Genomic DNA, 42,953 nt, shown 5'->3' with positions numbered 1-42,953 from the left:
TCCCGGACGTCCGAGGCGGCGACGAGCTCTCCGGCCCCGGTGCCTCCCAGCACCGAGGGGATCTGGCCGATCGCGGAGGCGACGACGGGCAGCCCGGCGGCGAGGTACTCGTAGATCTTGAGCGGGGAGAAGTAGGAGTCCTCCGCCGCGACCTCGGGGTACGGCGCGACAGCGGCGGTGCACGAGGCCAGGAGCGCGGGAACGGCGGCCGGCGGCACGGCCCCGGTGAAGGAGATCCGCGAGGCGACCGCCTCCCCGAGGCCGGCGACACGGGCGCGCAGCTGCTCGCCCATGGGACCGTCGCCGATGATGCGGACGGTCCACGTGCCGGTGGAGGCGGCGACCGCGTCGACGAGGACGTCGACGCCGTGCCAGGGCTTGAGCGTGCCGACGAATGCGACGACGAGCGGGGCGTGCGGGTCGAAGGTCTGCACCCCGGGCGTCACCCGCTGCGTGTTCACCCCGTTCGGGACGACGAGCGCGGGCACCCCGGTGTGCTGCTCGACCCAGTCGGCGACCGGCCGGGACACGCACACGGTGCGGACGGCGGCGCGGGCCTGTGCCCGCAGCGCCGCAGCGGCAGCGGCCCCGTCCACGAGGTCGCGGTGCGTGCGTTGTTCGTCGATGAGCGGGGCGTTCACCTCGAGAACGCCGGGGATCCCGGCCTCCGCGCAGTCGGCGAGGCACGTCGAGAACAGCGAGTAGCGCTCGTAGACGAGGTCGTACTCCCCCGCCACGATCCGCTGCGCGATCCCGGCCGAGGCGTCCTGCTGGGCGACCTCCCGGGCTGCGGGTTCCTTCGTCGCGATGGGGGTGTGGACGAGGTGGACGTCCGCGAGGTCCGCGGGCCGGTTCTCCCCGGCGCGGGTCGCGAACACGTCCACCCGCGCCCCGCGGGCACGCAGTTCCCGGACGATCTCCTGGACGTGGACGCTCGCGCCCTTCGTGCCGAACACCGGGATGCCGGGGTCGACGCTCACGTACGCGATGCGCCTCCCGTCCAGGTCGCGCGGAACGGAGAGCGGCTGCGGCGAGCGCGCCGGGGCGTCCTCGAGTGCCGCGAGCGCGGCGGCCTGGCGGTGCGAGTCGAACCGGTCCTCGACGAGGGCGCGGGCCGCGCGGGCCATCGACTCCCGGTCGATCTCCCCGGACGCGAACGCACGGAGCCCGGCGACGAGCGCCTCGGTGTCCCCCGGTGCGTGGAGGACGCCGGTGGTGCCGTCGACGACCTCCGGGATGCCGGTGACGGCGGAGGCGATGCACGGCACGCCCATCGCCATCGCCTCGAGGAGCACGGTCGGCAGACCGTCGGCGTTGCCGTCGGTCCCGACGACGCAGGGAGCGCAGAAGACGTCCGCGGCATCGAGGAGTGTGCGGATCTCCTCCTGGGTGCGGGCCCCGAGGAGCGTGACGACCCCGGTGAGCCCGGCACGGTCGATCCGCTCCTGCAGGTCGGCGCGCAGATCGCCGTCGCCGGCGATGCGCACGTCGAGGGCGAGGCCCTCGGCGGTGAGCCGACGGGCGGCCTCGACGAGTTCGGAGAAGCCCTTCTTCTCGACGAGGCGACCGACCGCGGCGATCCGCAGGGGCGCCTCGGCGGTGTGGCCGGCCGCCGGGACCGGGCGCGGGGCGCGGTACGGGAACCGGGCGAGTTCGAGTCCGTTGTACGCGAGGACGATCTTGTGCGCGAGGTCGGGGAACTCCCGGCGCAGATGGGAGAGGTTGTAGTCCGAGATCGTCACGAGGTGGTGGGATCCGGCGATGAGCCGGCGCAGGCGTGCCGGGTCGACGGACTCGTGGAAGAGGTCCTTCGCGTGGGTCGTGACGGAGTAGTCGATACCGGCCATGCGGGCAGCAAGCTCGGCGACGCGGCCGGCTGCGGATCCGAAGTGCGCGTGGAGGTGCGTGATGCCGCGTTCGCAGACGCGGGCGGCGAGGTCGAGGGCCTGGTGGACGTCCGCGGCCTCGTCCTGTGCGATATCGGGCAGGAGCGCGGCGTAGCGCTCGGCGAAACCGGGGATGCGCGCGACCGCGGCGGCGTGGAGTTCCCAGGCCTCGGAGACCTTCGTCGGCCGGCCGAGGTGCGTGACGGGCGCCTTCACCCGGGCGAGTTCGGGGTGGAACCGGGAATCCGTCGTGGGCCGGAGGGCGAAGATCTCGAGGTCCTCCCCACGGGCCTCCCGGGCGAGGATCTCGGTGACGACGAAGGTCTCCGAGAAACGCGGGTACACCTTGAGCACATAGGCGGTGCGCCGGGGCGCGGCGGCGGGTGCGGACACGAGTGCCGAGGCGTGCGGGGAGTCGACGGCATCGGCGGGAGCGACGGTGCCGGGGGCAGTGTCCACGACCTGGGCGGGGGCGTGTTCAGCGACGAGCGACATGGGAGTCCTCCGAGTGCATGGTGCCGGCGGCGGCCGGGCGACGGTCGGTGAGCGAGGCGATGCGGGCGGCGAGTTCGCCGACCCGGGCGAGTCCGGCCGTGCCGAGCCGGGCGCGGGCGGTGTGCTGGCGGCGGCCGAGCGCACGATCGGTGAGCGCGCTGCGGAGCCAGGCGGACACGGACTCCGCGGACAGGTGGTCGGGGTGGAGCATGTCGAGCGCGCCGACTGAGGCGAGACCCTGCGCCCGGATGAGCTGTTCGGCACGCGGGCGCACCCGGGGTACGACGAGTGCCGGGCTGTCGGTCGAGAGGATCTCGGTGATCGTGTTGTACCCGCCCATCGTGAGGACGGCCTGCGCCCCCGTGATGCACGCGAGGCCGTCGGGCACCTCGGGGAGGACGTCGACGCCGGGGCCGGCGTGTGCAAAGACCCGGGACCGCGCGGCGGGATCCATCTGCGGGCCGGTGACGACGAGGTGCCGGACACCGGACGGCAGCGTGGCCGCAGCGGCCGCCGAGGCGAGGGCCTCCCCGTCCGATCCCCCTCCGACCATCGTGAGCACGTAGGGGCGGTCGGCCTGCGGGACCGCGCCGGTCATCGTGCGCCCGTCCGCGAGGAGGCCGGTGAAGAGAGTGCGGTCGGCGAGTTCGGTCGGGATCTCCCCCGAGGCGATCGGGTCGTGGACGGCGCGGTCGCCGTAGACCCAGATCTCGTCGATCGCCTCCCGCACCCGGTCGAGGCCGACCTGTGCCCATTCGCGGCGTGCGACCTCGGGTCCGTCGAGCACCTCACGCAGACCGAGGACGACGGTGCTGTCCGGCTTCACCTCCCGCAGGGCGGCGAGCGGACGCACGAGTTCACCGTCGGCGCCGAAGGGGTGTCGGTCGACGATGCAGATGTGCGGCCGGAAGGTCGTGAGCGCGCCCTCGATGACCGAGGACCGGATGTCCATGAGGCGCCGGGTGCCGACGTTGAGCGTGCGGGGCGCGTACTGACGGTTCTCCTTGCAGATCCCCGGGAGGACGACCCAGTCGAACCCGGGTGGGCACGGGAACGAGGTGGCGGCACGCTCCCCCGTGATGAGGAGTCCGGAGACCCGGCGGCCGGTGCGCTCCGGGAGGATCCGGGAGAGCGCGCGGGCGATCGCGAGGTTGCGGCGGGTGTGGCCGAGGCCGACGGAGTCGTGGGAGTACAGCACGACCCGCAGGCCCTGCTCGGCACCGGGTGCGTCGGTCGGTTCCCCGGATCGCGCGCGTGCGGCCGGGGCCGGTGATCCCTGGGCGGGCGGCGTGGTGATCATGGTGCGTCCCTTCCTCGTCCATGACGACAATCCCGCGGGGGAACAGTCGTATCGATGAGGACGAAGCTACGGAGCACTCGTGAGATGGAGATGATCCGGTGGTGAGAGTCTTCTCATGAAACGCGAGGCGAACACGAGGTGAACCCCGGGGCCGACCGGCCGGGAGCCTAGAATCGAGGAGGTTCTGTCCTCACGTCCCGTCCTTCGACCCGAAACGGAGTTCGCCCATGGCAGGCGGTCTGGTAGCCCTTCTCGACGACGTCGCGGCGATCGCGCGTACCGCGGCGGCGAGTGTCGACGACATCGCGGCCGGAGCCGCCAAGGCGAGTGCGAAGGCGGCGGGAGTCGTCGTCGACGACGCGGCGGTGACCCCGCAGTTCGTCCACGGTGCCGAACCGAACCGCGAACTGCCCATCATCTGGGCGATCGCCAAGGGCTCCCTCGTCAACAAGCTCATCATCACGGTCGCGGCGCTGCTCATCAGCCAGTTCGCCCCGTGGTGGGTGATCCCCGTTCTCCTCATCGTTGCCGGTTCGTACCTGTGCTTCGAGGGTGCGGAGAAGGTCATCGAGAAGGCCACGAAGAAGGGCCACCACGACGACGCGCCCGCCGTGGAGAAGGGCCCCGAGGCCGAGAAGAAGGTCATCCGGGGTGCGATCACGACGGACTTCATCCTCTCGTGCGAGATCATGGTGATCTCCCTCAAGGAGGTCATGGACGAGACTCTCCTCCTGCGGGCGGCGATCCTCGTCGTTGTCGCGATCGCGATCACCGTCCTCGTCTACGGCGCGGTCGCCCTCATCGTGAAGATGGACGACGTGGGCCTCCACATGACGACGAAGCCGCGCCCGGGCACCCAGCGTGTCGGCCACGCCCTCGTCAAGGGAATGCCGAAGCTCCTCGCCGTCATCTCCGTCATCGGCACGCTCGCGATGCTGTGGGTCGGCGGACACATCGTCCTCATCGAGATGCACGAACTCGGCTTCCACCCGATCTACGAATTCGTCCACGGTCTCGAGGAGCCCCTCCATCACGTGGCGGTCGTCGGTGGTGTGCTCGCCTGGCTCGTGAACACGTTCTTCTCGCTCGTCATCGGCCTCGTGTGGGGCGGCATCATCGCCGGGATCATGCACGTGCTGCCGTTCGGGAAGAAGCACTGATCGACCGGTGACGCCCGAGCTCGCTCCGAACGTCCACGACACCGCTCTGATCTTCGAGGGAGGCGGCATGCGTGCCGCCCTCACCTCCGCCGTCGTCGTCGAACTCCTCAACTCCGGCATCGCGTTCGACTGGGTCGCGGGGGTGAGCGCGGGGTCCTCGAACACCGCGAACTACCTCTCCCGGGACGCCCGCCGTGCCCGCCGCAGTTTCGTCGACTTCGCAGCGGATCCGAAGTTCGGGAACGTCCGCACCTTCCTGCGCGGTGACGGACTCTTCAACGCGAAGTACATCTACGAACAGACCGGGCTGCCCGATCAGGCCCTGCCCTTCGACTGGGAGACCTTCCGGGACAACCCGGCCGAGGCGAACGTCGTCGCCTTCGACGCCGTCTCCGGTGAGCAGGTCGTCTTCACCCGCGAGGACTTCCGGGAGATGCCCGACCTCATGGTGCGGGTCCGCGCGTCCTCGACGATGCCGGTGCTCATGCCACCGGTGGAGATCGACGGCCGCACGTACGTCGACGGCGCTCTCGGTACCGCGGGCGGGATCGCCCTCGACGTCGCCCGGGACGCCGGCTACGAGAGGTTCTTCGTCGTCCTCACCCGTGACCGCGAGTACCGGAAGGAACGCGAGCGCTTCCCCGGGTTCTACCTCACGTACTTCCGGAGGTTCCCGGCGATCGCCGAGGCGCTCATCTCCCGCTGGGAGCGCTACAACGCCACCCGCGAGGAGCTCTTCGAGCTCGAACGCGAGGGGAAGGCGTATCTCTTCGTGCCGGACCGGATGCCGATCGGCAATGGCGAGCGGTCCCTCTCGAAACTCGCAGCTGCCCACCGCGCGGGGCTCTCGCAGGCGCGGCGGGAATCAGCGGCGTGGAAGGACTTCCTCGGGTTGTGAGGTGACGGCGGGCCGCACCCGGCTGTTCACACCTCGAAGGTGACCCGCGCCCCCTGTTCGATCGTCCGGGAGACCGTGCAGTAGCGGTCGTGCGAGAGCTGCACGAGGCGTTCGGCGAGCTTCGCGGCCTTCTGCCCCTCTGCGTCGTCCGCGAAGGCGAGCGAGAACGCGAGGTGGAGATCGCCCATCCGGTTCGCCCCGTCCTCCTCGATCTTCCGACCGCTCGCGGTGACGGTGAATTCCGTCGGTTCCGTGTGGCGGCTCGTCACGGTGTCCACGTCGATCGACGAACACCCGGCGAGGGCCGCGAGGAGGAGTTCGACGGGGGTCATGAGCCCCTCGCCACGGCCGAACTCGATCGAGGCGCCGGAGGATGCGGTCGCCCGGTAGTGGTTCGAGGCGACCCGGGTGAGTTCGATCGACCGGCGGTCCTCCGGGGTGGGTTCGCCGGGTGCGGGCGTGCTGTCGCTCATGAGAACTTCCTCTTCGCTTCGTGCAGGAGCGCGTGGACGTACTTGGGGCGGACGACGAGCGGACCGGGCACCTCGTAGTGCTTGAGGCGCAGCGGCCAGGCGTCCGGGATCTCCACCGGCCGGACCTCCGACGTCGACGGGTCCTCGGTGTCGTCGCCCTCCCCGTCCTCGTCGAACTCGATCTCCGACCACGGCACGGTGTCCTCGTCACCGTCGACGTGGACGGCACGGTCCTCGGTGACGAGGAAGCCCGCGGGTTCGATCACGAGGTACTTCTTGAGGAAGATCCGGGATCCGAGTGGGATCACGAGGTACATGAGGCCGAACACCGCGGCGAGGGCAGGCAGCGCCGCCCACAGGTGCGAGTGCGGGTAGACGAGGACGGCGACGCACACGAGGACCGCACTCACGAGAAGGCCCGGAATGCTCCACGCGAAGGCCCGCTTACGGCTGAACGGGACGACGACGCGCCCCGCCCGGTGGAACTCGGCGAGGAGGGCGTCGTAGCGGCGGTGGGACCGGCTCATCGGGTCGCTCCCGCACCGTCGGGCAGCACGTCGCCGTCGATGTACATCCACCGGCCGGCGCGCCGGCCGAACCGGGAGTGCTCACGCATTTCGTGGACGGTCCGCGCGGGATCACCCGGTTCGCGGAATCGTGCCACGAAGTCGACGGTCCCCTCGGCATCGTCCTCTCCCCCGGCGGCGGTGGCGAGCACCGTGAGACCGAGCCACTCGGTGTCGTCGACCTCGAGGGAGCTCGGCCGGGTGCGCGGATGCCAGGTGCGGAGCAGGTGATCGGCGTCCCGGAGGACGAACGCGGTGAAGCGCGACCGCATGAGTGCCTCCGCGGTCACCGGCCACTGCGTGTTCGCGAGGGCCGGGGCGCAGCAGCGTCCGTAGGCGGAACCGGCGGGCGCCCCGCCGCAGGGGCAGGGCGCCTCGGGAGTGCGGAACAGGGGCATGGATCAGCCGCGGGCGGCGGCGAGTGCTGCGTCGTAGTCGGGTTCCTGACCGATCTCGGGCACCTGTTCGGTGTAGCTGACGGTGCCGTTCGGATCGATGACGACGACCGAGCGCGAGAGCAGGCCCCGGAGAGCACCGTCGACCATGGTGACGCCGTAATCGGTGCCGAACTCCGAACGGAAGGAGGAACCGGTGAGGACGGCCTCGATACCCTCGGCGCCGCAGAAGCGGGCCTGTGCCATCGGAAGGTCGGCGGAGACGCAGACGACCTTCGTGTTCTCGAGGTCGGCGGCGAGTTCGTTGAACTTCCGGACGCTCGCGGCGCAGACGCCGGTGTCGATGCTCGGGAAGATGTTGAGGATCACGGTCGAACCGGCGAGCGACGCGGATTCGAGGTCCGAGAGGTCGCCCGCGGTGAGGGTGAAGGCCGGCGCGGGGCTGCCGACGGCGGGGAGGGAACCGATGGTGGTCACGGGGGTACCGCGGAGGGTGATGTCAGCCATGCGCCCCATCCTACGCATGCGTGTGCGGACGCCGCATCGCGGAACAGTCCACTGCCCGGACGGCGCAGGTCCACCCGCCGGGACGCCGGAAGCCGTGGTCGGCGGGTCGCGTTCCACCGGACGTAGTGCCTCGCGGGATCCCGCAGACCGCGGCAGGCACGGAGCGGCCGGACACCGTCGTCCAGAGGGGAGGAACCGCATGAGCTCCACCGGGAACCGCACGCCCGCACGCATACTCGCTCGTCGCCTCGGGCGCAGCCTCCCGGCGCCGCCGCGGGCCTCGCGCATGCGCTCGCGGTACGACGGATCCCCATGTGAATGGACGAACGCGCTGCGGGCCCGGAGGCCTGCAGCGCGTTCGGGACGGACCGGGTGAGGAGGGAACGGGCGACGCGGGCCCCCGGCCTCAGCCCTGGGTCTTCGTTCCGTCCTCCGGAGTCGTCCGTGCGGTCGTGTCGTCACCCGACTCGACGAGCGGTTCCGCCGCGCCCTCCGGCTTCCGTTCCTCGACGTCCTTCGCGAGTGCCACGGTCTCCTCGGTCTCCACGGGCTCGACCCGCTCGATCGTGGAGGTGTCGAGTGTGAAGACACCCTCGTGCTTCTCGAGGGCGGTGTTCACACTGTCGACGAGCACCTCGCGGGCGAGTTCGCGGCGGAGCACGAACGGGTCGCGCGAGAGGTCCCGCCACAACGCGACGCAGAGCACGAGCATGACGACGACGAAGGGCAGCGCACTCACGATCGTGATGTTCTTGAGCCCGTTGAGGGCCTTCGCCGGGTCGTCCCCGCCGGCGAGGAGCATGACCGCGGCGACCGCGCCGGTCGCGACACCCCAGAACACGACGGTCTTCTTCGAGGGGTCGATCGCGCCGTGCTCGGAGAGTCCGCCCATGACGATCGAGGCGGAGTCCGCACCCGTGACGAAGAAGATCGCGATGAGGATCACGGTGACGACCATGAGGAGGACCCCGACGGCCGTCGGGACGGGCAGGTCCCCGAGAAGGGTGAAGAGGATCGTGTCGAAGTCGATGTCCGGGACGAGGGCCGAGGGGTCGTCCTCGCTCGGGATCATCGTCGACAGGAGGTTCGCGGTGTCGTTCGCCTGCTGGGCGCGTTCCTGCATGCCGATCGCGCCGCCGCCGAAGATCGCGAACCACAGGGTGGACACGGCCGAGGGAACGAAGAGGACTCCGGCGATGAACTGGCGGACGGTGCGGCCGCGGGAGATGCGGGCGATGAAGAGGCCGACGAACGGCGTCCACGACACCCACCACGCCCAGTAGAAGATCGTCCACGTCGACATCCATGCGGAGAGGTCCTCTCCCCCGGCGGCGTCGGTGCGGCCGGCCATCGTGGGCAGCTGGGAGAAGAAGGTCCCGACCGCGTCGGGGATGACGTTGAGGATGAAGAGCGTGGGGCCGCCGATGAAGACGATGAGCGCGAGGATAAACGCGAGCACCATGTTCGTGTTCGACAGCCACTGGATGCCGCGTTCGATGCCGGAGACCGCGGAGGCGACGAAGAGCGCGGTGAGGACCGCGATGATGAGGACGAGGAACCACGAACCCGTCTCGCCCATGAGCCCGGTCGACGTGATCCCGCCACCGATCTGCAGGGCGCCGAGACCGAGCGAGCACGCGGTGCCGAAGAGGGTCGCGAGGATCGCGAGGATGTTGATGACCCGGCCGCCCCAACCGTTCACCCGACGCTCACCGAAGATCGAGGTGAACATCGAGGAGAACAACTGCGAACGGCCCAGGCGGAATGTGCCGTAGGCCATGCCGAGCCCGACGATCGCGTACATCGCCCAGGGGAACAGCGTCCAGTGGAAGAGGGTCTGCCCCATCGCGATGCCGATCGCCTCGGGGACCTGCCCGTCGACGGTGCCCGGCGGCGGCGCCATGTAGAAGAAGAGGGGTTCGCCGACTCCGTAGAACACGAGGCCGATTCCCATACCGGTCGCGAACATCATGGAGATCCAGGAGATGGTGGAGAACTCCGGGACGTCGTCGTCCTTCCCGAGGTTGATCCCGCCGAAGCGGCTCATCGCGACGACGATGACGAAGATCGTGAAGATCGCGGCGGCGCTCACGAAGAGCCATCCGAAACCGGTGATGGTGCCGTTCAGCAACGTGCTCGAGACCGCGCCGAGTCCGTCGGGGGTGACGAATCCCCACACGACGAAGGCGACGGCGAGGACCGCAGCGATGCCGAACACCCACTTGTCGAGGCCGGTGCCGTGGGGTCTACGCGGTCGCCTGCGGGTCGCCCGCTTGAGGCGGTCGATGAGATCTTCGGTTGTTCCGGGTGTACTCATGGGCACCACGTTTGTGCAGGTGGGGACTTCTGTAAAGTCCGGCCGGGTCCCGTTTGCAGCCCGTTCATGCGGATCCGCAGGGCTGGAGAGCCCCACCCTCCCGAACCCGTTGCGCCGGAACGGGGTGACGCATCTCTCGTGGTTACTTAACATTCTTGATTGTACAGTTACAGTTATGCAGACGCGCCCCGACGGCCAGCAGAACCCGCCCGCACGGAACCCGCGGCGCTGGTGGCTCCTGGCCACCGTGAGCCTCGGGCTCTTCATGATCACGATCGACAACTCGGTGCTCTACACCGCGCTGCCGACGCTCACGCAGGAGCTCCACGCCTCCGCGCTCGAGTCCCTGTGGATCGTGAACGCCTATCCGCTCGCGATCGCGGGCCTCCTCATGGGCACCGGCACGCTCGGCGACCGCGTCGGCCATCGCCGGATGTTCACGCTCGGACTCGTCGTCTTCGGCCTCGCATCGCTCCTCGCGGCCTTCGCCCCGGCCCCGGCCGTCCTCATCACGGCCCGGGCGTTCCTCGGGATCGGCGGCGCCATGATGATGCCGGCGACCCTCGCACTCATCAGCCGCACTTTCGACATCGAGCGCGAGCGCAATCTCGCGATCGCGATCTGGGGCGCGGTGTCCCTCGTGGGCGCCGCCGCCGGACCCGTCCTCGGTGGTCTCCTGCTCGAGCACTTCTGGTGGGGGTCGGTGTTCCTCGTGAACGTGCCGATCACCGTGCTCGCTCTCCTCGCCGTCCCGCTCGTCGCCGGCCCCAACCTCACCCACCCGGAGAAGCCCTGGGACTTCGCGTCCTCGGCGCTCGCGGCCCTCACCCTCGTCGGTCTCGTGTTCTTCATCAAGGAGCTCGCGCGCACGGATCCGCACTGGTTCCTCGCTCTTCTCGCGCTCGCCGTCGGCGCCGGCGCCGCCTGGGCGTTCACCGCCCGCCAGCGCCGTCTCACGTACCCGCTCCTCGACTTCACGATCTTCCGCAACCCCGTGTTCCTCGCCGGTGTACTCGCGGCCGCGCTCACGATGTTCGCGATCGCGGGCATCGACCTCGTCGCGGTCCAGCGCTTCCAGCTCGTGGCCGGGTTCTCCCCGCTCGAGGCCGGCCTCCTCGTCACGGTCCTCGCGGTCTCGTCCCTGCCGTTCTCCGTCCTCGGCGGCGCGATCCTCCACCGTGTGGGGTACTTCCCGCTCATCTCCGGTGGACTCGCGATCGCCGCGGTCGGTGCCGGGCTGCTCGCCGCCTCGATCCACCACACCTTCACCGCGGTCGTGCTCGGCCTCGTCGTCCTCGGGGTCGGGCTCGGACTCACGATGTCCGTGGCCTCGAGCGCGATCATCGGGAACGCTCCGGCGTCGCGGGCCGGTATGGCGTCCTCGGTCGAGGAGGTGTCCTACGAGTTCGGCAGTCTCCTGTCCGTCGCCCTCCTCGGCAGCCTCATCAACCTCGTGTACGCGAACCGTGTGCAGCTGCCGGCCGGGACTCCTCCGGAAGCCGCCGAGGCGCTCTCGAGCGCCGTGGCCGCCGCCGGTTCCGACAGCGCGGTCCTCGACCCCGCCTTCGCGGCGTACGACGTGTCGTTCACCGTCGTCGTCGGGCTCGCGGCCGTGGTCCTCGCGCTCACGGCGCTCGTCACCGGGGTCCTGTTGATCCGCGGAGCCCGCGCCCGGGCGCGTACGGGCTCCGGTGAGGAGCGCACCCGGGAGCGCGGCGCCTCGGCCGTGGTCGGTTCGTGAGCCCCGGGCCGGTCCCGGCCGAGTGTCCTAGGCTGGGACGATCATGAGACCGAGTAACCGGACGAAGATCCTGCAGGCCGCCGTCGCCGTCGTCGAACGCGAGGGCATCTCCGCACTCACCTTCGACGCCGTCGCCGCGGAGGCGGAGATGACCCGCGGCGGCATCATGTACCACTTCCGGTCGCGCACCGAACTCGTCGAGGCGATCCACGCCCACATGGCGCAGGAGTGGGTGACCGATCAGGAGAAGGTGCTGAGAGACGTCGCCGGTGGGCACCCGGAGGAGGCGACGCAGGACGATGCGGCGATCGCCTACCTGCGCGGCAGCAGCGCCGCCGTCACCCGGGCCGAACTGCAGCTCCAGTTGGAGGCGTCGACGAACCCGGACGCCGCCGAGCACTGGCGCGAGGCGAGTGCCCGCATCCTCCCGGACCCGCCCGCGGACGCCGAGGACGAGGAGGCGATCACGCGTCTGCTCGCAGTGCTCGTCGCCGACGGCCTGTGGATCCACGAGGCGGTGTCGTTCCGCACCCTCGACCCGGCGGTGCGGAAAGCGATCATCGAGCGGGTCGAGAAGCTCGTGCGGGACGGCGACTGAACGGACGCGCCCGGACGCCTCACCCCAGCGGGTACCCCGTCGCCGGGCCCTCCGTGTTCGGGATCCAGCCGAGCGCGGGCGCCACGTGGCGGGCGAAGTTCTCGAGGACGTGGAGATTGAAGTCCACGCCGAGCTGGTTGGGGATCGTGAGCATGAGGCTGTCCGCCTCCTGCACCGCAGCATCCGCCTGCAGTTCCTCGACGAGCACATCGGGTTCACCGATGTACGTCCGGCCGAACGTCGACCGGTATCCGTCGATGACGCCGATCTGATCGCCGTCGGTCCGCGCGCGGAACCCGAAAACCTGCCGGTCACGGTCGTCGACGATAGGGAAGATGCTGCGCGAGACGGACACCCGAGGCGTCCGGGTGTGGCCGGCTGCACGGTACGCGTCCTTGTACTGGCGGATCTGCGCGGCCTGGAGTTCCCCGAAGGACTCCCCCGTCGCCTCGGTGAGGAGCGTCGAGCTCATGAGGTTGAGTCCCTGCGCACCGACGTTCTCCGCGGACGCCCGGGAACCGGCACCCCACCAGATCCGGTCGATGAGCCCTTCGGAGTGCGGCTCGACGCGAAGTTTCACGCCGGGACCGAACTGCGCCGGATCCGCCGGAGCGAGGCGCTCCCCACGGACGGCGGCGAGGAACCGGTCGAACTTCTCGGCGGCGATGTCGGCTCCGCGCGGATCCGTCGAACCGGTGTACCCGAAGGCCTCCCAACCGCGTAGAGCCGGTTCCGGTGACCCCCGGCTGACTCCGAGCGCGACCCGCCCCTCCGACAACAGATCGAGCGCCGCAGCCTCCTCGGCGAGGTGGAGCGGGTTCTCGTAACGCATGTCGATGACGCCGGTGCCCACCTCGATCCGGTTCGTGCGGGCGGCGATCGCCGCGAGCAGCGGCATGGGTGCCGCCGCCTGCCGAGCGAAGTGGTGGACACGGAAGTACGCACCGTTGACCCCGAGCCCGTCCGCGCCGACGGCCAGATCGACCGCCTGCCGGAGGATCTCGCCCGCACCCGGGTCGTCGTCGCCGGTACCGCCGCCGTAGTGACCGAAGCTGAGGAATCCGAAGGATCGCATGAGGCGAGCCTAGAGCCGTTCGCCCGGATCCGACGGGAGACGTGTCTCACGGCCGTGACGGATCTCATTCCCGTTCGAGGCCCGGCCGCCCGATTTGTTCACCTGCGATTCATCTTGTCGGCGCTGAATGGGTGCGTGACATTCATGAAGACCGAGGGATGACGCCCATGCTCGAGAGCCCCATGGCCACCACGATCACTCGTCCCCTCGATGCTCCCGCACCGCAGGCACCCACCCCCGCACCGGCCGAGGCGCCGCGCAGTCCGCTCGCCCGCCTCCTCCCGGCGGGCCGCCTGCGCAGCACGCTCGAGTGGCTCTCCGTCGTCCTCGCGGTGTACGTCCTCGTGAGCGCGGTGTCCGTCATCGGTGCGGGCTTCAAGACCGCGACCGGGGGTCACGCGGAACAGCTCTTCGCGTTCGCCGAGAACCCACTCGTCGCCCTCATGGTCGGCATCCTCGCGACAGCCGCCCTCCAGTCGTCGTCGACGACGACCTCGATCACGGTGGGCCTCGTGGCCGGCGGACTCCCGCTCGACATCGCGATCCCGATCGTCCTCGGTGCGAACATCGGCACGACCCTCACGAACACTCTCGTCTCGGTGACGATGATCCGCCGTCGGGACGAGTTCCGTCGCGCCTTCGCCGCGGGCACCGTCCACGATTTCTTCAATCTCATCGCGGTCGTGATCTTCCTGCCGCTCGAGGTCCTCACCGGCTTCCTCGAGAAGCTCTCCGGCTGGGTGACCGGCTTCCTCGCCGACACCTCGACCTCGGTGGACACCGACGCGTTCGACCTCGTCGGGACCGCCACCTCTCCCCTCAAGGAGGGACTCGCGGCGGCGACCGGACCGCTCGGTGCGGTCGCCGGGGGCCTCGTGATGATCGCCGTGGGGGTCGGCCTCATCTTCCTCTCGATCGGTTTCGTCGGTGCCCTTCTCAAGGTCCTCATGGTGGGCCGGGCCAAGCAGATCCTCCATACCGCGATCGGGCGCGGCCCCGTCACCGGGATCGGCGCCGGCGCGCTCGTCACCACGCTCGTGCAGTCCTCGTCGACGACGACGAGCCTCATGATCCCCCTGGCGGGCTCCGGAACATTCAGCCTCCGACAGATCTACCCCTTCACCCTCGGGGCGAACATCGGCACGACCGTCACGGCACTGCTCGCGGCGATCGGCCTCAGTGGCGAGCACGCGGCCCTCGGCATGCAGATCGCCCTCGTCCACCTGTTCTTCAATCTCTGCGCGACCGGCCTCGTCTACGGCGTGCCGTGGCTGCGCAACCTGCCGATCCTCGGGGCCGAATGGCTCGCCCGGGTCTCGAGCGTCCGGCCGTGGTTCGCGTTCGTGTGGGTCGGCGGCGTGTTCGTCGCCCTTCCCGCGGCGCTCATCGCGGTCACGGCACTCGTCTGATCACAGGACCGTGCCGCGGGCGTGCGGCCCTACACTGACCGCATGCCCGTCCTCGGCCCCGGTTCCCCTCTCCCCACCCGACCGTTCCGGGTGCTCGTCGCGGGCGCCTCGGGTTCGGGGAAGACGACTCTCGCCGCGCGGATCGCCGAGGTGACCGGCGGTCCGCACACCGAGATCGACTCCCTCTTCCACGGGCCCGGCTGGACCCCGCGGCCCACGTTCGTCGAGGACGTTCTCGCGTTCACGGCAGCACCCGCGTGGACGACCGAATGGCAGTACGGGCAGGTCCGACCGCTCCTCCTCGAGCGCGCCGACCTCTTCGTGTGGCTCGACCTGCCGAAGCCCCGCGTAGCGTGGCAGGTCTCCCGTCGTACGGTGCTGCGCCGCCTCCGTCGGACCCACCTGTGGAACGGCAACATCGAGCCGCCGCTGCACGCCTTCCTCACCGATCCGCAGCACGTCGTCCGCTACGCGCTCACGATGTACCCGAAGAACCGCCTCATGGTGATGCACGCGGCGCAGGACCGCCCCGACCTCCCGGTCGTCCGGCTGTCCTCCCACGCCGAGGCGCGGGCCTGGCTGGCGGGCCCCCTCGCCTCGGCCGTCCGGGCGTGACGCAGCAGGCCCCGCATGTCCGAGGACATACGGGGCCTGCAACGCATTCGCCAGAGGAAACCGATTCGGTTTCCCTCGTGCAAGGCGCCAACCGAATCGGTTTCCCTCGACGAATCCGTTGACTTCAGCCGGGTGGACCGATCAGGCGACGGGGCCGGATCCGGTGCCGGGCACCTCGGGAGCGGAGGGCTCCTCCGTCTTCTTCTCGAGCTTGGTGAGCGTGCGCGCAGCCGCGTCACGTCCACCGAGGCCGAAGGCGAGGGCCGCCGCGAGCGCGCCGCCGATGACGACCGCACCGAAGGCGAGGTTGATGATCGAATCGGCCAGGCCCATGTACTTGAGACCCATCGCGATGAAGAGTGCGATGGTCGAGTAGCGGAGGACCTTGCTCGCGGCGTCGTTCGTGACGAACTCGCCGATGAGCGTCGCGAGCAGGAAGCCCGCGGCGATGATGATCGCGCCGAAGAGGACGTTGCCGCCGAGCGCGAGGATCTCGCCCAGGATGTTCGTGATCTCCGGGAAGCCGAGCATCCGGGCGGCCATGATCGCGAAGAAGATCATGATGGCCGTCTGCACGATCCTCGTGATGACGGAAGAGACGCGGGTGCCCTCGGGCAGGATGCCGAAGGAGGCGACGGACTCGTCGGCGCGCAGGCCGACGAGGAGCTCCTCGAGAATGTTGCCGAGGAACTTCGCGATGACGCCACCGAGGAACAGGAGGATGGCGGCGGCGATGATCGCCGGGATCGCGGCGAGGAAGAGCTCGAGCATCTGCTGCGCCGGCTCGGAGATCGCGGCAATACCGAGGACCTGGAGAGCGCTGATGCTCATGACGATGACGATGACGGCGAAGAGCAGGTTGCCGAGCAGGGTGAGGAGCTTGGCGTTTTCCTGCTGCGGGGTGCGCTCGGGCTGTTCACCGGCCTTGCGGAACTTCCGGACGAACTTCGTGAGGTCGACCGGTCCGAGGACGGCCCAGAGGAGCTGGCGGGCGATCTTCGCGAAGACGAAGCCGATGAAGAAGACGACCGCGGCACCGATGAGATTCGGCAGGAAGCCGAGGATGCCACCGAGGAGGTCCTGCAACGGCGCCAGGACCTGATCGAGGGCGAACAGCTGGAGGATCGCCATGAGACCGAAGAGCCACACGAGGAGAGAGGCGACGGTGCCGAGCGAATCACCGATCGCCTTGCCGTCGTTGCCCGTGCGCTGGAGCGCGGGGACCTTGCCGACGAGCTTGCGGGCGGCCCATTTCACCACGCTTGCGATGATCCACGTGGCCACGAGGATCACGATCGCGAGCGCCACCTTGAGCATGCCAGTCGAAGGATTGCATCACTGCCTCCTAAAAAGAGAGTCCATTCCGCGGCAGGAGCACTCGGAGGGCCGAGAACGGACCTGCGCGGACTGTCGCCGTGAGCGTAAGTTCGGTTTTCAACCAGATCACGGTGTGTTGCGCGATCGATATCCCCTCACCAGGGATGACGCTTCTGTTACATGACCGCCGCCCAGTTGTCGTAAGGCCGCGGCGGATTCGTCGACGGCCGGTTCCAGGAATCCACCTCGGCGCGGTACCGCGGAAGTCCTGAAAAGACCGAACGGACCGTCGGGGCTCCTGTCTCCGCGTCAAGCTTCCTCGTGTCCGTGCCGCGGCCTACTCTGTCCCCATGACCTCGACACCGGCCGGCGACGGACCGCTTTCCGAGCCCGACGCGATGCACACCTCCGGCACCGCGACGGATCCTTCCGCTCCCGCGCCACCGGCACACGGCACCCGCACCTTCGTCCACGTCCTCGTGAACACCGCACTCGCGAACGTGACGACGAGCTTCCTCTGGTTCGGCATCACGTTCTGGATCTACCTCGAGACCCGCAACGTCCTCGCCACCGGCGTCATCGGCGGCGCGTACATGTTGCTCGTCGCGATGTTCAGCATGTTCTTCGGCACCCTCGTCGACCGGTTCCGCAAGAAGGCCGTCATGGTGTGGGCGACCCTCGTGTCACTCGCGCTGTTCCTCGTCGGCGGGGCGTACTTCTTCCTCGTCCCGCACGCGGACATGGTGAACCTCGGACTCCCCCACTTCTGGATCTTCGCGATCGTCATGCTCACCGGCGCGATCGCCGAACAATTGCGCAACATCGCCCTGTCGACGACGGTGACGCTCCTCGTCCCCGTCGACCGCCGGGCGAACGCGAACGGCATGGTCGGCACCGTGCAGGGGCTCGCGATGCTCGTCACGAGCGTGTTCTCCGGCCTCGCGATCGGTCAGCTCGGGATGGGGTGGACCATCGTCATCTCGATCACGGCGCTCGGGCTCGTTTTCCTCCACCTCCTGTGGCTGAGCATCCCCGAGCCCAAGGTCCTCCACGTCGAGGAGAAGACGAGTTGGATCGACGTCAAGGTCGGCTGGCGGACGGTGCGGTCGGCACCCGGCCTGCTCATGCTCGTCCTCTTCACCACGCTCAACAACCTCGTCGGTGGCGTCTACATGGCGCTCATGGACCCGTACGGCCTCACGCTGTTCTCGGTGGAGATGTGGGGCATCGTCTTCGCGATCGCCTCGACCGGATTCATCATCGGCGGCATCGTCCTCGCGAAGTTCGGGCTCGGGCGCAACCCGATCCGGACGATGCTCCTCATCGCCGCATTCATCGGCGTCGTCGGCGGAGTCTTCGCGATCCGCGAATGGGCCTGGCTCTTCGTCCTCGGTTGCTGGATCTACATGGCCTTCATCCCCGCCGTCGAGGCCGCCGAACAGACCGTCATCCAGACCGTCACCCCCTACGAGAAACAGGGCCGCGTGTTCGGGTTCGCGATGACCTTCGAGGCGGCCGCTGCGCCCATCACCTCGTTCCTCATCGCCCCGATCGCCGAGTTCGTCATCATCCCGGCACTCGACACCCCGGAGGGACAGCAGTCCTGGGCATGGCTCCTCGGGTACGGGGAGGCCCGCGGGATCGCGCTCGTGTTCCTCTTCGCCGGACTCGCCGCCATGGTGCTCGCCCTCGGGGCGTTCCTCACCCCGGCCTACCGCCTGCTCTCGAAGCAGTTCATGAAGGCGAAGGAACAAGCGGAGGAGACGGAGGAAGCGGAGAAGGCGATTCCCGGCGGCAACGGGAGCCGCTCCGCCTAGAGCGCCGTCACCTGCCAGAGGTGCCCGTCGGGATCCGCGAACGTACCCGAGTATCCCCACGGTTGTGGGCCCGCCGGAGTCACGACCGTGCCACCGGCGTTCGCGGCGCGCACCATGTACACATCGACGAGTTCGGCGTCCCGGACCGCGAGCGACAGGAGCACCTCGTGGGTGTCGGGGCCCGCGGTCTCCCGGCCTCCCGTCACCCATCCGAAGCCGCCGGTCGGGATGAACATCACGACCGGCTGTCCGTCGACGGCGACGACGAGCGGTTCGGGGACGCCGTCCTCGGCCGGCACCCCCGGTGTCTCGAATCCCATGCCGCGGGAGTAGAACACATGGGTACGGGCGCGGTCGGCGGTGGGCAGCGACACGAAGAAGGTGCTCATACCCTCACGCTAGACCACGGCCCTCCCACCGTCGCGCCGTTCACTCGGTGTCCGGTTTCCGGTCGACCTCGATCGGGTTGCCCTCGGCGTCGACCGGATCCCCGTTGTCGTCGACGTAGGCCCCGATCTCGTAGTCGTACTCGACCGGTTCACCGTCCTCGTCGGTCCGGGTGTACCACTCGGTGACCTCGTCCGCGGTCGAGTCGAACTCGCCACCGGCGGCGAAATCGCTGTCCGGTGCGGTCGGTTCGACACTGAGGGCGAAGTTGTCGCCGTACTCCTGCACACCCTGGCGCACCGCGTTCTCGAGTGCCGCCGTCCGGAAATCGTCGCGGATGGAGAACGGGTCGTTCCGCAGCTCCTTCACGAGCGCCACGCACATGAGGACGATGATGACGCAGAACGGCAGCGCCGTGACGGTGACGAGGTTCTGCAGTCCCTGGAGCGCGTCCCGTCCGCCCATGAGGAGGATGACGACCGCGATGCCGGCCATGCACACCGCCCAGAACGCGGTGACGAGCCGGTTGGGCGTCGGATTACCGCGCTGCGACAGCTGCGAGTTCACGATCGAGGCCGAGTCCGCCGAGGTGATGAAGAAGATCGCGAGCATCGCCATGACGATCGGCACGAGGATCTCCGCAGCCGGCAACTGGTCGACGACGAGGAAGAAGATCTCCTCGGGCGCCGGCAGGCTGTCGGCCGTGCCGTCCGCGGCGATCGAGCCGTTCAAGCGCTGCAACCAGATCGTGGTGCCACCGAGGATCGTGAACGCGAGGATGATGATCGCCGAGGGGATGAAGAGCACCCCGAGGACGAACTGACGGATGGTGCGGCCCTGGGAGATCTTCGCGAGGAACACACCGACGAACGGCGACCAGCTCACCCACCACGCCCAGTAGAACGTCGTCCACGAGGACAGGAACGCCTCGGTGTCCGCGCCGTCGGCCATCGTCGCCGCGAGCATGTCGGGCATCGATCCGAAGTAGTCGACGATGACACCCGGAATGATGTTCATGAGGAACACCGTGGGCCCGACGACGAAGAAGAACACGGCGAGGGCGATCGACAGTACGAGGTTGATGTTCGAGAGACGACGGATCCCGCGTGCCACACCGGAGACCGCCGAGATGATCGTGCCGATCGTGAGGACCACGATGATGCCGATCGCGATCTGGTTCGCCGCGGTGCTCCACCCGGTGACGAGCTGCACGCCGCGACCGATCTGCAGGGCACCGATCCCGAGGGACGCCGCCGTGCCGAAGAGCGTGGCGATGATCGAGAGGGAATCGATGATGCGCGGGCCGATCCCGTCCGGCTTCGCACCGAAGAGCGGTTCGAGTACCGAGCTCATGAGCGGGACCCTGCCGCGACGGTAGGACACATAGGCGACGGCGAGGCCGACGACCGCGTAGATCGCCCACGCGTTGATGCCCCAGTGCAGTGCCGCCTGCGCCATCGCGCCCTTGACCGCCTCGGCGGTACCGGGGTCGTACAGGCCCGGGAGCGGATCGAGGTAGTACGTGATGGGCTCGTAGGGACCGAAGAAGATGATGCCGATGCCGATACCGGCACCGAAGAGCATCGCGACCCACGAGGCGGTCGAGTACTCGGGCTTCCCGCCGTCGAGTCCGAGCGGGATCCGACCGTAGCGGGACAGTGCGATCACGAGGAGGAACACGACGAGCACGATCGCGACGACATTGAAGACCCAGCCCAGGTTGTGCATGACCCAGCCGAGTGCGACGCTCGAGACGTCGAACACCATGTCGGGGGCGAGCATGCCCCAGACGACGAATCCCACGACGAGCACACCGACGACCCCGAGGATCACCGTGTCGACGCCGTAACGGATGCGCTGGTCCTCGACGGACACTCCCGGGACGAGTGCCGGGTGGATGCCGTGCGGGTACTCGATCTCCCGCAGGATCCGGGCGGCGGCCTCGCGACGCGGACGACGCGGCTTCTGCCGGGTACTGCCCTCGGCCGACGCTGTCCGTGCCGACTCGTCCTGCGTCGCCTCGTTCGATACTGCGTCGTTCTGCGCCGACCCGGGCGCGGGTCTGCCGGTCGATTCGGTCATGGATCGCTCCTGTTCGTGCGTGCCGGACCTCCCCACGCTATCCCAGTACTCCCCCGAGCGGGCCGGAAGAGGCCCGAAGCGGGGCCTCGACGAGCACCGCCCTGGTACCCGCGCCACGGTACGAGAAGCGCCGAGGCGCCGGCTCCCTCGGAAGGGAACCGGCGCCTCGGCGGTGTGATGCGGCAGGAGGTGGGGCTCAGTTCTCCGGCGGCGGGGGCGGCACCGGGGCGCCGGCCGGGGGTGCGATCCGCGGGTAGGTCTTCGCCGCGCTCGTGCCGGCGAGGGCCTCGGCCGGGGCCGTGTCACCGGAGACTGCCGCACCGGCCTTCGCCGCGGTCCGCGAGGGCGAGGGATCCCATCCGGTGTCGACGAGCTTCTTCTGGACGAGGATCGCGGCGAGGAGCACCACGACGCCGATGACGAGGATGAGGACGAGGCCGAGGGTGACTCCCATTCGCGCGGCGTAACCGATGAGGATGCCGAACCAGCCGAAGTCCGTGTCGCCGAAGGTCGTGTTCGCGGCACCGAGATCGTTGCCGAGGACCTTCATGAGGAAGGCCGGCAGGAAGGTGACGAGGAGACCGTTGACGAAACCACCGACGACCGCGCCCCGACGGCCACCCGTCGCATTGCCGTAGACACCTGCGGCACCCCCGGTGAAGAAGTGGGGCACGAGGCCGGGCAGGATGATCGCGAGACCCCAGGCGGGACCGGCCCAGAGGACGAGCACCATCATGCCGAGGACACCGCCGACGAAGCTCGAGAGGAAGCCGACGAGCACTGCGTTCTGGGCGTAGGGGAAGACGATCGGGGCGTCGAGGGCCGGAATGGCGCCGGGGACGACCTTCGCCGCGATGCCCTGGAAGGCGGGAACGAGCTCACCGAGGATGGTGCGGACACCGAAGAGGATGACCGCGACGGCGACGCCGAACTGCAGACCCATCGTGACCGCCTGCATGAGGTAGTCGCCGACCCCGGTCGCAGCGCCGGCACCCGTCGCCGGGTCCGTGACGAACGCGGCGAACGCCTGGTTCTGGCCGACCCTCACGAGGAGCACGAGCGCGATGACGACGTACATGACGACCATCGAGAGCGCGGTGGCGACCATGGAGTCGCGGAGGAAGCGCAGACCCTCGGGCAGCTTGAGGTCCTCGGTCGACTTCGAGCCCTTGCCGACGAGGCGACCGACCGAACCGGCGGCGATGTATCCGGCGGTGCCGAAGTGACCGATCGCGATGGAGTCGTCACCGGTGATCTTGCGGGTCCACGGATGGGCGAGAGCCGGCAGCGACACCATGAGGATGCCGAGGAGGACGGCGCCGATGAGGACGACGAGCGGACCGGCGATCCCGGCGGTCGCGAGGACGATCGTGAGGAGGGTCGCCATGAAGAGGATGTGGTGTCCGGTGAGGAACACGTACCGCAGCGGCGTGAAGCGGGCGAGGAGCAGAGCGGCGACGAAGCCGAGGATCATGATGTAGGCGGCGGTGGCCCCGAACTCCTCCTGGGCGATCCCGACGATCGCCTCGTTCGTGGGGACGACGCCCTGGGCGCCGAGGGCACCGTTGATCATGACGCCGAGCGGGGCGAGGGACGCGGTGACGAGTCCGGCACCGGCGCTCACGAGGAGGAAGCCGAGGACGGCCTTGAGCGCTCCACCGATCACCTGACCTGCGGACTTGCGCAGGGCGATGAGGCCGACGGCACAGATGATGCCGACGAGGAACGCGGGGACACTGAGGATTTCGTTGACGAGGAAGTTCGCGATCGCGACGATCCAGTTCATGACTATGAGTCCTTCTCTACCGGTCCACGCCGGTCACAGTGCGTAGAGTCGGCGCAGCACCGCGTCGATCTCGGCTTCGGAGGTGAAGTCCTCGATGACCTCCACGGGAACTCCCACGTCTCCGAGCGTCCGGGCGATCTCCCCTGAGGTGAGGATGAAATCGGCGTCCTTGGCCTTCCCGCGTGCGGAGATGGTGTCGGTCGCCTCGACGGTGATGAAACGGCTCCAGCCCCACCGGTCGAAGACCTGCTCGAGCGTGTTCTTGAGGAACAGGCTCGTGCCGAGGCCGTTGCCGCACACGGTGTAGATGAAGTTCTTGCCCGCGACGACGGGGCCGTCGGAGGAGGCGGTCGCCGAGGCGCCGGCCGGCTGCGCAGCGACGGGCACCTCGGCAGCGGGCGCCTCGGTGACGGGCTCCGCGGGAGCGGCGGCTGCGCCGCTCTCGAACACCGCGAGCACCTCCTCGGGTGTGGCGGCGGCGTCGAGCGCTGCCTTCTTGCGGGGGCTCGCGAGGACCTTCGCGAGGGCCGCGAGGGCCTGCCGGTGCGCGGTGTTGTCGACCGCGGCGAGGGCGAGCACGAGGGTGACCGGATCGTTCTTCTCGTGACCGAATTCGACCGGGGCGGCGAGGCGGACGAGCGACATGCCGGTGCGGGTCACCGAGTCGTCCGGGCGGGCGTGGGCGAACGCGAAGCCCGGGGCGATGACGATGTAGGGCCCGTTCTTCTCGACGTTCTCGATCATGACGTCGGTGTAGGAGTCGCCTGCGACCCCGCCTTCGACGAGCAGCGAGCCCGCGGCCCGGATGGCGTCCCGCCAGTCCGAGGCGTCGACGCCCAGACGGACGGAACCAGGACCGAGGAGATCACTCAGTACTGACATGGTGGAGACCTTTCGCGGATGGGCGCCTCTGCGCCCGAGCGGGACCACACTATGTCAGCGTTCACCTGTCGATACAGGCCTTCGGAGTTGTGTTTATCTCTGTCTCGTCATGCGGAAGTTGCACGCGTTCATTTCAATTGTCGTAATACCGGGGCGTGCTCGTCGGACCGTGCGAGCGAGCAGAACCGACGTGCAGCGCCGGCGAGCACGGCCGGCGGGCGTCCGGATCCCGCGCGCTCAGCTCCCGCTGGTCTTCTCCCCCACCTGCCGCTGGATGCGGGCGAGCATGCCGCTCATCCCGTTGAGGCGCAACGGGCTCACGATCTCCGTGAGCGACAGACGCAGCGGGAAGTCCGCCGGAACCGCGAGGACCTCCGCAGCCGGCCGGCCGTCGAGTCCCTCGTGGAGGATCCCCGCGAAACCGCGTGTCGTCGGGGCCTCCGGGGGCGCGCTGAAGTACAGGTGCACGGTGCGTGCCGCGTCGTCGTCGATCTCGGTGAGGAGGAAGATCGGCGACTGGCACTCGGGCACGGGTTCGAGCAGTTCCGGGTGGTCGGCGAAGCGGGCCGGCAGCTCCGGCAACCCGTCACTGAACTCGAGGAGCAGCGGGAGCCGTTCGTGCGCCGGCATGTCAGCGAAGTCCTGCGCGATCTCCGCGAGGCCGGCGGGCAGGGGTGCGGTGTCGCTGTCGTTCGGTGCGGTGTTCTCGGTCAATTCGGTACCGTCACTCACTTCGCGGGTGCCTCACCGGGTTCTTCGCCCTTGACGATCGGGACGCGCACTGCGTTGCCCCACTCCGTCCACGAACCGTCGTAGTTGCGCACGTTCTCGTAGCCGAGGAGGTACTTGAGGACGAACCACGTGTGGCTCGAACGCTCGCCGATCCGGCAGTACGCGACGACGTCGTCGCCGGGCGTCAGCCCCTTCTCCCCCTCGTAGATCGCACGGAGTTCCTCCGCGGACCGGAAGGTGCCGTCCTCGTTCGCGGCACGCGCCCACGGCACCGACTGCGCAGTCGGGATATGGCCGCCGCGCAGCGCGCCCTCCTGCGGGTAGTCGGGCATGTGCGTGCGTTCACCGGTGTACTCCGCCGGGCTGCGGACGTCGATGAGCGGCTTGCCGAGATGATCGAGGACGTCGGGCAGGAATGCGCGGATCTCCTCGTCACGGCGTTCCACGACGGGGTACTCGGTGGGCGCCGGCTGCGGCTGCTCGCGGGTGAACTCCCGCCCTTCCTGCTGCCACTTCGCGCGGCCACCGTCCATGAGGCGGACGTCCTCGTGGCCGAAGAGCGTGAACACCCAGAGGGCGTACGCGGCCCACCAGTTCGACTTGTCGCCGTAGACGACGACGGTCGATTCCCGGGAGATTCCCTTCTTCGACATGAGCGCGGCGAATCCCTCGCCGTCGACGTAATCGCGGGTCACCGGGTCGTTGAGCTCGGTGTGCCAGTCGATCTTCACGGCACCCGGGATGTGACCGGATTCGTAGAGGAGCACGTCCTCGTCGCTCTCGACGAGGACGACGCCCGGATCGTTCGCGTGCTCGGCGACCCACGCGGTGCTCACGAGGCGTTCGGGCGCGGCGTACGCGGCGAACCTCTCCTCCGAGGTCGGTGCTGCTGCCTCATGCGGTTCGGTGGTCATCGTGGAGACCTTTCGTCGAGGGGTGTCCGGGGCGCACTCGCGGTGCGCCCCGGGTCCGGCTGTGCTCACCAGACTATTCCGTCCGCCGGGGCACCTCGTGCACGTTCGCTCACGGGTGAACCCCGGTGCCCGTCAGCTCTCGCCCCACACCTCGCCGGCGATGTCGACGACGTGCCGGACCTTCGCCCACTGCTCGTCCTCGGTGAGGACGTTGCCCTCCTCGGTGGAGGCGAACCCGCACTGGGGGCTGAGTGCGAGCTGTTCGAGCGGTGCGAACCTCGTCGCCTCGGAGATCCGCGCGAGGATCTCCTCCTTCGGCTCGAGTTCACCGGACTTCGAGGTGACGAGCCCGAGAACGACCCGTTGGTGGCCCGGCTGCAGGAACCGCAGCGGCTCGAAACCGCCGGCGCGTTCGCTGTCGTACTCGAGGAAGAAGCCGTCGTAGGGAATCGCGAGGAGATGCTCGGCGACGGGTTCGTACCCACCGGAGGAGATCCACGTCGACCGGAAGTTGCCACGGCACACATGGGTCGTGACGACGAGATCCTCCGGCTTTCCCTCGAGCACCCTGCGGAGGATGTCCGCGTAACGTGCGCCGAGCCCCTCGGTGTCGATACCGCGTTCGGTGCGCGCGCGTTCGAGTTCGGTCTCGCTGCACAGGTACGCCCAGGCGGTGTCGTCGAACTGGAGGTACCGGCATCCGGCAGCGTAGTACGCGGCGATCGCATCACGGTAGGTCTGCACGAGGTCGTCCACGTAGTCCGCTCGTGCGGCGTAGGCGTCGGTGACGATGTTCGGCTCCTCGACGCGGAAGTCGAGGACGGTCGGCGAAGGGATCGACGCCTTCGGCGTGAGCCCCTTCTCCTCCGCCACGGCGGCGAGTGCGGTGAAGTGCCCGACCATCGGGTGGTTCGCCGGGAAGCCGATCCGCCCGTCGATGCGGATCGCATGCGGCTTCGTCGTCGCTCCCCGGAACGGCAGGCTGTGGTCGGTCTCGAAGATCTCGACACCGTCGAGCATCCCGAAGAAGTCGAAGTGCCACCACGAACGACGCAGTTCACCGTCGGTGGCGACCTGCAGGCCGGCGGCGGCCTGCGCCTCGACGAGGTCGACGAGGGAGGCGTCCTCGACGGCGGACAGCGCCTCAACGTCGATCGTGCCCTCGGCAAGCTGCTCGCGAGCGGCTTTGACGGGTGCGGGACGGAGGAAGGAACCGACGATGTCGGCCCGGAAGGGAGGGGTGAGTGTCATGACCCCAGCGTATGCATGCACGGCCGGTGATGCGGTGCGCGGTGTCACACGGCGCTGTCACGACTCGGTGGTCAGCATCTTCACGGGTGCACTCGGCATCATCATCGCGGTCTTCGGAGGCTTCTGCGGCCTCGTCCTCGTCGTCCTCGGGATCGTGCTGTGGGCCGTCGGCGCGAAGAGGACGAAGCGCTGAGCTCAGGGCTGTCGTCCCGGCTGCTCAGGGCTGTCGTCCCGAACGCTCAGGGCTGTCGTCCCGAACGCTCAGGGCTGCGCGAACCCCGGGACGAGCTCGAGCACCGGAACCTCGAGCGCTGCGGCGATCGCGACGAGGGTCGAGACGCGGGGATTCGCCGGCGCATCATTGCGGCGCGAGGACGGTCGACCGGCCTCGAGGAGCGAGAGGTGGTTGCGGGTGATCCCGGACGCCTGGGCGAGTTCCTCCTGGGAGAGGCCCTTCGCACGGCGGAATCGGCGGATGGCATTGCCGAGGGAGCGCGCTTCCGCGACGTCCCATCGGTTCTCACCGAGGTTCGTCCCGGTCTGCGCATCGTGGTCGGTGAGTCGGGTTTCTGCTGGCACCCGTCAAGAGTGGCACCGGATTCTGACCGAGTCCGCCATCACAGCATGGAATTACGTGAGAGTAACCTCAGTGTCCGCTCCGGCAAGGCACCCTGCTGCCGGGAAACTACGCATTCCGCACCATCACTGACGCCGAGGCGCCATTTCCCGGCCCTGTTCCGGGCACTTCCGAGGAATACAGAACAACCTCCGGACACCTCCCGAGCTCCTCGGCGGAGACCTCACCGAAAGCGTCGATGTCGAGGAGTCCGCACTTCACCGCGGCCTCCTTCACGGTGAACCACCACCGGAACAGCGCTGCGGGCCGACCCCGGGCGTCCCACCGGGCGATCTCCTCCGTCGTGAGGACGAACTCCGGGGTCGGCCCACCGGCCGTCTCCACGTCGACACCGCACGGGAGCACCGACACCGCAGCGGCCACGTGCCCCGTCGAATGTGCCCAGGACACGTGGAGAGGAATACGCCGACGCGCATCCGCCCCGGGGGACGGTGCCACGAGTGCCGGTGCCCCGTGGTCCCCTCCCCCGCAGTCGGGACACGACTGGACGAGCGCCAGGGTGCCGGCCCAGCTCGGACCCCGACCGTGCTGGAGCTCGTCGTGGGCGAGCGCGAGCGCGAGTCGCCGGGCCTGCGCGAAGGCCACCCGGTCACGGTGTCGGGACAGGCGGGCGCCTCGGGCCCGGACGGCGTCCGACACCGGCAGCGCCGTGAGCACGGTTCCCGGTTCGAGGGAGTCGTCGAGGGGTTCGACCGCCCATCGCACCGGACCCGGGAAGAAGAGCGACCGGCCCGGGACGGTTCGTTCCGTTTCGCCCATGTCCGAGGTCCTCCCTTTCCGCGTCCGTTGCAAGGTACACCGGCGCTGCCCGGGACAACATTCCTGTCACACGCCTTCGCTAGGGTCGGGGCCATGGAGTACACCGCTTACGACACCCGCCTCGCCGCGTACGCCCTCGTCATCGACGAGGACGACAGGATCCTTCTCAGTTGGTTCAACGGGCGGGGATCGCGGGGTCGGCCCGGGTGGTCGCTGCCCGGCGGCGGTGTCGAGTTCGAGGAGTCGCTCGAGGAGGGACTGCACCGCGAGGTGCTCGAGGAGACGGGACTCACCGTCCGCCTCACCGGTCTCCTGCTTGCGAACACGGTGACCGAGCCGGGGTCCCGCAGGCCCTCGGGGCGCGGTTTCAAGGCGGTCCGGATCGTGTACCGGGCGGAGGTCACCGGAGGGACTCTCGGCACCCTCGAGGTCGGCGGGACGACGGACCGTGCCGAATGGGTGCCGATCTCCGATCTCGCCCGGGGCGAGGTCCACCGGTCCTCGATCGTCGATCGCGCCCTCGAGGCGCACACGGCTTCGCGCGGATCGACCGGGGACCGGAAATGCGCCGGGGAGGTGCTGTCGTGACCGGCCCGCGCCTCGGGTTCCTCGGGGTCGGGGAGATCGCACGTGCCATGGTCGAGGGGATCGCGTCCGGTCCGCGCCCGTACGACCGGATCCTGCTGTCCCCGCGCGGCCGCGACAACGTCGCTGCGCTCACGGCCCGGTTCCCGGACCTCGAGGTCGCCGGCTCCAACGCCGACGTGGTCGCCGGTTCCGACGTCGTCGTCCTCGCCGTGCGGCCCGAGAACCTCGCCGAGGCGGTCGCCGGCGTGTCCTTCCGCCCCGACCAGGTGCTCGTGAGCGCACTCGCCGGTGTGCCGATCGCCCGACTCCGGGAGGTGCTCGGGTTCGAGGGCGACATCGTGCGGAGCATCCCGCTGCCGCCGGTGAGCGAGCGTGCCTCGGTCACGGTCGTGTACCCGGACCATCCGGCGGGGACAACGCTGTTCGACCTGCTCGGCGGCACGCTCGTGCCCGCGGACGAGGAGGCGTTCGCGGTGTTCGGCGGGGTCACCGCGACCTTCACCGCGTTCCTCGACTACGTCCGCACCATCAGCGCGTGGACGACGGAGAGGGGCGTGGATCCCGCCGACGCCGAACGGTTCGTCCGCTCTGCGTTCGCCGGACTCGCACCGGCGCTGCGCGACCTCGACCGGCCGCTGGACCGCCTCGTGCGCGACCACGAGACCCCCGGCGGGTTCAACGAGCAACTCCGACAGGGCTGGTTCGACGCCGCCGCACAGGACCGCCTGCGGCAGGAACTCGACGCCCTGCACGAGCGCGCCCGCGGGGAGTGACGACACCTCGCGCGGGCACCTCGGCAGTCCGGGAACGCTGCCGGCCCCGACCCAGAACCCGTACCGCACAGTAGGTGAACACGGGCCGAAAAGGGCATGAACTCGACCCCTTGTCACGTGCCGACGGTCGTGCAATGGTGAGACGACCCCAACGGCGAAGCGGCCGGGCCGGGTGCTCGGCCGCCGCTCGACGCACGCAGGAGGTCACAGTGAAATTCCCTTGGCTCATGTCCACGCTGGAGAACGACGGACCGCTCCTCTCGGTCCACCTCGACACCACACGCACCGACCCCCGGACCGCCGCGGAGGTGACCACCCGCTGGACGCGATTGCGGGCGGAACTCTCCCGGGCCGGCGCCCCTGACGACCTGCTCGACACGGTGGAGGAGGCGATCCGCGAACCCTCCGCGATGGGCGGCCCCCATGGACGGGCGATCATCGCCTCCGCCGCCGAGATCCTCGTCGACCGCACCCTGCCGGTCCCGCCGATCACCGAATGCGCCCAGTGGGCACGCGCCCCGAAGCTCCTCCCCTTCATCCAGCTCACGCCCTTCGCCGTGAGCCAGCTCCTCGTCGAGGTCGACCGGGCCGGCGCGGACCTCACTCTCTGCGCCCCCGAGAATCCCTCGCTCACCCGCGGGTCGACGGACCTCGGGGACGACGGGTCGGTCGACGGCGGGCACGACGAACTGCACAAGGCCGGGCTCGGCGGCGGTTCGAAGCACGGTTGGCGTTCGAACAACTTCGAGGCACGTGTCGAGGACTCCTGGGAACGCAACGCCGAGGCGGTCGCCGCCACGGTGACGAAACTCGTCTCCGAACACCGACCGGACATGGTTCTCCTCACCGGCGACGTCCGCGCCCAGTCCCTCCTCAAGGACGCGCTCGGTCAGGAGGTCCTCTCCCGGCTCCACATCGTCCCCGGTGGGACGCGCGGTGTGAGCCTCGAGAGGGCGTCCTTCCGGGAGGAGCTCGACAGGATCACCCGGGAGTTCATCGAGGGACGGCAGCGCGAGCTCGGTGAACGCTTCCACGAGAGCCAGGCCCGTGACGCCGAGTCCGTCGCCGGTGCCTTCGAGGTCGTCGAGGCGCTCGACCGCGGGCAGGTCGACGAACTCGTCCTCGTCACCGGGCGCGAACCGGACAACGTCGAGGATCTCATCCGACGGGCCATCCGCACGGACGCCGGGATCTCGGCCCTCGGCGACGACTACGCCGACATCCCCGAGGGCGTCGGCGCACTGCTGCGGTGGAAGGACGCCGCGACACCGTCGAACAGTGCCGCGAGCATGTCCGGGGATCCCGGCCGGGAGGTCGAGATGAACCCGCTGCGCGAGGAACTCTTCGAGGACGGCACCGACTACGAGAAGAAACTCAACGCCCTGCAGGTGTGAGTCACCCGGACCACACGACGGCCGGAACACACGAAGGCACCGCGATCCGCTCGCGGTGCCTTCGTTCGTGTCCGGGGACTGCAGTGGACCCACCGGCCCGCGTCAGCCCTCCCGTCTCCGCACGTACTCCTCGACGACGATGCCCGAGTCGTACCCACGCACATCGACGAGGTCGAACCGCCTCGGCGCATAGGGAGCCGATCCGAACAGGGGAATCCCCGAACCGAATGCAAAGGGATTGCGTTTGAGGACCAACCGGTCGAGCTCGTCGATGAGCGCACCGGCCACCTGCCCGCCACCGCACAGCCAGATGTCGAGTCCGTCCTCCGCCTTGAGCTCGCGGACGGTCGCGACCGGATCGGCGGTGAGTGTCACGTCCTCGGCCACGGTCCGGTCACTGCGGCTCGCCACGTACTGTCGGAGGTGCGGGTACGGACTGTCGATCCCCACGTCCAGACCCGGACGAAGGGCACCCCACCCCATCACGACCGTGTCGAAACGATTCCGCGGGGGCTCGAGCCCCAGCAGCGTGAGACCATGGCCGGGAATGGCATCCCCGTATTCCTCGAAGAGCACCGGTGCGTGGTCGCCCTCGACGAGATAGGCGTCGAAACCACCGTCCGGTGCCGCGATCTGCCCGTCGAGGCTCACCGCGACGTAATAGACGAGTTCTCTCATCACACTCCGATCACACCATTGGTCGTCGTTCCGCCTCACACCAGCCGGTTCACTCGCTGCCCGTTCCGCTCGGACCGTTCCGCTCGTGGTGCCGAACCACTTCGGTGTTCCGGCGCCGCACCTCCTCGTGATGTGATGGGGATCATGACAACGCAGTCCCCCTCCCCCGCATCCCCGCAGTCGACCCCCGGATCCGCCACCACGACCGCCGCTTCCACCTCGGCGGACTCCGCCCATCTCCCCCGGTACACGTCCTCGTCAGTGCGCGCGCAGATCCGGGCGATCATGACGGCCTTCGGCGCGACCGACTCCGTCGTGGACATCGCCACCGACGTCATGCACGACACCGACCTCTCCGGCATCGATTCCCACGGCATCTCGATGCTCCCGTACTACGGGGCCGGGATCCGCGACGGGTCGCTCGCCGCCGGCACCGAACCGGAGGTCGTCCGCGACGTCGGCGCGACCGTCGTCATCGACGGCAAACGCGGGTTCGGCCACCCCTCGGGGCAACTCGGGATGGAGCAGGCGATCGCGAAGGCCCGCACGTTCGGCGTCGGCATGGCGACCGTGCGGGAGACGAACCACTACGGCGCTGCCGGGTACTACGCGCGTCTCGCCGCCGAGCAGGGCCTCGTCGGCATGTCCCTGTGCTCGACACGCAACGCCTACCAGACCCCGACGGGGGCCCGGAATCCGCTCATGGGAACCAACCCCATCGCGTTCGCGTGTCCCGTCGACGGGGAGGAACCGATCGTCGTCGACATGGCGACGACCGTCGTCCCCTTCAACAAGGTGAAGGTCTACGAACTCAAGGACCAGCCCCTGCCCGCGGACTGGGTGCTCGACTCCCACGGCCGCAGCGTCCGGAACTCCGCCGAGGCGATGGCAGGCCTGGGCGCGAAGGACGGATCGCACGGCCTCCTCCCGCTCGGCGGGGCCGGTGTCCTGGGCGGCGGGCACAAGGGCTACGCCCTCGCGACGATGGTACAGCTGCTGTCGGCAGGCATCTCCGGGGCCGATCAGCCGGGGAACGTCGACGGGTTCCAGTCGGTCGGGTACTTCTTCCTCGCGATCGACCCCGAGGTCGCAGGCGCCGGGATCACACCGGCCTATGCGAAGGAACTCCGCGACACCCTCCGCGGCATGGACCCGGTGGACCCCGAGGTACCCGTCCAGGTCGCCGGTGATCCCGAGCACCGCGAACGCGCCCACCGAGCCGTGCACGGCATCCCGCTCTCCGACATGCTCCTCGACCAGATCCGTGCCACGTGCGCGGATTTCGGGGCGGACCTCGTTCTCGAGAAGGTGACCTGAGCTACCGCGCCCGGCGGAGGTCCGCCACGAGGCGGGGCGTCCGCCACCGCGTGACCTCCCGGAACCACCGGGACGCGGGGTACGACAGCCGCACCCAGAAGTAGTTCACGTACTCGATGACGCCGAATCCCCAGACGAGGAGCGCGAGGACCGTCGCGACCGCGTGCGGGGCTCAGCACGAGGATCCCGGCGAGCGCGCCGACGAGGACGACCGGGTCGAGGTACCGCAGCACGCGGTAGACCGCGCTGGAGACGAGCTCGCCCGCGCCGAGGGACAGGTAGGTGCGGCGGGCGACCGTCCGAGCCCGCTCGCTCGGGCTCACGGGAATCGTCCTCGGGTTCACGTCCACGAGCCTATCGACTGCGCCTTCCCGGACCAGGACCTCCGGAGGGAACCCGGGTGGTTCGCACCCGGCGGGGTGCGGGAAAACCCCCGTGCTGCGGTGGCCCGCTCGCTCCTACCGTGAACGGGTCCGGTCCGTCCGCGACCGGCGACCACCCGTTCACATCCTCCAGAGGAGCACCATGCAATCCGGCGAACCCATCGTCTCCGCCCGCGACGTCGTGAGGACCTACGGGAGGGGTGATGCCCGGGTTGCGGCACTCGACGGGGTCTCCGTCGACTTCCACGCCGGCCGGTTCACCGCGATCATGGGACCCTCGGGGTCCGGGAAATCGACGCTCATGCACGCCCTCGCCGGACTCGACCGGGTCGACTCCGGCACGATCACCGTCGGCGGACGGGTGATCACCTCGATGAACGACCGGGCGCTCACGCGTCTGCGACGCGAACGCATCGGGTTCGTCTTCCAGTCGTTCAACCTCGTTCCGACCCTCTCGGCCGAACAGAACCTCGAACTCCCCCTCGTGCTCGCCGGGCGGAAGGTCGACCGCCGGTGGAAAAGCACCGTGATCGCCCGCCTCGGGCTCGAGAACCGCCTCACCCACCGGCCGCACGAACTCTCCGGCGGGCAGCAACAGCGCGTCGCGGTCGCCCGGGCGCTCCTCACCCGACCGGACGTCGTCTTCGGCGACGAACCGACCGGCAACCTCGACTCCGCGGTCGGGGCCGAGGTCCTCGGCCTGCTCGAGGAGTCCGTCCACGAATTCGGGCAGACGATCATCATGGTCACCCACGACCCCGTCGCCGCCGGCTACGCCGACCGCGTCGTGCTCCTGCGGGACGGACGCCTCGCCGGGGAGATCCACCGACCGGATCGCGACTCCGTCGTCGAGGCGCTCGGACGGCTCTCCGCGGCTCCCGGGGCAGCACCGGGCACCACCGCACCGCACACGGACGGGGCGATCGCCTGATGCTCCGTGTCGCCCTCTCCGGGATCCGCGCGCACTGGTCCCGGTACATCGCCATCTGCCTCGCGGTCGCCCTCGCAGCCGGCTTCGTGTCCGCGACGCTGCTCGTGAACGCCGCGATGAATGACACCCTCACCCGTTCGATCGGCGCCCAGTACGCACACTCCGACCTCGCGGTCGTGCCGACGGGAGGCACCCCGGACACGGAGACCCTGCGCCGTGTCGCGGATGCCACCGCAGACGTCGACGGCGTGGCCCGCGCGGAGCCCGACCTCTCCGCATGGGTGATCGCGAACTCCGGCCGCGCCGCCGACTCCGCGATCGAACTCTCCCCGGTGTCCGAGGGCTCTCCGCTCGGAGCCCCCGACGTCGCCTACGGCCGGCTTCCCTCCGGCGCCGACGAGGTCGTCCTCTCCGAGGACTCGGCCACCCGGTTCCACCTCGGGCTCGGGGACCGACTCTCGGTCGACGCGCCCTTCACCGACGAGCAGGTCGCCGAGGAATCGCTCCCTCCCGAACCCGAGTCCGTCGACCTCGAAATCGTCGGTCTCGCGGCGACGACGAGCGATCCTGCCGCAGCCGGCCGGGACCTCGGCTGGGTGAGCGCCGAGCGGTTCACGGACACCTTCGTGCCCGGCGCGAGCGGCGACAGCGTCCTGGTCACGGCGGACGACGGCACGGAGGCCGCAGACCTCCTCACTGCCGTCGCTTCCGCTGTTGACGAGGTGACCGAGGGCTCCGCGGTCGAGAACCCTGTGACCGGCGACACGGAGTCCGTTGAGGAGACCGCGCCGGTCACCTTCGACGTCCTCACCCGGCAGGACGCCGTGAACGAGCGGGTCTCCTCACTCAGTGGGGGCAACGACGTCCTCACGTGGTTGCTCCTCGGGTTCGCGCTCGTGTCCGTGTTCGTCGCCGGGCTCGTCGTCGCGAACACCTTCGCGGTCGTCGTCGCCCAGCGGCGCCGTGAGCTCGCGCTCCTGCGGTGCATCGGGGCTGCCCCTTCCCAGGTGTTCCGCTCGGTCCTCGCCGAGGGATTCGTCGTCGGGGTCGTCGGGGGCGTCCTCGGAGTCCTCGGCGCCTGGGGGTTGCTCACAGTCCTCGTCACGCTCGGCTCGTACACGGGTCTCGACGTCCCGGCATCGGCCGTCGTCCCGACTCCCGCCGCGATCGGCGCGGGCCTCGCGGCCGGGATCGTCCTCACGGTCCTCGCTTCCGTGGCTCCCGCCCGCTCCGCCACCCGCGTCACCCCTCTCGAGGCGCTCCGCCCCGCCGAGGAGGTCACCGTCTCCACCCGTGCCGGTCGGGTGCGCGGTGTGCTCGGGGTGGTCGTCCTCGCGCTCGGTGTCGGTCTGCTCGTCACCGCGCTCGTCCTCGTGTCCGGGGACGCGGTGTGGATCCTCGTCGGGATGCTCGGCGGGTGCCTCGTGTTCGTCGGCCTGGTGATGTCCGCCGTGCTCTTCGTCCCGGCCCTCGTCGGTGGGATCGGCCGACTCACGGTCGCGCGCACGGGGATCGCCGGGCGCCTCGCGACGCTCAACGCGGTCCGCAATCGGAGCCGGACGGCGGCGACCGCCACTGCGCTCGTCGTCGGGGTCGGCCTGGTGACGACGATCCTCATGGGCGGGCAGACCGTGAAGGCGACCGCGAACGAGGCACTCGCGCAGAAGTACCCGGTCGACCTCCTCGTCACGGTCTCCGAACCCGTGCAGGATGCAGCGCTCCGTGATCTCGCGGGGATCACCGGGGTCACCGCCGTCGCCCCCGGTCTCGACGTGCCGGCCGACGACGGCAGTGGGGAGCCGAGGCGCGTCCTCGGTCTCGACACCGCGGCGGCCGGGGAGGTCCTCCTCCCCCAGGCACCTGCGCTCGTCGACGGCCACGTCTCCGTACCGGCCGGTTCGGCTGTGACCCACCTGCGCCTCGGCGACGCATCGGACGGCCCCGAGGTCCCGGTGACGGCGGCCGGGAACTCCTCCGATGTCTACCTCGCGCCCCGCGCACTGCTCGAGGACGAGGTGGCGGACGAGGCTCGTGACGCCGTCGTCCTCCGCGTCGCGCCGGATGCCGGTCCGGACGCACTCTCGGACATCCGCTTCGACGCCGCCGAGGTGCTCGACGTGTCCCCGTCCGAGGTCTCGGGAACGGCGCTCGCCCGGGCCGCCTACACCCAGGTCATCGACATCCTGATGCTCATCGCGGTGGGGCTCCTCGCGATCGCCGTCGTCATCGCGCTCATCGGGGTCTCGAACACGATGAGCCTGTCGGTGATCGAACGCACCCGGGAGAACGCGCTCCTGCGCGCGCTCGGACTGGGGACGGGCCGGTTGCGCGGCATGCTCGCGACCGAGGCGGTCCTCATCTCCGTGGTCGCCGCACTCATCGGCACGGCCGTCGGCAGTGCGCTCGGGGCGATCGGGGCACGCCTCGTGACCTCGGAACTCTCCGACCGCCTCGTGCCCGGGGTGCCGTGGTGGGCGTATCTCGCGATCCTCGCGGTCGCGGTCCTCGCCGGGCTCCTGTCCTCGCTCCTACCGGCGCGCAGAGCGACCCGGCTCAGCCCGGTCGAGGGGCTCACGACGGTGGAGTGACGGCGGACCCGGCCCCCGAACCGGCGCTCACACAAGCCGCAGCCCCCGGTGGCGGTTCACCGCGGCGAGGATCTCGTGCCGCCGGGGCCGCGCGAGGTGACCCGGGTGACCCCGGTAGGTGCTCAGCGCGTCGAGGCCGTTCTCGTCGAGGACGGCCTCGATGCGGTCGACGAGTTCGTCGAGGGTGCGCCGACCGTCCGCCTCGCGGGCGAGCCGGTCGAGGATCCGGGCGATCGCCTCCGTCTGTGCGGGGTCGACGAGCTGGGCCAGGTGCGACACGTCGATGTCCTGCCGCCCGAATTGGATGGACCCGAGCCCGCGCGCCCGCGGTTGCTTGTGCCCCGGCTGCAGACCCGCCGGGTCCGGCACCCGGCCGGGCTGAGTGGTGGGGAACGCAGTGGCGGGGAACGCGGTGTCGGGAGAGGAGGGCGCCTCGGCGGTGGTTCCGCCGGCGGCTGCGGCGGCGATCTCGTGAGCGCGCTGCGTGACGTCGTACGGCACATAGGAATCCATGGCGATCACGTGATCGGCGAGCGCGAAGAACGCGCCCGAGCCGCCGGCGACGAGCACCGTGGGCACACCGCGATCACGCCACAGGGGCCGGATCCGGTCGTGGAACGGGGTGATGGGTTCCTTCGCGGCGGGGACGAGGAGGCGCATCCGCTCATCGCGGATCATGAAGTTCGTCGCCGAGGTGTCCTCGTCGATGAGCAGCGCCCCGGCTCCGGAGTCCACGGCCTCCATGAGGTTCGCGGCCTGCGAGGTCGATCCGGAGGCATTCGTCGTGGTGAAGTGCCGGGTGTCGGTGCCGCTCGGGAGGTTGCCGATGAACGGGGAGATGTCGACACCGGTGACGGCGCGGCCGTCCTCGGCCCGGATCGACACCGCGTCGGGCCGGGTCACGACCCATTCGCGGCCGTCGCCGGCGATGTGCGGGTACACCCCGCGTTCGAGGGCACGCAGCAGCGTCGACTTGCCGTGGTAGCCGCCCCCGACGACGACGGTGATGCCCTCCGGCACTCCCATGCCGGTGACGGCGCGGCCGCTCGGCAGGTCGAAGGACACCCGGAGCGAGTCCGGCGACCGGAAGGCCACGGCTCCGGAGGTGAGCGGGAGGTCCGAGGCACCCGAGCTCCGCGGCAGCACCGCCCCGTCACCGACGAAGGCGACGAGCCCCGCTGCGCGGAGCGCCGTGCGCAGCGCGTCCTGGTCGCGCAGGAGGGCGACGTGCGCGGCGAGGGCGGTGCGCGCTTCCGCATCGAGATTCCCGTGGAACAGGGCGCTGCGGCCGAGCTCCGGCAGGACGTCGAGGAGCAGCTCGGCGGCTTCCCGTCCCCGAATCCGTCGTCCGGCAGCCGGGAGCGCCACCTCGATGCGGGCCTCCACCCGGTCCGGGGCGAGGAGCACGCTCGAGCGTTCGAGGATCTCCTGCCCGGGTGTTCCGATGGTCACGGGAGGTTTCTGCGCGTCCGGGCGGGCGCCTCGGCGGTGGTGGGAGCGCCGGTCGCCGTGGGCAGCGGGCCCCCGACCGGCGCGTGCGGAGAAGTGCTCGGTGATCGCCGCGGCGAAGCGGCGGGTGAGGAAATCGGAGACCGCGATCCGGCCGAGCCGGTCGGCGACGAGGTCCGCCGGCAGCGCGGCGTCCCGCGCATCGACGACGAGCCGCATCCGCGAGGGCGGGGCGTACGGGTCGACCTGGACATGATCGACGACGAGGTCCATCCCGCCGAGGTCGTGAGTGCCGCGGAGGTGCTTGTAGGCGGCGTAACCGCGTCCGTCGAGGGAGGCCAGGGTGCGTTCGAGCATGCGGCTCACTGTGCCATATCGGCAGCGGTGCGGTGCGGGCCGCGGGTCTGTGCCCGATGGCGGGCAGGAGCCGGATGGTGCGACGCACGCCGCCCGACCTCTATCGTGGTGTGGTGAATACCGATCCCGTCCTCGCCCGCGCCGAGGCGCTCATCACTACCGTCCCGGACTTCCCGGCCCCCGGAGTCGAGTTCCGGGACATCTCACCGCTCCTCGCCGACGGTCCCGCTCTCGCTGCCGTCACCGAGGCGCTCGTCGCTCCGTTCGCGGGAACCTTCGACGTCGTCGCCGGACTCGAGGCCCGCGGGTTCCTCCTCGCCGGGTACGTCGCCGCCCGCACGGGGGTCGGCATGCTTCCGATCCGGAAGGCGGGCAAGCTCCCACGACCGGCGGCATCCGTGTCCTACGACCTCGAGTACGGCTCGGCGACGATCGAGGCTCCCGACGTGCTCCGTCCCGGCGACCGGGTTCTCGTGCTCGACGACGTCCTCGCGACCGGCGGCACCCTCGCGGCCACCCGCACGCTGCTCGGACACCTCGGCGCCGAGGTCGTCGGTGCTGCCGTCGTCCTCGAACTCGAGGCGCTCGGCGGGCGGGACGTGTGCGGAGATGTGCATTCGGTCTTCCGGGGGTGAGCGGCTTCTGCGCGTGAACAACTGCGCGTGAGCGCGCGTTCCACTCGCCTTTCCTCAGAATTCGCTCCAGGGCCCTTTTGTGCCCCCGCCCTCCGGGTCTAGCGTGAATGGCCCAGGCGCCCCAACGGCGCCCACTGCTGGGACGAGCAGTGACGGATTGCACAGAAGGAGGCACCATGACCGATCTCTCCGGCAAGCGCGTGGCATTCCTGCTCACGAACGGTTTCGAGGACAGCGAGCTCACGAGTCCCTGGGACGCGGTGACACAGGCAGGCGCCCAGGCGGTGCTCGTCTCCCCGGCAGAGGGGTCCGTGACCGGCAAGAACGGTCACGAGCAGACGGTGGACTCCTCCCCCGCCGAGGTGAAGGCGGAGGACTTCGACGCTCTCGTGCTGCCCGGCGGCGTTGCGAACGCCGACGCCATCCGACTCTCCCAGGACGCGGTCGACCTCACGAAGTCCTTCTTCAGCTCCCACAAACCTGTGTCGGTCATCTGCCACGGCGCGTGGATCCTCGCGGACGCCGACGTCCTGTCCGGGCGTACGCTCACGAGCTACCCGAGCCTGCGCACCGACCTCGTGAACGCCGGAGCCACCTGGGTCGACGAGGAGGTCGTCGTCGATGAGGGGCTCGTGTCGAGCCGCACGCCCGACGATCTGCCCGCGTTCAACGCGAAGACCCTCGAGGAGATCGCCGAAGGGAAGCACGCGGGGCAGACTGCCTGATTCGCCGGGCCCCGATATCACTGAGGCTCATATCGCTGAGTGCTGATATCACTAGGCTCTGACCTGTGAAGCTTTCTCTTCTCGATCGGTCCCGCACGCGTGCGGGCGAGGACGACGGCGCGGCCCTGCGGAACTCCGTGGGCCGCCCCGTTCGTGCGGAATCACTCGGTTTCCACCGTTTCTGGGTCGCCGAGCACCACGGAGTCCCCGGGGTCGCGTCCGGAGCCCCGGCGGTGCTGCTGGGGGCGATCGGGCAGGCCACGGAACACATGAGGGTCGGATCCGGAGGGGTCATGCTCCCCCACCACCAGCCCCTCGTCGTCGCCGAGCAGTTCCTCATGCTCGCCGGATTGTTCCCCGGGCGGATAGACCTCGGGCTCGGCCGGAGCCCCGGCTTCACGCGCCCGGTCCGGGAGGCGCTGCGCGCCGCCTGGACGGATGCTCCCGTTGCCGAGGCGCCACGGGGCTCCGCGCCGGTCGGCACCTCGGGAAGAACCACCGACAGGCGTGCCGACGCGTCCGCCCGGGACGACCGGTTCGCCGCCGACCTCGCAGAGGTGCGCGACCTCCTCACCGGGACCGGTACCGTGACGGCCCGACCGCAGGTCGCCTCGGCCCAAGTCCCCGGGATGTTCGTCCTCGCGACCGGGAAGGGTATGACGGTGGCCGCCGAACTCGGTCTTCCGGTCGTCATCGGTGGTCCGCTCGTCCAGGATCCCGAACTCGAGTCCCTCGTGCGGATGTACCGGCGGAACTTCCGGCCGGCCGGCGTCGGGGTGTCGAGGCCGCAGGTGATCGTGTCGGCGGATGTGTTCATCGCCGGCTCCCGAGCCGAAGCCCGGGACCTCGCGCTCCCCGAAGCATGGGCGATGGCACGTTCCCGGGAAACCGGAGAGTTCGGGCCGCTCGAATCTCCCACGGCGATCCACGAGCAGGTGTGGAGCGCCCGCACCCGTGAACGCGTCGAGAAGGCGCTCGCGTCGCCACTCATCGGGACGGCGGACACGGTGGTTCCCGAGGTGGAACGCATCCTCGCAGCAGCGGGGTCGGAGGAGCTGCTGCTCTCGACATCGACGTTCGACCTCGCTGCTCTCGAGGCGCTCGACCAGGTCGTGGCCGCGACTTTCGGGTGAGGCTGTGTGCGGTTCGGGATGGCTGACCTCGGCCTGCAGTGCAGGTCACCGGTCCCGAGCCCCGGCCATTCAGAACGGAGGCGGATCGTCGTCCGGGCCGCCGGAATGCCACGTATCATCCGAACCCGAGGTTCCTGCACCTGGATCAACGGATCCTTCGATGCGTTCGCACCCGGAACCGTCACGATCATCGTCGACGGCACGACCGTCATGGCCTCGGTGACCGGCTCCGTTGTCGGGCGCACTCCCACTGCGGCCATCGGCGCAGGGCCCGTCGTCGGTATCACCGTCCCGCAGACCACCACCGTCGCCCCCGTCCTCGTCGCCGGTTCCACCTTCGGAGCCGTCACCGCGGGCAATGCGCCGGAACTCTTCCGCGTGCATCACTTCCACCGGATCCCCCGGAGGGAACACCGTGACCTCGTTCCCGTAGGGCAGGACCCAGCGCACTCCCCCGTCCGGGGTCGCGGACACACGCAGTCTCCTGTCGGTCTTCGCCTGATGATGACGCTTACACAGCGGGTGCAGGTTCTCGAACACGGTCAACCCACCGGAGTCCGGGTCCGCGTGATTGAACTCCCGTATGTGGTCCATTTCCGCTTTCGCGGCCTGCCTCGTGCATCCCGGTGCGGTGCAGTATCTCCACTGCTGGATGAGGGCCGCTCGTACATCCGGAGGAATCGCGTACCGTTTCGCTCTCGCATCGATCGGTGTGCCAGTTGCCGGGTCCGTGAGCATCCGGGTGAGGGTTTTCGAGTGACCGGCGAGGATCCTGGCGACTTCCGCCGGGACCGGGGACCCGTCCGGGAACACCCCGGACAGGTTTCCTTTTCCGAAGAGGCTCAGGTACGGGACCGTCACCACCACCTGCGCCTGATTCCGCAGATAATCCCCCGCATCCGGCAGCTCGAGGACGAGTTCCTCCGCACCCTCACCCGTAGCCAGGTCCGTCGTCTCGGACCCGTACCGAGTGGTCGGCATGCGACGAGTCGTCACCTGCGGGCGTGAGAGGGACAGGATGTCGAACATCAACTGCGCGATGTTCCGATGCTCGATCAGCTCGAGCTGCTCACCGGCTGCCCCGCCAGTCCCTGCCCCCGCTGCCCCACCAATCCCTGCCCCAGCACCCTGACCCGGCAGAGGCTTACGGTAGAACACACTCCGCGCGAGCGCTTCGACTCGCCGATAGCACGCCTCGATCAACAAAGCCGGCCCGGTGAGGATCAACGCTGCGGTGCCATTGCCGTAATGCTCCACATCCACCCGACGTTCCTCGAACGCACGAGCGTCCCGCACCGCCGGTGGCACCAAGGCCCGAACCAGCTTGCCCAGCGTGTTCCGGAACGTCTCCGGAGTGACATCAGCCCGCCGGGTCGACAAATGCCGGTCGACCTTCGACAACAACGCCACCGGGACCCGGCCTGCGATCCGGGCGGCCGTGCGGACGTGATCGATGCCGAACTCCCCTGCTCTGGCCCGCGCGAAGAACCCGGGCAGTCCGTGGACGACGGTGAGGGCTTCACGGCAGAACCCGAACGCCTGTGCCGCCGACTTCCGCAACAGTGCCGAGAGATTCACGAGGTGCTCGGTGGTGAGGTGCTCACTCACCCAGTCCCCGAGCGCCTTCGTCGGTTTAAGCGCCGGCAACGGCACCAGCACGCGACCCTCGATCCCCTCCGCCTTACCGGGCTCCTCGTGCCGACGCACCTCGCCGCGATGCTCCGCGTCGGAGCCCGCTCCAGCCGCGTCGGCGGACGCATCCGCGTCCGGTTCACTGCCCGGGCCCCGGCCCCATCTCAGAGCTGCCTCCAGCGCTACTCGTTCGGCAGCGATCTCGGCCTCCCGCTGCCGAACCTCCACACCCCACCTGCGCACCGTCGCAGCGATCGACTCGTACTCGCCGTGCAGAAACTCCGGCAACGACGCCGGCGGGACAGCGTTCGCCAACGCGTCCTCGTCGTGGGCGGTGGTCTCGATGATCACCTCGGACACCACATACCCGG

The 42,953-nt window shown here is 69.6% G+C and carries 38 protein-coding genes; 17 read left to right on the top strand and 21 right to left on the bottom strand.

The genetic code is table 11. The features are described 5' to 3' along the window. Nucleotides 1-2,381, bottom strand: a 2,381-nt coding sequence (locus ABD172_RS04190) for a glycosyltransferase (protein ID WP_344307236.1), incomplete at its 3' end; no start/stop codon positions are given. Next, nucleotides 2,365-3,681 carry a glycosyltransferase family protein gene (locus ABD172_RS04185; protein WP_344307234.1) on the bottom strand — a complete coding sequence of 439 codons (1,317 nt, stop codon included), beginning with the start codon at nt 3,679-3,681 and terminating at the stop codon, nt 2,365-2,367. The genes ABD172_RS04190 and ABD172_RS04185, both read right to left, overlap by 17 nt. Before the next feature lie 227 nt (nt 3,682-3,908). Between ABD172_RS04185 and ABD172_RS04180 the strand changes: the two genes are divergently transcribed. Further along, on the top strand, nt 3,909-4,841 hold the full coding sequence (locus ABD172_RS04180; RefSeq protein WP_344307232.1) for a DUF808 domain-containing protein: 933 nt from the start codon (nt 3,909-3,911) through the stop codon (nt 4,839-4,841). Between the two features lie 7 nt (nt 4,842-4,848). Then, the gene (locus tag ABD172_RS04175) at nt 4,849-5,739 is read left to right on the top strand and encodes a patatin-like phospholipase family protein (RefSeq protein ID WP_344307230.1); all 891 of its coding nucleotides are present in this window, start codon (nt 4,849-4,851) and stop codon (nt 5,737-5,739) included. Between the two features lie 26 nt (nt 5,740-5,765). On the opposite strand, the gene ABD172_RS04170 is transcribed toward ABD172_RS04175, so the two are convergent. From ABD172_RS04170 to ABD172_RS04150, 5 genes are all read right to left on the bottom strand, one after another. Beyond that, the gene (locus ABD172_RS04170; RefSeq protein WP_344307229.1) at nt 5,766-6,212 is read right to left on the bottom strand and encodes an OsmC family protein; all 447 of its coding nucleotides are present in this window, start codon (nt 6,210-6,212) and stop codon (nt 5,766-5,768) included. Then, nucleotides 6,209-6,739, bottom strand: coding sequence for a hypothetical protein (locus ABD172_RS04165; protein ID WP_344307227.1), 531 nt, complete (start codon nt 6,737-6,739; stop codon nt 6,209-6,211). The genes ABD172_RS04170 and ABD172_RS04165 overlap by 4 nt, the downstream gene beginning before the upstream one ends. After that, nucleotides 6,736-7,176: a YchJ family protein gene (locus tag ABD172_RS04160; RefSeq protein ID WP_344307225.1), complete on the bottom strand. Its 441-nt coding sequence runs from the start codon at nt 7,174-7,176 to the stop codon at nt 6,736-6,738. Before ABD172_RS04160 ends, ABD172_RS04165 begins: the two co-directional genes overlap by 4 nt. A gap of 3 nt (nt 7,177-7,179) precedes the next feature. Beyond that, nucleotides 7,180-7,680, bottom strand: coding sequence for a thiol peroxidase (gene tpx, locus ABD172_RS04155; protein ID WP_344307223.1), 501 nt, complete (start codon nt 7,678-7,680; stop codon nt 7,180-7,182). 406 nt (nt 7,681-8,086) lie between these two features. Next, nucleotides 8,087-9,997 (bottom strand): BCCT family transporter, encoded by a 1,911-nt coding sequence (locus ABD172_RS04150; protein ID WP_344307221.1) that lies wholly within the window; start codon nt 9,995-9,997, stop codon nt 8,087-8,089. A 175-nt stretch (nt 9,998-10,172) separates the two neighbouring features. Between ABD172_RS04150 and ABD172_RS04145 the strand changes: the two genes are divergently transcribed. Both ABD172_RS04145 and ABD172_RS04140 read left to right on the top strand, forming a co-directional pair. Next, nucleotides 10,173-11,738, top strand: coding sequence for an MFS transporter (locus ABD172_RS04145; protein WP_344307219.1), 1,566 nt, complete (start codon nt 10,173-10,175; stop codon nt 11,736-11,738). Between the two features lie 43 nt (nt 11,739-11,781). Next, on the top strand, nt 11,782-12,336 hold the full coding sequence (locus ABD172_RS04140; protein WP_344307217.1) for a TetR/AcrR family transcriptional regulator: 555 nt from the start codon (nt 11,782-11,784) through the stop codon (nt 12,334-12,336). Nucleotides 12,337-12,355: 19 nt separating this feature from the next. Here ABD172_RS04140 and ABD172_RS04135 read toward each other — a convergent pair whose 3' ends face one another. Next, a complete protein-coding gene (locus tag ABD172_RS04135) occupies nt 12,356-13,411 on the bottom strand; it encodes an LLM class flavin-dependent oxidoreductase (RefSeq protein WP_344307215.1) in 1,056 nt (351 codons plus the stop codon). 167 nt (nt 13,412-13,578) lie between these two features. On the opposite strand from ABD172_RS04135, the gene ABD172_RS04130 reads away from it, so the two are divergent. Both ABD172_RS04130 and ABD172_RS04125 read left to right on the top strand, forming a co-directional pair. Continuing rightward, nucleotides 13,579-14,820 (top strand): Na/Pi symporter, encoded by a 1,242-nt coding sequence (locus ABD172_RS04130; RefSeq protein WP_344307213.1) that lies wholly within the window; start codon nt 13,579-13,581, stop codon nt 14,818-14,820. Between the two features lie 42 nt (nt 14,821-14,862). Beyond that, entirely contained in the window at nt 14,863-15,435 is a 573-nt protein-coding gene (locus ABD172_RS04125; RefSeq protein WP_344307211.1) for a P-loop NTPase family protein, read from the top strand. A gap of 141 nt (nt 15,436-15,576) precedes the next feature. On the opposite strand, the gene ABD172_RS04120 is transcribed toward ABD172_RS04125, so the two are convergent. Beyond that, entirely contained in the window at nt 15,577-16,752 is a 1,176-nt protein-coding gene (locus tag ABD172_RS04120) for a mechanosensitive ion channel (RefSeq protein ID WP_344307209.1), read from the bottom strand. A 350-nt stretch (nt 16,753-17,102) separates the two neighbouring features. On the opposite strand from ABD172_RS04120, the gene ABD172_RS04115 reads away from it, so the two are divergent. Beyond that, entirely contained in the window at nt 17,103-18,569 is a 1,467-nt protein-coding gene (locus ABD172_RS04115; protein ID WP_344307208.1) for an MFS transporter, read from the top strand. On the opposite strand, the gene ABD172_RS04110 is transcribed toward ABD172_RS04115, so the two are convergent. From ABD172_RS04110 to ABD172_RS04080, 7 genes are all read right to left on the bottom strand, one after another. Beyond that, a complete protein-coding gene (locus tag ABD172_RS04110) occupies nt 18,566-18,958 on the bottom strand; it encodes a VOC family protein (protein ID WP_344307207.1) in 393 nt (130 codons plus the stop codon). The two genes, ABD172_RS04115 and ABD172_RS04110, sit on opposite strands and share 4 nt — an antisense overlap. Nucleotides 18,959-18,998: 40 nt before the next feature. Continuing rightward, the gene (locus tag ABD172_RS04105) at nt 18,999-21,038 is read right to left on the bottom strand and encodes a BCCT family transporter (protein WP_344307205.1); all 2,040 of its coding nucleotides are present in this window, start codon (nt 21,036-21,038) and stop codon (nt 18,999-19,001) included. A 196-nt stretch (nt 21,039-21,234) separates the two neighbouring features. Next, nucleotides 21,235-22,824: a PTS ascorbate transporter subunit IIC gene (gene ulaA, locus ABD172_RS04100; RefSeq protein ID WP_344307203.1), complete on the bottom strand. Its 1,590-nt coding sequence runs from the start codon at nt 22,822-22,824 to the stop codon at nt 21,235-21,237. A 33-nt stretch (nt 22,825-22,857) separates the two neighbouring features. After that, the gene (locus tag ABD172_RS04095) at nt 22,858-23,706 is read right to left on the bottom strand and encodes a PTS sugar transporter subunit IIA (RefSeq protein WP_344307201.1); all 849 of its coding nucleotides are present in this window, start codon (nt 23,704-23,706) and stop codon (nt 22,858-22,860) included. A gap of 237 nt (nt 23,707-23,943) precedes the next feature. Next, nucleotides 23,944-24,336, bottom strand: a complete 393-nt coding sequence (locus ABD172_RS04090) for a SufE family protein (RefSeq protein WP_344307550.1) — start codon at nt 24,334-24,336, stop codon at nt 23,944-23,946. Nucleotides 24,337-24,434: 98 nt separating this feature from the next. Continuing rightward, nucleotides 24,435-25,352, bottom strand: coding sequence for a sulfurtransferase (locus ABD172_RS04085; protein ID WP_344307199.1), 918 nt, complete (start codon nt 25,350-25,352; stop codon nt 24,435-24,437). A gap of 132 nt (nt 25,353-25,484) precedes the next feature. Continuing rightward, nucleotides 25,485-26,603, bottom strand: a complete 1,119-nt coding sequence (locus ABD172_RS04080; RefSeq protein ID WP_344307198.1) for a 5-methyltetrahydropteroyltriglutamate--homocysteine S-methyltransferase — start codon at nt 26,601-26,603, stop codon at nt 25,485-25,487. Between ABD172_RS04080 and ABD172_RS04075 the strand changes: the two genes are divergently transcribed. Then, nucleotides 26,602-26,796: a hypothetical protein gene (locus ABD172_RS04075; RefSeq protein WP_344307196.1), complete on the top strand. Its 195-nt coding sequence runs from the start codon at nt 26,602-26,604 to the stop codon at nt 26,794-26,796. The two genes, ABD172_RS04080 and ABD172_RS04075, sit on opposite strands and share 2 nt — an antisense overlap. Before the next feature lie 68 nt (nt 26,797-26,864). On the opposite strand, the gene ABD172_RS04070 is transcribed toward ABD172_RS04075, so the two are convergent. Continuing rightward, a complete protein-coding gene (locus tag ABD172_RS04070; protein WP_344307194.1) occupies nt 26,865-27,182 on the bottom strand; it encodes a helix-turn-helix transcriptional regulator in 318 nt (105 codons plus the stop codon). Nucleotides 27,183-27,288: 106 nt separating this feature from the next. Further along, nucleotides 27,289-27,999: a 4'-phosphopantetheinyl transferase family protein gene (locus ABD172_RS04065; protein ID WP_344307193.1), complete on the bottom strand. Its 711-nt coding sequence runs from the start codon at nt 27,997-27,999 to the stop codon at nt 27,289-27,291. A gap of 93 nt (nt 28,000-28,092) precedes the next feature. Here ABD172_RS04065 and ABD172_RS04060 point away from each other — a divergent pair, with 93 nt between their 5' ends. The 3 genes from ABD172_RS04060 to ABD172_RS04050 all read left to right on the top strand — a co-directional run bounded on the left by ABD172_RS04060 (nt 28,093) and on the right by ABD172_RS04050 (nt 30,754). Beyond that, entirely contained in the window at nt 28,093-28,587 is a 495-nt protein-coding gene (locus ABD172_RS04060; protein WP_344307191.1) for an NUDIX hydrolase, read from the top strand. Next, nucleotides 28,584-29,360: an NAD(P)-binding domain-containing protein gene (locus ABD172_RS04055; protein ID WP_344307189.1), complete on the top strand. Its 777-nt coding sequence runs from the start codon at nt 28,584-28,586 to the stop codon at nt 29,358-29,360. The genes ABD172_RS04060 and ABD172_RS04055 overlap by 4 nt, the downstream gene beginning before the upstream one ends. A gap of 227 nt (nt 29,361-29,587) precedes the next feature. Then, entirely contained in the window at nt 29,588-30,754 is a 1,167-nt protein-coding gene (locus ABD172_RS04050; protein WP_344307187.1) for a baeRF2 domain-containing protein, read from the top strand. A 102-nt stretch (nt 30,755-30,856) separates the two neighbouring features. Here the strand turns inward: ABD172_RS04050 and ABD172_RS04045 are convergent, their stop codons facing one another. Further along, a complete protein-coding gene (locus ABD172_RS04045) occupies nt 30,857-31,432 on the bottom strand; it encodes a dihydrofolate reductase family protein (RefSeq protein WP_344307186.1) in 576 nt (191 codons plus the stop codon). 144 nt (nt 31,433-31,576) lie between these two features. Between ABD172_RS04045 and ABD172_RS04040 the strand changes: the two genes are divergently transcribed. The 3 genes from ABD172_RS04040 to ABD172_RS04030 all read left to right on the top strand — a co-directional run bounded on the left by ABD172_RS04040 (nt 31,577) and on the right by ABD172_RS04030 (nt 36,651). Beyond that, entirely contained in the window at nt 31,577-32,749 is a 1,173-nt protein-coding gene (locus tag ABD172_RS04040; protein ID WP_344307184.1) for an Ldh family oxidoreductase, read from the top strand. A gap of 525 nt (nt 32,750-33,274) precedes the next feature. Further along, entirely contained in the window at nt 33,275-34,063 is a 789-nt protein-coding gene (locus ABD172_RS04035; protein WP_344307182.1) for an ABC transporter ATP-binding protein, read from the top strand. Then, complete coding sequence (locus ABD172_RS04030) at nt 34,063-36,651, top strand: ABC transporter permease (protein ID WP_344307180.1); 2,589 nt, start codon at nt 34,063-34,065, stop codon at nt 36,649-36,651. The genes ABD172_RS04035 and ABD172_RS04030 overlap by 1 nt, the downstream gene beginning before the upstream one ends. A gap of 27 nt (nt 36,652-36,678) precedes the next feature. Here the strand turns inward: ABD172_RS04030 and ABD172_RS04025 are convergent, their stop codons facing one another. Next, complete coding sequence (locus ABD172_RS04025; RefSeq protein ID WP_344307179.1) at nt 36,679-38,457, bottom strand: ABC-ATPase domain-containing protein; 1,779 nt, start codon at nt 38,455-38,457, stop codon at nt 36,679-36,681. 74 nt (nt 38,458-38,531) lie between these two features. Between ABD172_RS04025 and ABD172_RS04020 the strand changes: the two genes are divergently transcribed. From ABD172_RS04020 to ABD172_RS04010, 3 genes are all read left to right on the top strand, one after another. Beyond that, nucleotides 38,532-39,092: an adenine phosphoribosyltransferase gene (locus ABD172_RS04020; protein ID WP_344307177.1), complete on the top strand. Its 561-nt coding sequence runs from the start codon at nt 38,532-38,534 to the stop codon at nt 39,090-39,092. A gap of 176 nt (nt 39,093-39,268) precedes the next feature. Beyond that, nucleotides 39,269-39,817 carry a type 1 glutamine amidotransferase domain-containing protein gene (locus ABD172_RS04015; RefSeq protein ID WP_344307176.1) on the top strand — a complete coding sequence of 183 codons (549 nt, stop codon included), beginning with the start codon at nt 39,269-39,271 and terminating at the stop codon, nt 39,815-39,817. A gap of 65 nt (nt 39,818-39,882) precedes the next feature. After that, nucleotides 39,883-40,950, top strand: coding sequence for an MsnO8 family LLM class oxidoreductase (locus ABD172_RS04010; RefSeq protein ID WP_344307174.1), 1,068 nt, complete (start codon nt 39,883-39,885; stop codon nt 40,948-40,950). A gap of 69 nt (nt 40,951-41,019) precedes the next feature. Here ABD172_RS04010 and ABD172_RS04005 read toward each other — a convergent pair. Continuing rightward, nucleotides 41,020-42,953: HNH endonuclease signature motif containing protein (locus ABD172_RS04005; RefSeq protein WP_344307172.1), on the bottom strand; the 1,934-nt coding region annotated here is incomplete at its 5' end.

The sequence above is a fragment of the Brevibacterium samyangense genome, from assembly GCF_039529845.1.
GTDB lineage: Bacteria > Actinomycetota > Actinomycetes > Actinomycetales > Brevibacteriaceae > Brevibacterium > Brevibacterium samyangense.
Note: the sequence above shows the minus strand (reverse complement) of the source record. Positions and strands in the feature narration are given on the sequence as shown.

Excerpts from the sequence above, each read along its gene's own strand:
- ABD172_RS04090 (WP_344307550.1), bottom strand. The coding sequence starts at position 24,336 with ATGCCGGCGCACGAACGGCTCCCGCTGCTCCTCGAGTTCAGTGACGGG.
- ABD172_RS04075 (WP_344307196.1), top strand. The coding sequence starts at position 26,602 with ATGACCCCAGCGTATGCATGCACGGCCGGTGATGCGGTGCGCGGTGTC.
- ABD172_RS04170 (WP_344307229.1), bottom strand. The coding sequence starts at position 6,212 with ATGAGCGACAGCACGCCCGCACCCGGCGAACCCACCCCGGAGGACCGC.
- tpx (WP_344307223.1), bottom strand. The coding sequence starts at position 7,680 with ATGGCTGACATCACCCTCCGCGGTACCCCCGTGACCACCATCGGTTCC.
- ABD172_RS04165 (WP_344307227.1), bottom strand. The coding sequence starts at position 6,739 with ATGAGCCGGTCCCACCGCCGCTACGACGCCCTCCTCGCCGAGTTCCAC.
- ABD172_RS04050 (WP_344307187.1), top strand. The coding sequence starts at position 29,588 with ATGTCCACGCTGGAGAACGACGGACCGCTCCTCTCGGTCCACCTCGAC.
- ABD172_RS04020 (WP_344307177.1), top strand. The coding sequence starts at position 38,532 with ATGGTGCGACGCACGCCGCCCGACCTCTATCGTGGTGTGGTGAATACC.
- ABD172_RS04160 (WP_344307225.1), bottom strand. The coding sequence starts at position 7,176 with ATGCCCCTGTTCCGCACTCCCGAGGCGCCCTGCCCCTGCGGCGGGGCG.
- ABD172_RS04045 (WP_344307186.1), bottom strand. The coding sequence starts at position 31,432 with ATGAGAGAACTCGTCTATTACGTCGCGGTGAGCCTCGACGGGCAGATC.
- ABD172_RS04080 (WP_344307198.1), bottom strand. The coding sequence starts at position 26,603 with ATGACACTCACCCCTCCCTTCCGGGCCGACATCGTCGGTTCCTTCCTC.
- ABD172_RS04130 (WP_344307213.1), top strand. The coding sequence starts at position 13,579 with ATGCTCGAGAGCCCCATGGCCACCACGATCACTCGTCCCCTCGATGCT.
- ABD172_RS04140 (WP_344307217.1), top strand. The coding sequence starts at position 11,782 with ATGAGACCGAGTAACCGGACGAAGATCCTGCAGGCCGCCGTCGCCGTC.
- ABD172_RS04035 (WP_344307182.1), top strand. The coding sequence starts at position 33,275 with ATGCAATCCGGCGAACCCATCGTCTCCGCCCGCGACGTCGTGAGGACC.
- ABD172_RS04060 (WP_344307191.1), top strand. The coding sequence starts at position 28,093 with ATGGAGTACACCGCTTACGACACCCGCCTCGCCGCGTACGCCCTCGTC.
- ABD172_RS04015 (WP_344307176.1), top strand. The coding sequence starts at position 39,269 with ATGACCGATCTCTCCGGCAAGCGCGTGGCATTCCTGCTCACGAACGGT.
- ABD172_RS04095 (WP_344307201.1), bottom strand. The coding sequence starts at position 23,706 with ATGTCAGTACTGAGTGATCTCCTCGGTCCTGGTTCCGTCCGTCTGGGC.
- ABD172_RS04105 (WP_344307205.1), bottom strand. The coding sequence starts at position 21,038 with ATGACCGAATCGACCGGCAGACCCGCGCCCGGGTCGGCGCAGAACGAC.
- ABD172_RS04110 (WP_344307207.1), bottom strand. The coding sequence starts at position 18,958 with ATGAGCACCTTCTTCGTGTCGCTGCCCACCGCCGACCGCGCCCGTACC.
- ABD172_RS04185 (WP_344307234.1), bottom strand. The coding sequence starts at position 3,681 with ATGATCACCACGCCGCCCGCCCAGGGATCACCGGCCCCGGCCGCACGC.
- ABD172_RS04040 (WP_344307184.1), top strand. The coding sequence starts at position 31,577 with ATGACAACGCAGTCCCCCTCCCCCGCATCCCCGCAGTCGACCCCCGGA.
- ABD172_RS04135 (WP_344307215.1), bottom strand. The coding sequence starts at position 13,411 with ATGCGATCCTTCGGATTCCTCAGCTTCGGTCACTACGGCGGCGGTACC.
- ulaA (WP_344307203.1), bottom strand. The coding sequence starts at position 22,824 with ATGAACTGGATCGTCGCGATCGCGAACTTCCTCGTCAACGAAATCCTC.
- ABD172_RS04065 (WP_344307193.1), bottom strand. The coding sequence starts at position 27,999 with ATGGGCGAAACGGAACGAACCGTCCCGGGCCGGTCGCTCTTCTTCCCG.
- ABD172_RS04115 (WP_344307208.1), top strand. The coding sequence starts at position 17,103 with ATGACCTCGACACCGGCCGGCGACGGACCGCTTTCCGAGCCCGACGCG.
- ABD172_RS04085 (WP_344307199.1), bottom strand. The coding sequence starts at position 25,352 with ATGACCACCGAACCGCATGAGGCAGCAGCACCGACCTCGGAGGAGAGG.
- ABD172_RS04030 (WP_344307180.1), top strand. The coding sequence starts at position 34,063 with ATGCTCCGTGTCGCCCTCTCCGGGATCCGCGCGCACTGGTCCCGGTAC.
- ABD172_RS04125 (WP_344307211.1), top strand. The coding sequence starts at position 14,863 with ATGCCCGTCCTCGGCCCCGGTTCCCCTCTCCCCACCCGACCGTTCCGG.
- ABD172_RS04150 (WP_344307221.1), bottom strand. The coding sequence starts at position 9,997 with ATGAGTACACCCGGAACAACCGAAGATCTCATCGACCGCCTCAAGCGG.
- ABD172_RS04025 (WP_344307179.1), bottom strand. The coding sequence starts at position 38,457 with ATGCTCGAACGCACCCTGGCCTCCCTCGACGGACGCGGTTACGCCGCC.
- ABD172_RS04120 (WP_344307209.1), bottom strand. The coding sequence starts at position 16,752 with ATGCTCAAGGTGGCGCTCGCGATCGTGATCCTCGTGGCCACGTGGATC.
- ABD172_RS04145 (WP_344307219.1), top strand. The coding sequence starts at position 10,173 with ATGCAGACGCGCCCCGACGGCCAGCAGAACCCGCCCGCACGGAACCCG.
- ABD172_RS04180 (WP_344307232.1), top strand. The coding sequence starts at position 3,909 with ATGGCAGGCGGTCTGGTAGCCCTTCTCGACGACGTCGCGGCGATCGCG.